Here is a 43,097-nt window from a genome sequence, read left to right on the forward strand (position 1 = left end):
ACGGGCGCCACCGGCGCTTCCGGCGCTACGGGGGCCACCGGCGCTCCCGGCGCTACAGGGGCCACCGGCGCACCCGGCGCTACCGGCGCCACCGGCGCTACGGGCGCACCCGGCGCTGCTGGCGACCCGGGTGCCACCGGCGCTACCGGTGCCACGGGCGCCGCAGGGGCGACCGTGCTTGCAGAGGGCTTCTCGGCTTTCCTGCCGACCTTCTCCACAGCCGCCAGCACGCAGCTTACCGGCTTTTTGGTGGCCCCTCCTTACTTCACTACTCCCAACTTCAACCCGACCACGGGGATTTACACCGTTCCCGCAACGGGACGCTATAACATCGAGGCGACAGTTAACTTCAGCACCACAGCGGCGATCACAATCTCTCTTGGTGCAGGTGTCGACCCCGCCCTGGAGGTGCGCCGCCTTACTCCGACGCCGACCGACCTGATTTCGGGCTTCTTCCCCATCCTGAACGTCAACGTGGCCCTGGTGCTTACCTTGCGGGCTATTCTCGGAAACGGCACGGTGACGCTTGCCGGCGAAGTGGAGCTGAATGCCGGGGATACCATCGGCTTGTTCTACGAAGCCAGCGGCTTGACCATCCCGCTGAACATTGGCGGCGGCGGCCCGGGCAGCGTCTGGTCGATCAATCGCTTGACGTAACGCTTTTCATATTCCGGTTCTCTTCCTGACCCTACGCGCCTGTTCGCGCCAAACAACCCTTCGGCAAAAACCGAAGGGTTGTTTTTTAGCGGAGATTCCTATTCCAACCCCTCCAGACTGATCTCCGCAAGCTCCAGCCCGTCCAACGGCTCCAGCGCGCATACCGCGAGCCGGTAGTTCCCTCCAAAGCGCATGGCCCGCACGGAAAAAGGAGATTCCGGAACCAGCCGGACCCGTCCCTCCTGTTCCACCTCCACCGCAAAGGAATGCAGCGGAAGCGACAACCCCTTTCCCACCGCCTTGATATAGCTCTCCTTGCAGGTCCACAAAAGGTAAAAGCGCTCCAGCCGTTCGGCCTCCGGCAAACGAAGCAGCTCCTCCGCCTCGGAAGGCGCAAAAAAACGGCGGGCAATCTCCATTCGTGCTTCGCCTATCTCTTCGATGTCCACGCCAACCTGCGCTTGCGAAAAGGCCGCAACGACCCAGCAGCCGGAATGGGAAAGGTTAAAGCATTCTCCCCCGCCGCCCGCCAGCTCCGGCTTTCCATAGGCGTTGTAGGAAAAAGCGATTTCCGCGCCGCTCATCCCGTACTTGTCCCCCAGCCGTTTGCGCAGAAGCCATTCCCCCGCCACGCAGCGGAGCGCATCCTCCCTCCTGCGGAACCGCGCCGCTTTATCGCGCCGCTCGGGCGACACCCGCGCCAGCATGCGTTCATACTTTTCCTCCGTCAGCGCCGGGTCGATCCGCAGCGCCCACACCTCGACCGTCATTTCTGTTTCCCCCGTCCGCTCCCGTCTTCCTGCGCAAGCCGCCCCCGGCTTTCCGACAGAAAAGCTCCGATCTGCCTTTCCGATACTTCCAATTACTTACAGTCTACCACAAACCGGCATAAAGAAGTGCCCAAGAAGTAAAAGAAAGAGTGTGCCCCCAAACGGCCATTTCTTTCCCGCAACCCTGCGCTTGGGCCGCAGACGAACAGCGTCAGCGACTTTTTCCGAACCGCATACCTTTTGGACCTATAAAAAACGCCCCCCAGCCTTCCGTTTTCCCGATCAGGTCTCCCTGCTCGAGCCCGGATGGCCCAAGGGACGTTTTCCTTCCCGCTTTAGCCGGACGCGCCCGGGAAGAGATTCCGAAACGGGTCTCCCCGCGGGCGCAGCCCCTTCCCTTTACTGATCAAACATCCCGCCGTCTACCGTATACAACGAGCCAGTAACATAAGACGCATCGTCGGACAGCAAAAAATTCATCACCGCCGCCACCTCTTCCGGCTCCCCGTAGCGGCCCATCGGGATCGTAGCCTCGTTCGACTCCCGGAAAATATCCGGGTTGCCCGAATGCTCGGCCATCCGCCGCATCATCGCCGTGTTGATCGGACCCGGAAGCACTGCGTTGACCCGGATGCCGTAGGGCGTCGTTTCATTGGCGGCCGTCCGGGTAAGCCCCACGACGGCATGCTTGGACATGATGTAAGGGGCCAGATTAGGAGAACCCATGACGCCGGACAAAGAAGACGTGTTGAGGATGGCGCCGGACTTTTGCTTTTTCATCACGGGGATCACATAATGCATGCCGAGAAAAACGCCGCGCACATTGACCTGATACACCCGGTCGAACGCCTGCACGTCCTGCTCTTCAATCAGGCCCGACGGTCCTTCGATCCCGGCGTTATTGGCAAAATAATCGAGGGTGCCAAAGCGCTCGACGGCTTGGCGGACATAGCTTTGCACGTCTTCTTCCTTGGAAACGTCCGCCGCCGCCAGCAAACATTGGGCATCCGTCAGCCCCAGCTCCGTCCGGACCTTTTGCAGCTCCTCTTCCTTTAAATCCACCAGCACCAGATTCAGCTTCCGTTCCGCCAGCCGTTTCGCCAGCGCTTGTCCGATGCCGCCCGCCGCTCCCGTGATCACGGCCGTTTTGGTTTTCGCCTGTTCCATCTGAGTCAAGCCCTCCTTTTTGCTTCTAGGCTTGCCCAAGGCAGCGGGCTTTACTCTCCGGGCGGGGCGTCTCCTTTTGCCGGTCCCGTTAACCGCTATGCCCGCAAACCAAAAAGCCGGCTTGCGGAGAACCGGCGTGCCGGCCTACCGCAAAACGGCTGTTCAGGTAAAGGTTCGTTTGTTGCCGCCTTCTTTATTCTTCGTTCGGAGAAGCGGCCGATTCCCGCTCGGGGATGGTGATTCTCACCTTGCTGATCCGCTTCTGGTCAACCTCCTGCACCTGGAATACCTGGTCTGCGTACTCCACAACCGGGTTTTCGCCGCGCTGCGGGAAGCGGCCCAGCTGACCGATCAAAAATCCGCTCAGCGTATCGTATTCCTCCAGCGGGAATTCGATTTCGAGAATATCCTTCAGCACGCGCAGGCTCATCGTCCCGCTTGCCAGATAGGTCCGCTCGTCAAGCTTCTCGAATTCCTTTTCCTCTTCGTCGTATTCGTCGAAGATGTTGCCGACGATTTCCTCCAGCAGATCCTCGATGGTGACGATTCCGGCGGTGCCGCCGTATTCATCGACCGCTACGGCCATGTGCACCTTGTTCAGCTGCAGTTCTTTAAACAGCTCGTCGGTGCGCTTGAAGGTGGGGATAAAATAAGGCGTGCGGATCAGCTCTTTCAGGCTGAACGCCTGGCTGTTCTCCCGATCCAGGTAGGGCAGCAGGTCTTTGACATGCAGAATGCCCACTACGGCGTCGATGTTTTTCTCGTAAACGGGAAAACGGGTGTACTGCTCGAAGTTGATCAGCTTGGCCAGCTCCGGCAGCGTCATGTCGAGCGGCAGCGCCACTACATTTTTACGGTGGGTCATGATGTCGGAAACCGTTTTATTGTCAAACTCAAAAATGTTGTTGATCATCATCCGCTCGGCTTCCTGGATGGTTCCGTTCTCGTTGCCGACCTCCACCATCATGCGGATTTCCTCTTCGGTCACTTCTTCCGTGTTCTCGTTGGGGTCAACCCCGAACATGCGGACCAGAATATTGGTGGAGCCGGTCAGCAGCTTGACGAACGGAGAGGTAATCTTGGAGAGCAAGGTTAGCGGAGTAGCGGCCATCATGGCGATCGCTTCGGACTTCTTCATCGCCACGCGTTTCGGAACGAGCTCGCCCAGCACGAGCGTAAAGTAAGACAGAATCAGCGTAATCACGACGACGGACAGCGTGTGCAGCAAGGATTCCGAAAGGGGAACCCCCATGGCCACAAGAGCGCCCGCCAGTTCGCCCGCAAAGCTTTCGGCGGCAAAGGCACTCGCCAGAAAACCGGCGAGGGTGATGCCGATTTGGATGGTAGCCAAGAAACGGCTCGGTTCGCTCAAAAGGGATTGCAACAATTTCGCTTTTTTGTGGCCCGCTTCGGCCATCGCTTTGACTTTATTGTCATTCAGCGAAATCAGCGCGATTTCGGATGCCGCAAAAAAAGCATTCAAAACAATGAGTACGATCAAAACCAATATACCGGTTAACAAGTTGTTTCATCCTCCGTTAGTTATTGCATGAGTTTTTTATGAATCCTAAAGCGTCCACCCGGGACAAACTCAATTGCGGGGATAAAACCTTGTTTTTCCGCCGATTGCGGTTTGATGCCAAACCCATTGCTTTTTGGTACTGTCGCCCGTTTCCCCCGGCTCATCGTCCATTGTCTTCGCCACCTCCTTTTGGGTATAAAGATTACTTTATATTATATACGGACCCTTCGGAACATGGCAAATCTGCATAAGCCTGATTGTTGGATCGGGCCGTTTTTTAAAAAACCAAGCGAACGGAGAGCCGAGCGGACATGCTTTTTACCGGATTTGACGAAAAAGATTTTGAGGTGTTTCTTGTGGAAGGGCTGGAGGAACGCATGAAGGCGCTCGCCGGCCGGCTGCAGCCGAAATTCGCCGCGCTTGGGGAAGACCTGGCGCCCGAGCTTCGCGACATCACCGGAAGCGAAATGTTCGTCCACGTCGCCAGGCACGCGAGACGGACCGCCAACCCGCCCGCCGACAGCTGGGTGGCGTTTGCCGCCAACAAGCGGGGCTACAAAATGCTGCCCCATTTCCAGCTTGCGGTCTGGCCGACCCATGCTTTGATCCAATGGGGAATGATCTACGAAGCGCCCGGCAAGGCGGCGTTTGCCGGCCGGCTCCTCGAACGGCTGAACGAGGTGCGTTCCGCAATCCCCGACGGCTACCACTGGTACAGGGACCACACCAAGCCGGAAGGAACGCCGCTCGCCAAGCTCACGGACGAGGAACTGGAGGAGCTGATCCTGCGGCTGCGCCACAACAAAAACGGCGAGCTGATGGTCGGCCTCCCGCTCCCCAAAGCGGAGGCCGTACGGATGGCGCCGGAACGCTTCGAGGAGCTGGCGCGGGACACCTGGCGGAAGCTGGCCTTTTTGCACCGCCTGGCCACCGGAGAATAGGCCCGGGCGGGCGCGGGGATGCGGGGGCTTCTGCGGCCTAGCCCCCGGCCTGCTCTCTCCGCCCGATTAGCAGCAAAATTTATCGCTAATTCGGGGCGCCTCGTCAAAAGGCCGCTGTTTTTATAGCGCCAGCCAAAATTAGTGCGGTTTTTTAGCGCTATTTCCGGGGAAATGTTTCTCTTGGCAAAATAGCGCGTTTTTTCGTTCTTGTTGCACGACAAGGCGAATTTGGCTAACACGAAACAGCGCCCCCGTCCCCCTTATCTTTTCAAGCCAGCTCGATAAACCGCAAAATTTCCGCGTTAACCTTGTCCCGCTGCTCGTAGAAAAGCGCGTGCCCGCTGAACTCCAGCCAGACCAGCCGGCTGTTCGGAATCAGCTGTTTTTGCGCTGCGCCGAGGGCCGGGTAGCAGACCTTGTCGTGAATGCCGTGAAGAACGAGTGTCGGCACCTGGACGCGGGGCAAATCCGCGAACAGCGTTTCGTCCCGGAACGTCCGGGCTACCTCCGCCGTGGCGAAGCCGGCGGCTTCGAGCCCGATGTCGAAAAACCACTGCTTCAGCGAATCCGATACATTTTGGAAAAAGAACAGCGCTTCCAGCCCCTTCAGCATGCCCGGCCGGTCGTTCAGCGTCTGATCGACCAGCTCGGTCACCGCCTCTTTGGTCTGCCCGTAAGGAAAATTCGGCTGCTGCGTCAGGCTGGGCGGCGTCGCGCCGAGCAAAACAAGGCGGGACACCCCATGCCCGTTGTGACGGCTCATGTACCTGACGGAGCAGCCACCCCCGAAGGAGTGGCCGACGAGGGTCAGATCGCGGAGCCCCAGCGTGTCGATGACCGCGCGGATGTCGTCGGCCATCCGGTCGTAGCTGTAATCTCCCCAAGGTTTATCCGACTTGCCGAAGCCCCGCAGGTCGATGCCGATACACCGGCAGCCCCGGGCGGCAAGCACGTTGTACTGGTATTCAAACACCCGGCTGCTGAGCGGCCAACCGTGCACAAATAAAAGCGTCGGGCCGCCCGTACCTTTTTCTCCGTGCGGGTTGACGTCCTTCACGTAAAGCTTTACATCGGACGCCGCCTTGACATAGTACCCCATGGAAATCTCCTCTCCCCTTGCCTTTTGATTCAAGATACGCAGCCATGGGAGGATGGGTGAACGCCCAAGGAGTTGTTCGTTTTCCTGCAATACTCGATCCACCGAAAAAAAACGCGGCAACCGCTCCGGCAGAAAACCGGAAAACGATCGCCGCATCGGCAATGTTTCTTCTTTGGAACGGCCCTTTGCGAGAACCGCCTCCAAGACCCGCTTTAAACCCGTTTGCTCAGCTTCCCGCTCCATGGTCAGCCAGAGTCGAGATTCCTCCCGTCGAAGGTCCGGCAGGTTGGAAGAAGGCACCGCCTGCCAAGCTAATCGTAACGACGAAGAGCAGCGACAGCGTTATTTTCCGCATGGGTAATCACCCCCTCCATTATGGTCTCGTATTGCGTTAGCTGTTCATCCGTCGCCTGCCGGCGCACCTTCTCGAACCAGGCCGTGCAGGCTACGGTAAAATCCGGTTTGTTCAGGGCGATGTAAAGGCGCAGGGCTTGCAGCAAACAGCCGATGCCCTCCTCGGCCCTTCCTTGGCCGATTGAATAGAGGGCCCATTGAAAAAACAGGTTTCCCCGGCGCTCCACCATAAAATAGTTGGGGTACACCCCGTCTTCCTCCTGGCTTCCTTGCTTCCATTCCGCCAGATAAGCCGCAAAATGGTCCAGCTCCCGGTCCACGTTTCGGCCATGCCAATTCGCTGCTTTCAGAATGGTCGTCAGACCGGACAACACCTCGGACGGGTTTCCGTCCAGCAAGGCTACGTAATCGGGCAGCGCCTCAAAACGGCCCAGCAAGAGCTGGAGATTGAGCCGGTTGGCGTGTGCAAACATGCGGAACCGCTCGACTTCTTTCCTTCCCTCCTCATCCAGATCCGGAAAACCGCTCAAATCCTCATAGAAGGGAATATACGTCAGAGCCTGCTCAAAACATCCTTGTCTTTCCAGCGCATTTCCCTGAAACAAAAAACTTTGTCCGAAGTATTTGACCAGGGGTCGTTCCATTCCCGGAGCGGGGACGTTCTTCTTCCGCCCGGTTCCCTGCCGCTGCCGCAGAAAGCTAACGGCCACGGTATGCATCTCGTTGGAAACCGTCTTTACGTTCTCCCATTCCTGCAGCGTGTAATACACGTTCGTTAAATGCAGCAGAGCGTCGAGTTGGTACTCCTCCGGCAGGCGGTTCCGGTAGGGTGCAAACTGCAGCGCCGCTTCCTTGTTCGCCTCCAGATTCAAGCCGATCCGTGTCCGAAAAAGCCGGTACTGGCTCACCGCCATGCGTTCCGAATGCTGCTTGATTTCATTTTCCACCACGCATTCATAGAACGGCACCGCTTCTTTCCGCTGCCCCGACTCATACAACTCTTCCCCAAGCGCAAAAATCTCATGGAGCCGGTTCGGCTCCTCCATCACCTTGAACAGCACCGGCTTCACCAGGTCCATCCGGTTCAGCTCGATGCAGCGAAGCAAAAACGCTTTGATGCGTCTCCAATGAATCTGCCCGCCGTGGAAGCATTCCTCCACGTACTCCCGGTACAGCCAGTCCGGAGGCATCGACAGAGCCTGTCCGATTTGCTCCAGCAGAGCGATCGGGATTGCTTTCGGGGGATACCGGTTAAAAACGGCGCTGAGCGACCCCCGGTTAATGCTGTGCAGCTTGGAGAAGCTGCCCAGCGTATGGCCTTGCTTCTCGATTTCTTCCACGATGAGGGCTCTTATTCTCTGCTCCGCCTCTTGTTGAACAGGCTCGCAAAAGATTGCCATCCCAATCCTCCTTGTTGCCGCAAAAAGATCCTATCCGCATTGTTCTATATGTAATAAACTGTTATCTATATGAAATTATAACACTGTTAATCCTTGGGAACAATAGACTGGATTTGGCTTTTTGGTGGCAAAGAAAAACTCTGCTCCCTAAGCGGCTCGTCTTACGGCAGCTGTCGGTGGGAACAGAGTTATAAAGTTAGGTTGCTACTCGGATGCGGCTTGTCGTCTGAATGATGTTCAAAGTAAGAGAATCAGGAGAGAAATTTGTGTTCTCTATCGCTATATCCCTCACACTGAACCGTTACTCCCCGTCGATTTCGATCCGGCGCTTGTCGGGGACGGGGGTTTGCCGTTTCGGCACCTCCAGGGTGAGCAGGCCGTTTTTCAGGGAGGCTTTGATGCCCTCCTCCTCGATGTCCTGGACATAGAAGCGGCGGACGTATTCGCCGTAACGGCGTTCCCGGCGAACGATTTGCTGCTTGTCGTTTTCGGTGTTTTCTTCTTCCTTGCGAACGGCCTTGATTGTCAAATAGGGGCTGGCATAGTCGATGTCGATGTCATTCTTGCGGAAGCCCGGCAGCTCGGCTTCTACCACGTACGCTTTGTCCGTTTCGCGGATGTCCGTGCGGAAGGACAACGTGGCGCTGCGCATGGGCGCGAAGAAATCGTCGCCAAACCAATCCTGAAACGACTTCGCCAGCTGGCCAAACCCATCTTCCCGGCTTTTTCCAAACGGTACCAGACCAAACATCTTCCATTCTCCTTTCTTTGACTTTGACCTTGTTTGACCTTACGGTTTCATTATAGTCCGCTCCCCAAAAAGCTTCAAAACCGGTTATTCTCCGAAAACCGCCGTTTTCGGCCGTTATCCGCCAGTAGGCAAAGAAAAAAAGGCCAAACAAAATATTTGACCTTTTTTGACCTTATTGCTTCCAATTTCGTCGTTTCCGGTTTTCGGCAAGGGTTATGATTCGCTGGGCGCTTTTGCAAAAGCGATCAGATTGCCGTCAAAATCGGCGCAATACGCGGCGTAATCGCCCCAGCCCCGGACCTTGCCGGCGCTGATTTCCGCGGCGCCTGCCGCAAGAGCCCGGGCGAAGTAAACGTCCGGCTCGTCGACATACAGGTAAAGCTCGCATCGGGGCGCATCCCCCAGACTGTTCGGATTGGCGACGCGGTTTTCCAGCACGCGGACGATGCCGTCGCCCGGCATGATACCCAGCTTGGTCCGCTCTCCGATGCGAAATTCCGTCATGCCGGGCGCATCCAGCACCGGAGCCGTACCCAAAACCGTTTGGTAGAATTGCTTTGCTCTTTCGGGTTCTTTGGTGTACACCACAAACAATACCGTTTCAATCGTCATGATGGGTCAACTTTCCTTCCCGTCCGGCAACCAACCCGGCAGGTCCGCCTTTTTGCCTTCCCGCTTGTAACGGGAGAGCTTCTTTCCGCCGTCAGCCTGCCATGTTGTTCCGCCCCACTTTGCCGGGCGCATAAACGGAAATGTGATCGACCTTGCCTTTTGATTCCGGAATAATGAATTTTAATTGAAACTCCTCGTTAACTTGATAAATGTAAATCTTATCGTCCCCATTTTCCGTGACATCGTCCGCTTTGCCAAGTGTTTTCTCGATCTGGGCGAGCGTCAGCTGCTGCAGCTCCGGGGCGCTGGACCGGACGTCGTAAATTTGGCTTCCTTTGTTAAAGCCGAAAACCGCGTTGTGGCTTTTGTAGGTGGCGTATATGCCTTTGCCCGCGGTTTCCTGCAGGTCCGCTTCGCCCCAGGCTTCCATTACTTCGTCGATCTGGCCGGTATGCGCGTCGAACGGGATGCCCGGCACCGCGCCCTGCTTTGCCTGATCACGCAGGTTCTGCAAAAGGGCGGCGGCGTCCGAAGGCCCGGCGCTTGCGGCTGGCGCAGGCGAAGAAGCGGAGGCTGGAGCGGAGGCCGACGGGGCGGGCGAACCCTCCGGCGAGCCCGTGGCGGTTGCCGTGGCTTGTCCGCCACCGGGCACTGCGCTGGCTGCCGAAGACGGGGACGGGGACGGATCGGCTGAAGCCGAAGCGGTCGGCGCCGGTGCGGTCGAGGCGGACTCGTCCGCCTCCTGCCCGCTGCTGCACGCCGCAAGCGCAAGAACACTGGCGGAAAACAGAATGGTGTATGCAAAAGTCCGGGTACGTTTGTTCATGGGGTAAGGTCCTCCTGTATCGCTTGTTGGGGATTACCCCTAATAAACGATACAACCCGGAGGAAAGTTGCTGAACGGGCGGGCGGCCGGTTTCCCTGTCCGCTCCGGGGGGCTTTTTGCAACGGCCCGCACTCTGCATTCCGGCGGTTCCATCACCGGCAGCCTTGCGGAATCGGCAGCCCGGCAGTCCGCCCCAAAAGAACAACCCCCGGCGCCCGCCGCAACAGAGCAACTCCAAAAGCCGAACGCTCCGCCTTAAGCCTGCTCCGGAATCTGCTTCGGCGCCTTTTCGCCGCCAAGCGCCGCCAGCAAAAGCTCCAGCCGCTTGAGGTGCCGCACGCGAACCTCCTCCTGCAGCTCCAGCTCCCGCCCGTCGTTCCAGCTCACCTGCGTATCCAGCACGAACATCCCCGTCAAAATCTGGTTCGATCCCAACACGGACAAAAGCGGCTTCAGCGCATAATCCAGCGTCAAATGATGCGCCAGCGTTCCGCCCATGGCGATGGGCAGGCACACTTTGTTCTCCAGGCCTTTTTGCGGAAGAAGATCGAGAAACGCCTTCAGGATGCCCGTGTAGGACGCTTTGTAGACAGGGGTCGCCACGATGACGCCGTCCGCTTCGGCCACCCGGGCGTTCGCTTCCTGAATCGCCGGGCTGTCGAAGCGGGCGTGCAGCAGATCCTCGGCCGGCAGATCACGCGCCCGGATGTGGAGGACGCGCTGTCCTTTTTGCTCCAGGTAGGAAACGGTGTGCTTCAGCAGGCCGTCAAGCCGCGAGGAAGCGGAGGGGCTGCCGGAGATGATCACGATGTTGGACATATGCTTTTCCTCTCCTTTTTTTTGCCGGATGGTTGAGTTTGGGACAAAATGACGCCTTGCGCGTTCGGGGTTCCCCCGCTTGCAGCCGTCCTGCTTCTACCGCTCCCCGCCGCGCAGCCGGGGCAGCACCCGCTCGCCGAAAAAGCGCAGGTCTCCCTCATAATCGGGGAAGGTGAGCATCATCCCGTCCAGGTCGGCCGTCTCGATAATCGCGCGGATTTGGTCCGCGATCTCATCCGCATCGCCTGTCAGCGTCGTGTTCATGAAGACGTTTTTGGCCCTTGCCACCATGGCGTTTTCACGCCCGTCAGGCTCCAAGCCGTAGCTGCGCATCAGCCCCGCGATGGCTCCCGCGTCCGCCCCTTCCTGGTAGCGGCGCTTTCGTTCCTCCGCCGTGACGCCGTCCAGATCGGGCACGATGCTGAACATCGCGTAGGTTTTCACCGTCGTGTTCTTTTGCGCCGCGAGCTCCTTTGCCCGATGGCTCACGCGCATCAGGTCCTCGCGGTCGCGACCGCCGACAAAGCAGGCGTCGCCCGCCTCGATGGCAAACCCCATGCCCTTGTCGGACGCGCCCGCGCAAATGATTGCCGGACGCGGCTGCTGCACGGGCTTCGGTTTCGACACGCAGTCCTTCAGCTCGTAAAACGCCCCTTTGTGCGTCACCTTTTCTTCGGTCCATAGGCGTTTCACCACGTGCATCCATTCGGCCGCCAGATCGTAGCGCGCGTCATGGTCCAGGTCCTCGGGCCACATGCCCATCTGCGCAAACTCGCCTTCGTACGAGCCCGAAACGATGTTCATCCCCGCCCGGCCGCCGCTGATGTGGTCGAGGGTGGCGAACATTTTGGCCGCGACCGCCGGATGATACAAAAGCGTGTGCACCGTCGCATAAATGCGGACGCGGGACGTCGCCTCCGCCAGCGCAGCCATCAGGGTCATCGACTCCAGGGAGGTGCCCCAATGATCGGTTGCGCCCCCATAGCCGCGCCATTTGGCCATCGACATGATAAAGTCCAGGCCAAGCTCTTCGGCCAGCACGGCGGCCGCCCGGTTTTGCTTGTAGCTGGCATCCAGCCGCGGAGCCGTCTCCGAGATGATCCAGCCGCCGTTTGCGATCGGCAAAAACACGCCAAAATCGATGCTCCGGTAATCGACTTTTTTGCTCATAGCCGGTATCCTTTCCTTTGCGAAAATCTCTCCTAGCTTCTCTCTCCATTTAACCCGTAACCGGCGGCAAAATCAAACGGTGCATCGGCCTCCCGAGCAAAAAACAACCCGCCCCCCCTTTGCCGGGCGGCTTCGTCAAGCTCTGCAAACAAGGCAACAAAATAAGACTTATTGACATTGGCGATTGCGTTTGGGCAGAAAAAGCAGCTGCATTTGGACAGAGGTCTCTTGGAGGGAGTCGGAGAAAGCGGCATTCTGCAAACCGCCGGACCAACTGGGCTTTATTTGGCTATCGACAGTCACAATCTAATTGTAGAAGGGGACCTTCATTTTACTTTGAAGACGGGTAGGCTTGCTTGTATATGCGGCGATCGCAACCGGGTTGCAGGAGGAAGCTATCATGCAAAAAAGGAGGCTGGAGGGCTGCACGCTATCCCTCACAGTTACGGTCCCCCGCCCAGCGAATGCCGCAACGAAGCCCGATAGGTTTGAAAAATGCAAATATGCATCATTTAACGCACCAAATGGAGTAACGGAGTGGAGAATCCTGCGTTTCTGCAGTATTATCCGTCTTTTTTGCTTCATCCGGCGCCTTCCGTTAAATAATCCTGCATAATCGCAGTTTTCCTGAAAAAAAGGCTTTCCTGCTCCTGAAAATACTGCATTTTTGCAGGATTCTGCGTACCGGGGCAAAGGTACCTAGTATAATCCGCCAGATTCCCTCGCCGCGAGACATGAACAAATTCGCGCCGGTTTCCTCCGCACGTGGACAGCGTTAAATTGTGAGCCCCCGCCCGGTTGCGTCCTCCCGACTTTGCGGAAATCGCCGCTGATTATCGTACCGCAGATTCCTTTTGCAAATAAAGAAGCGAAAAAAACGCCCCGCAGCCGCAGGACGTTACTTCTATCTTCGCTGTTTTTCCCCGGCGATGCCGATCCATGGACGCCGCGTTTACCAGCCGTTCGTCATCGTGACCGGCTTGATTTCGCCGCCGCCTATGTCCAGCCGGTCGATGCACAGCATCCGGTTGCCCGGCTCCGGATCGCCGATGATCCGGCGGTGATACACGATCAGCCACTCGCCGCTTTCCGGCAAGTGCAGGTAGCCGTGGTGGCCCGGTCCCTCCGCGATCGGCTCCTGGCGCTTCAGGATCGTGCCTTTGTTCGCGAACGGGCCGAGCGGGCTTTCGCTCACGCCGTACGCCACGCAGTACGTGCCGTTCGTCCAGCCGCCCATCGACCACATCAGGTAATACAGGCCGTCTTTTTTGATCATGCACGGGCCTTCGACGTAGCCGTCCGGCGTAACGGAGCGGATGGTTTCCCCGTTCTCGAACGGCACGAAGCCGGTCATGTCGTCGTTCATCCGGGCCACGTTGCAGTGCCCCCACCCGCCGTAGTACAAGTAAACGGCGCCGTCGTCATCCTTGAACAGATGGGCGTCGATCGGCTGGGCCCCGTGAATGAAACGGTCGATCAGCGGCCGGCCCAGGTAACCCCGGAACGGACCGGCGGGGTTGTCCGCCACCGCGATTTCCAGTCCGCCTTTTTCGTCGTCCGTCTGAATGTCGTTCGTGGCAAAAATCAGGTAATACTTGTCCCCGTGCTCAATGATGGTCGGGGCCCAAACCGCCCGCCACATCCACGGAAAATCCGCCATTTCGATAATGCCTTCGTGCTTCTCCCAATGGATCAGATCCTCCGAGCTGAACGCGTCGATGTTGAGCTGCGCGGTGTATTCGGTGAACGACCGGGTGGCGTAGATCCAGTGCTTTCCTTCATACGTTCTCGCTTCCGGGTCCGCGTACCAGCCCGGCACGATCGGATTGACGATTCCTCTCATCGCTGTCTTTCCTCCCCATGCTAAATCATTCATCCGGTAAAACATAGCGGGCAAACCGCCCGCCTCCCGCCAATCGCCTGCCGTTCGCCGCCCGCTTAGCCTAAATGATGTCCAGCGGAACCTTGCGCGACGGCGGAGGGTAAGCTTCGTCCAGCAAGCGAAGCTCTTCCTCGCGAAAAGACACTGTGCCCGCCAGGGCGTTTTCGGCGGTATGTACTTCCGAGGACGCTTTCGGAATGGCGATGATGTCGGGCGACCGCAGCGCCCAGGCGAGCAGCGCCTGCAGCGGGCTGATCCCGTGCCGGGCGGCGACTTCGCGCACCGCCGGATGGCGAACCAGCCCTTCCCGCAGGGAGCCGCCTTGCGCCAGCGGACTGTACGCCATGGCGGGAATGCCATGCTTTCGCAGCAGCGGCAAAAGGTCGAACTCAATGCCGCGGGAGCCCAGGTGATACAGCACCTGGTTGACCGCACAGCGGGCTCCGCCCGGCACACGCAAAAGCTCGTTCATGTCGTCCGCGTCAAAATTGGAGACGCCCCAGCGTACGATTTTCCCTTCCCGCACCAGCTTTTCCATGCCGTCCACGGTTTCTTCGAGCGGAATGCTTCCCCGCCAGTGCAGCAGGTAAAGGTCGAGCCGGTCGGTTCCGAGCCGCTTCAGGCTGCGTTCGCAGCTTCGCGCCAGCTTTTCTCCGCCCGCATTGTGCGGGTACACCTTGGAGACGAGAAAAACGTCGTCCCGCATGCCGCGAACCGCTTCCCCGACCAATTCCTCCGAACGGCCTTCGCCGTACATTTCCGCCGTGTCGATCAGCGTCATGCCCCGTTCAATACCCAGGCGAAGCGCCCGCAGCTCCTCGTCCCGCCGCGACGGGGCGTCGCCCATGTTCCAGGTCCCCTGCCCGAGACGAGGGACGGCGGCTCCGTCCGGCAGCCGGACGGTCTTTTCCTCCAGCGCCCTTTTTGCCTTGTCCAAGTCTTCCCGATTCATGGCCTGTCTCCTTTCCGGTTCACTCCCAAGGATACGCAGTCACCAGATAATCCGCGAAGCTCTTGCTCTCCTCGCGCCGCCGCTTGCGCGTTTCGGCCCGGCAGGGAGCGGTCTCGAACAGCTTTTTTTCCTCTTCGGTTTCGGGGAGGATGCCCGGTACGGGCACCGGCTTGTTCTCGTCGTCCATCGCCACGAAGGTGAGGAACGAGGTGGCGGCGATCTTCCGATCCCCGGTCCGCAGGTCTTCCCGGATCACCTTCACGAACACCTCCATCGAGCTTCTCCCCGTCCACGTCACGAACGACTCCAGCATCACCGAATCGGTGGGACGGATCGGCAGCAAAAAATCAACGGAATCCGCAGAGGCCGTTACGACCGCCGTCCGGCACAGCTTCGCAGCCGAGATCGAGGCGATGTCGTCGATATAGGCCATCAGCTTGCCCCCGAAAAGCGTATCGTGGTTGTTCACATCCGTGGGGAAGACGCGGGATATTTTGAAGCAGCGCGTTTCTTTGACCGTTTTGCTTTGCATAAGCTGACATTCTCTCCTTTTGCGGCGGGTCGGATCCGGGCTCCCATTCTGCGGCTGTCCGCTGCCGGTTGGCGTCTCCCCCGTCCATCATCGCCCTTTTGGAAGCGGGACGCAAGTTTTCCGTGCCATGCAAAAAGGACCCCCTGTCCGGCAGGGTGTCCTGTTTCACGCTCTCCATTTCATAAAAACGGCTTCCAGCAGGTCGACCAGCAAAAACAGCAAAAAGCCGATCAGGCTGAGCGCGAGAATGCCGGCATACATCTCCGGGTAATCGATGCGCAGCCAGGCGTCCATGATGAAATAGCCGATGCCGTACTGCGTGCCGTAAATCTCGGTGAAAAAAAGCACCGAAATGGCGGTTCCGAGCGATATGCGGATCGTGCTCAGAATGACCGCGAGCGCGCCGGGCAGCGTCACATGCCAGAACTGAACGAGCCGGCTGGCGCCGATGCTGTTCATGACGTCGTACGTCTGCGCCGGAATCGCCTTGACCCCGTCGCGGACGGAAATGATGATCTGAAACAGCAGGATCAGAACGATCATCGAGATCTTGGACGCTTCGCCGAGGCCGAGAAAAAGCATGGCGACCGGCAAAAGGGCGATTTTGGGAATCGGGTACGTCAGGTAAACGACCGGGTCGAGCAGCTTGTTCCACCGCGCCGAGCGGCCCATGAGGAGGCCGATCAGGAGGCCCAGCACTAGCGCGATAAGCAAACCGGCAAAGACGCGGTAAAGGCTGTAGCCGGCATGCACGGCCAGCCCTTCGCCCAGCAGCCGGCCAGCGGTGCGGTAAACCGTAAGCGGACCGGGCAGCATGGAATGATCGATCAGAAGCGCGGCGATGTACCATAACGCGTTAAGGCCGGCAAACACCCACAGGATCGTGAGGCGGCGGCGCCAGTTGTTTTTCTTTACCATAGGGCCTGCATAACCTTTCGGATTCGTGTCGTCTGCCGGAAAAACACTTCGCTGCCCCGCCTGTCCGCCTCCTCGGCGTAAAACGCCGGATTGTCCAGCACCTCGGCGGGCGCGGTTTTGTCGGCGGGCATGACGACGATTTTTTCGCCAAGCAGCACCGCTTCCTCCACGTCGTGCGTTACGAAAAGCGTCGTGGCGGGATGCGCCCGCCAGTTGTCCAGAAACAGCTGCTGGATGCCTTCCCGCGTGATCGCGTCGAGCGCGGAAAACGGCTCGTCCAGCAGAAGCAGCTTCGGCCGGAGCGCAAAGGCGCGGGCGATCGCCACCCGCTGCTGCTGTCCGCCGCTCAGGGACAGCGGGTACCGGCGGGCGAGCCCGGCGATGCCCATCGCGGCCAGCCAGCCGCCGATTTCCTCGTCGCGCCCGCGGCGGGACGCCGGATCGGGCCGCGCGATATTCAAGGCGGTGCGGATGTTCGCCTGCACCGTCTTCCAGGGGAGCAGCCCGTAATGCTGCGGCACCCAGCCGACGGGCGTCTCCCGCGGGCTTACCGGCCCGCCGTTAAAGCGAATCTCCCCGCCGTAACCGGGGAGCAGGCCCGCGACGGCGCGCAGCAGCGTCGATTTTCCGCAGCCCGAGGGACCGATGATGGCGTAGATCGCATTTTCCGGCACATGCAGGGAAAACCCGCGGAGCGCAGGTTCTCCGCCGCTGTAATCGACGGTCAGGTCCCGGACGGCCAGACCGTTACGGCTTGACGCCGACATCGGACATCACTTCTTTCGGAGACAGGTCTTTTTCCAGCAGGCCCTTTTCCTTTGCCCAGGCGAAAGCGGAGACGACATCCTCTTCCTTGACCTGATTGGCGGGCGTATACTCCGGCACCACGATGTCGTCTTTCAGCGTTTCCGGGTACCCTACCGTTTTGATGATCAGGTCGATGTAAACGGACTGGTCGTTGGCCTGCATATAGGCGACTGCGTCGTTATAGGCGGCGTACATGGCTTTGATTGCGGCTTCTTTTTCCCGGATCGTTTTCTCGGGGAAGCCGATGACGAACGGGTTGATGCCGAGCTGCGAGGTGGAGTGCAGCACGCGGAGCCCATCGGCCGTGCCCATGGTGACAAACGGCTCCGGCAGGATCGCCGCGTCGGCTTTGCCGTTCTTGAGCAACTCCAGACGGGTGGGCACCTGCGGCACCTCCGTGGCTTCCACGTCCCCTTCGGACAGCCCCGCTTCCTTCAGCATCATGGCGACGGCGTATTCCGTCGCGGTGTTTTTGGAGAAGATCAGCGATTTCCCTTTCAGGTCCGCCACGCCGCCGACTTCGCCGTTCCCGGTCAGCAGCTTGAACTCGCCGACGGTGGTGCTTGTGACCTTGACGTCCAGGCCCGCCTGGTTGTAAATCGCCACCGCGACCAGGTCGGCGCTCACGCCGTCCAGACGGCCCGCCTGGAACGCGGCGTCGCGGTCTTTGGCGCTTTTGAACGTCTGCACGTCGAGCGTTACGCCGTGTTTTCTGTCAAAGCCCTGCTCGTGGGCGATGATGAACGGAATCTCGTCCGTGGCCGGCATCATGCCGAGCGACAGGACGGGCGTCTCGGCGGCGCTTCCCTCGGCGGCTTCGCCGGAAGCCCCGCCTTTGGAAGAGCTGCAGCCGGCGGCCAAAGCGCCGACCAGAATGAGTGCAAGCCATGCTGTTTTTTTCATGTTGGGTTTCTCCTCTTTTTCTATGCGTTTGTACATTTAGTAGGGCGGTGCGCCTGTGATGCGCTCCATGGTTCATTTCGGGAAGCGACGAGAGGGGTGATGAACGCCGCCGGCCGGGTCGAGTCGTTGTTACGTAAGGGTGCCCTCGGCCGGCAAAATCGCGGTGCTTCTATCTACCATTGGTTCCTATCGGCTCGTTCCGTCATACGTGCCGGGAGCGAACCATGAATCCAACCACGAGAGGTGGTCCCTGCGATTTGATCCGTAGTTCGTACCGCAAAGCGTGCCGTAGCCGTAGTTGAATCCGTGCTGAGTTCCCTGTGGTTTGTACCGGAAAGCGTGTCTGATTCAATTCACCATTCGTTCTTTATGGTTTGTTCCTGATTGTGCCGCTTCTATCTTTTTTGGTGCCGTTCCATGTTCGTTCTACGTTTCCCGCAGTTTGGTCTATGTTTCGTGTCCTGCTGCAGTCCGTTCCATGTTTCGTGCCCTGCTGCCGTCCGTTCCATGTCTCGTGCCCGTAGTTGGTGCAGAAGCTTATCATGAAGTATGCCGGAAAACCCGATCAAAAAAGTCGATGTCGTATCGAACCCGCACATTTGTGTGCTTATCCGTCAGCCCCGGTCATCCGTTGCCGCCCCGGTGAAAAGAAGCACAAGTTGCGAGTTGTTGAAAAGTCAGGCTACAGCAAACGCTTCGCGTCACTGCGATGGGCATCATCCTGTACATGGAGCAAGCATATGAATTCTTTCCGCTTTTCGCTTCAAACCGGCGCCAACGCTAACGGTTGCCACAGAGCTTATTCGCGCCAAAACCGCCTTATTTTTTCTCTAACGGTTGCCACAGAGCTTATTTCGAGAAAAACGGGCAAAATCAGGCTAAAAAACGAAAATAAGCGCTGTGGCAACCGTTACATTTTCAACCCCCTCTTTTTGGGGCAAATAGCCGCTGTGGCAACCGTTAGCGCAGCCCGAGCCGTCCCGATAGCTTGAACAAGTTTCGCAAAGTGTCCACCAACAGTCTCTGGGGGCAAAGACAACCGGCGGCTTGTGCTAGCACGGATCATCGCCGGGCTTCTCCGCGCCTTGGCCCCCGCGCCGCTTTGCTGCTCGCCCTGCTCCACGCCCCGGCTTACGCGCTTCGGCTCCGCTCACGCCCCCGCGCCGCTTCTGCGCCCGCGATTCTCCGCGGCCTCAGCCCCCGCGCCGCTTTNCGCCCCCGCGCCGCTTCTGCGCCCGCGATTCTCCGCGGCCTCAGCCCCCGCGCCGCTTCTGCGCCCGCGATTCTCCGCGGCCTCAGCCCCCGCGCCGCTTTGCTGCTCGCCCTGCTCCGCGCCCCGGCTTACGCGCCTCGGCTCCGCTCACGCCCTCACGCGCCTCAAGAAAACAGCGCGCGCAGCCAATCGCCGCCCAGAAACACGTCGGCGGTGCCGCAAACAAGCAGCACGATGCTGACCACTTCGTTGACGCTATAAGACGCGAAGGTCGCGTGCTCCAGGCTGTACGGCCCGACCACCTTGTGCTCCAGGATCAGGAGCGCCGTGATGAACAGCACGCCGATGTAATAAATCCAGCCGAGCTCGGGGTTCAGGAAGCCGACCACAAACAGGCAGAACACCGCGATGGCGTGAAAAAGGCCCGAAATGAGCAGGGCGTCCCGCACGCCGAACAAAGCCGGAACGGAATGCAGGCCGTTCGCCCGGTCGAACTGGACATCCTGCGAGCCGTAGATGATGTCGAAGCCCGCCACCCAGAACATGTTCGCGCCGGCCATGAAGATCGGCGTCCACGCGAACTCCCCGGTAATCGCCAGCCAGGCGCCCACCGGGGCGATTGAGCAGGTGAAGCCGAGAATCAGGTGGCAGAAGGCGGTAAACCGCTTCGTGTACGAATAGATCGTCATAAAAAACACGGCGGGCAGCACGAGAATCGCGCACAAGGGATTGAGCAGCAGGGCCGCAGCCACCGTGATGACAAAGCAGACGCAGGCGAGCAGCAGCGCCTCCCTTCTGCCGACTTCGCCCCGGGGAATTTGCCGCCCCGCCGTGCGCGGGTTTTTTTTGTCAATTTCCGCGTCGATCACCCGGTTCAGCGCATTGGCGCCGGTCCGCGCTGCGAGCAGCGTGACCAGGATGATCGCCAGCGTCCGCCACGAAGGAATGCCGTCCGCCGCCAGCAGCATGGACACAATCGCAAACGCAAACGAAAAGATGGTGTGCTGAAACATGACCAGAACGCCGTAATCATGCACCTTTTTGTACGATTTAATCAATAACTCCATGCTCTTCTTCCCACCATTACTCCGTAATCCCATGCTTCCCGACCAGGTCCTTTATCGTGCTCCGGGCCGCTTCGGCTTCCGGCATCGGGAAGATCGGCCACACATGCATCATGTCGGGGTATTCGAAATAGTCGACCTCCGTGCCGCCGCCGGCCAGCTTGTCCCGCAGCAGGCGGGCGTCCGGCAGCAAAATATCGGCCGTGCCGATAAACACCGCCGTCGGCGGCAGCCCGTCCATCGGGCCGTACAGCGGACTGACCAGCGGATCGCCGAGCGGCCGCCCGCCGGCGTAAAGCCGACCGACCTCGGCCAGCCCTTCCGGCAGCAGAAACACGTCCCGCTCCGGGATGCCGAGCGCCGCGATTTGCGGGTTGTCCGTCGCCAGGTCCACCCAGGGCGATAGCAGAATCAGCCGGTCGGGGGCAAGCGGGGTACCCTTGAACTGCTGGGCGAGCAGAAGGGCCATCGCCGCCCCCGCCGAATCCCCGGCCAAAATGACCGGCCCTTCCGTACGGCCGCGCAGAAATGCATAAAAGCCCTTCATCAGAAGGGACATCTCTTCCGCGTTCGCCGCAGGCAGGGTCGGATAATTGGGCACCGTCACCCGAAAGCCGGTCAGCTCCGACAGCGCGCGGGCGAAGCCGAAATGCGGGGGAAGAATTTCTTCTATATAAGCGCCGCCGTGAAAATAAAGCAGCGACCCCTGCACGTTTCCATGCCCCGTCGTAAAATAATCCATTTCCCATGCGTCATCGTTCACAAAGGTTTCCGTGACAAATCCGGGCTGCTCCCGGTTCAGCGCGGGATAAGGAAGCAAGGTGGCCAGATAACTGCGAATGGCGTCCGGGCTCTCCCATTTCTCGTTGAACTTCTCTTCTCTCAGCTGTCGTTTGATCTCCGCACTTTCCAGGCTTGCCACGTGGTTCATCACTCTTTTTTAGTAGGGTTTCTCTCAGTATATGGGCTTAAGCCTCCGATTACAAACCTCTCATTTGAAAAATCCCCGAATTTTGTCATGACCTAGCGAAAAAAATCACAAGAAAAAAGCACCGCTCGCGGTGCCTTTTCCGTGAAACCGTTTCAATTCCTTTGCTGCAGCGCGAGCCGGATGCCAAGTCCCAAATACAGGGTGCCGACGGCTTTTCCCTGCCAGCGGGCAAAGCCCCGGTGCCGGGTCAACCAGCCCGCGAGGGAGCCGGCGATCAAAGCCACCATCAGGGTGTACAGCAGGCTCAGCACCACGAACGTGACGCCGAGCACAACAAGCTGGGCCGTGACGTTTCCCTTTTCCGGATGAACGAACTGCGGCAGGAATGAGAGGAAAAAGAGCGCCGTCTTCGGGTTCAGCACCTCGGTCAAAACGGCCTGGCGGACGGTTTTTCCCGGCTCCGCCTTGCGGGCGGCCGGCAGATCGAACGGCCCCGTCCGTTCCAGGAAGGCCCGGACGCCCAGGTAAACCAGGTAAAGCGCACCCATGTATTTGATGATCTCAAACGCCAGCGCCGAGGTCATCAGAATGGCCGAAAGGCCCAGCACGGAGGCCATCGTGTGAATAAAGTCTCCTCCGGCGATTCCGATCGCGGTGTAGACGCCGCTGCGTCTGCCGCCGCTCACGCTTTGACCCAGCGTCAGCATCACCGCGGGGCCCGGAATCAAAAACAACGTCAATACAACCGCCAAAAAAGCAAGCATGCCCCCACCCGGATTCCTGTAAGATTTCTTCCATTTTACTGAATTTCATCCGCTTCATCCACATCATCTCGATAAAGCAGACAAGAACATATGTTCTGTGGTACACTTTTGGAAAAGGAGGGGTTGCGGGTGGAACTGATCGACAAACTGGCCATCTTGACGGATTCGGCCAAATACGATGTGGCCTGCACGTCCAGCGGCTCGGACCGGGCCGGCAAGGCGGGCAGCCTGGGCAGCGCGACGCCGGTGGGCATCTGCCACAGCTTCTCGGCGGACGGCCGCTGCATCTCCCTTTTAAAGGTGCTGATGACGAATTACTGCGTGTATGACTGCGCCTACTGCGTCAACCGGAAATCGAACGATACGCGGAGGGCCGCTTTTACGCCGCGGGAGCTCGCCGATTTGACCATTCAATTTTACCGCCGCAATTACATAGAAGGGCTGTTTCTCAGCTCGGGGATCATGCGGGACCCCGACTACACCACCGAACGGCTGATCAAAACGCTGGAGCTGCTGCGGGAGGAGTACCGGTTCAACGGCTACATCCACGTCAAAGCGATACCCGGCGCGGACAGCGCCCTGCTGAGCCGGCTCGGGATGCTGGCCGACCGGATGAGCGTCAACATCGAGCTCCCCTCCCGGGAGAGCCTGACGCTGCTCGCGCCCGACAAATCGAAGGAATCGATTCTGCGCCCGATGGGCCTCATCCGGGAGAAGATCCGGGAGACGAGCACCGAGCTGGTCAAATACAGGCACGCGCCCAAATTCGCCCCCGCCGGGCAGAGTACGCAGCTGATCGTAGGCGCAACGCCGGACACGGACTACAAGATCCTCAACCTTACGGAGGGACTGTACCGCAACTACAAGCTGAAGCGGGTGTTTTTCTCGGCTTACATGCCGGTGGTGGAGCATTCGCTGCTGCCGACGCCGGACATCAAGCCGCCGCTTTTGCGCGAGCACCGGCTGTACCAGGCGGATTGGCTGCTGCGGTTTTACGGCTTTGAAGCGAAGGAGCTGCTGGACGAGCGCAACCCGAATTTCAACCCGCTCCTCGATCCCAAATGCAACTGGGCGATTCATCACATGGAGCAGTTCCCGGTCGAGATCAACCGGGCGCCCTACGAGATGCTGCTGCGCGTTCCCGGCATCGGGGTGCGGAGCGCAAAGCGCATCCTGGCGGCGCGCCGGGCCGGAACGCTTGATTTTCCGGCGCTGAAGAAGCTTGGCGTCGTGCTCAAGCGCGCGCAGTATTTCATCACGTGCAAAGGCAAGCCGCTGGAGGGCCTGCGCGTCAAGGAGAGCACCGTTCTGCGCGCGCTCGTCTCCGAACAGGGCCTGCGGATGCTGGAACGGCCGCAGCATGAGCAGATGACGTTTTTCGACGACCCTGCGCTGATGAAGGAGAATGTGATCCAATGCCTTACCGGACAGATATAGCCTACGAATATGACGGCAGCTTTGAAGGCTGGCTGTGCTGTGTGTTTGAAAGCTACCGGCGGAAGGAAATCCCGCTTGCCATCCGCACGCGGGAGGACGAACCCGAGCTGCATCTGTACCCCGTCCGCCCGATCGCAACCGATCCCGCGAAGGCGGACCGGGTTTACCGGTCGATCCCGGGCAAACTATCGGCCGAAGCGCTCGAGCTGGTGGAGCGGGGATGGCTGGCGGACGTCGCGGAGCGAGAGCTTTTGCTGCTGCGTTTCCTCCGCCTGGGCTTTACGCACGGACGCAGGGTCATGGACATGCTCGCGGACGACACCGTGGCCGCGCTCCACAAAGCGGTCCGCCACCTGAACTCGGAAAGCCACCATTATACCGGCTTTCTCCGTTTTTCCGCATACGGCAAGGTTCTGGTGGCGGTAATCGAGCCAAAGAACCACGTGCTGCCGCTGATCAAGGATCATTTTTGCGACCGGTTCCGGGACGAGGCGTTTCTCATCTACGACAAAACGCACGGAGCCGCCCTTGCCTACCGGCCGGGGGAAGCGCGGTTGTTCGAGCTGGACGAGCTCACCCTGCCGGAAGCCGATGCGGAGGAGGAGAAATTCCGGCGGCTGTGGCAACGGTTTTACGATTCGGTCGCCATCTCCGGCCGGCTCAATCCCCGGCTGCGCATGTCGCATATGCCGAAGCGCTTCTGGAAGCACCTGACGGAATTCCAGGGGAGCCCGGAGGATTATTCTCCGCCCGCGGCGGGGCATTCCCGCGCGGCCGAAAGGCCGGCGCGTTTAACGGATTGAGCCGGACTTCAAGAGCAAAAAAAGACGTACCGGCATTGCCCGTTATATTTACGAAATGTTCGGCGATTGATGTGAAGAGCGACGAGGCGGCGGAGCGATTCCCCTTTTTTATATAGCAAACCAAAACATCCGGGCGCTGCGCCCGGATGTTTGCGTGTGGCATGCTTTTCCCCCGCGCGCTCATATACTTGATCTGAACCGAGCGGAACCGTCGGCTGCTGTGGAAAAGTGAAGCGACCGCAGCGCCGCTCTCTTTCCGTTTGATGAGCCCAGGGATACCCCTTGCCGGACGCCGCATTGCCTCCGGCGCTTTGTCTGCTATAATCTTTGCTAAAGGGTGATGAAAACATGGATGCCATGAGCTTTAAAGCATTTGCCATAGCAAACGAAATCGATTTGAACAAAATCGCCAGCGATTGCGGCATTCCCAAAAAGTACACGTGGGAAGAGCCGTTGATCCTGCAAGGGGATATTCTGAAAACCATCCTCAAAAAGGAGATCGCCGAGCTGCAGCAGGTGCTCGTTTTCTCGTTCGGCAGCGTGGTGTTCATCAACCACACGGACGCCGGCGAAATCAGCGACTTTTTGCGCTACCTTCGCACCTTCGAGCCGTCCATCGACCTGCGTCAGGCGGACCATTACAGCGACGACTATTCCCTGCATGTCGGGGATACGGATGGCATTCAGCTGACGGACGAATACGTCATCGTGCCGGAATTCGAGCTGTTTTACCCCGAGCTCATCTCCATTGTGATCGCCAAGTCGGTGGCGCTGGAGAAAACCGAAGAGCAGCTCGGCAAAATCCTCGACCGGCTGGAGACGATGATCGACCGGCTGGAAAAAGGCAACCTGCGCATCAGCGACAAGGAGCTGGCGCGCACCACCGCCAAGATCGTCCGCCACGAATACAACACCATCGCCTACATCATGATCCTCGACAAGCCGGATGTGACCTGGGCCAACAGCGTGGCGGGGGAATTTTACGACCGGATGTCGGAGTTTTTCGAGCTGAACGACCGCTACGCCATCCTCAAGAACAAAACCGAGATCCTCTATAACATGACGGACGGCTTTTCCACCATCAGCCATGCCACCCGCGGCATTTTCGTCGAGTGGGTTATCGTGATCCTGATCGTTGCCGAGGTTATTCTGATGATGATCGAAATCGTCCGCTAGGGTGAAGCCAATGCAAACGATCCGCTTCAAAAGCTGCCTGATCGGTTCGGCCATCCCGCTGGAAAAACCGGCTACGTTTTTCTCCGTTCCACGGTCCAGCAAATGGCGGTCCCATCTCGTCCTGGAAGAGAACCATCTGGAGGAAATCCTGAAGAAGCACTGCGGCGGCAAGCAGGTGTATTTGTTCGACTATGGCTGCGTCGTGTTCGTCGAGCTTGAGGAAGCGGACATGCAGGTGTTCTTCGAGTTTCTGACCGGGATGGTCGAGACTATCGACTACTCCATGATCGCCCGCTTCGCGGAAAGCCACACGATCGAGGTGGACGAAAACGCCCTGTTCCGCCCCTGGCCGGACAGCCCGGAGCAGTTTCCTTACGACGGAACGGTCCTTCCCCTGATCGCCGCCCTTCTGGCCAAGTCGACCGCTCTCAACAAAGTGGAATTCGACGTGGACGCCAACATCGACGAATCGGGCGCCTATATTGAATATTTGCGCCGGGGCAAGCTGCGCTTCAACAAAAAAGCCTTGTCCACGGTGCTGTCCCAGTTCCTCAAATTCGAATACCAGAGCATCAATACGATCCGTATTTTTGACCGGTCGCTCGCCGATAACGACAACCTGAACAGCCGGGGCCTTTACGATTCCCTGGCCCACTACTACGAGCTCAACGACCGCTTCGACGTGCTGCAAAGCAAGGTCGACAGCCTGCGCAGCACCATGAAAACCTACAACTCGCTCAGTTACCGGCAAAGCGAAAACCGGCTTTACCTGTTCGAGATTTTCCTGCTGGCGCTTTTCCCGCTGGCCAGCATCATCCGCATGTTCCTGCACTATTGACCCCGCAACGCTCCGGCCAACCCTTTTTTGGGGTTGGTCTTTTTTGTCAGAAAATCTAACGCGAAAATAAGACAACTTTCGTCCGATTCTATCCCCCGAGCGTTTCGGCCCGCTACCCAAGCCCTATTTTCCCTTGATAGACCGACTTTCGACAAGATTCTCGCAGACTCGACGGGTTTTCTGCACAAAGAAGTTCTTATGTACGATTAATTGACATCTTGTAAAAATATATGTGTTTAAAGTATAGATTTTCCAAATTGAAAGTGGTAGAATCGGTTTAAATTTTCCCTACTTATCTGGTTGGATTAAGACCGGAATTACTAGAAAGGAGAATGTCCGGTCATCCTTGACGGTTCGCCGGGAGAATGAAAAAGAAGAAGTCTGGGGAGGGAGTTTCTTTGGAGAAAGGCTTATTATTTCGTAAATTATCCGTATTCGCATTATCCGCGGGGCTGATCACCGGTTCGATTCCGGGGTTTGCCTCCGCCGCTTCCGGTAGTATTGCGCCAATCGCCGGAAAAGCTCCGGTACAAGGGACAGCCTCCGCCGCCCCGTACATTTCGCCTCAGATTGACACCGCTTCTTCGGACAAGGTCCGCGTTATCGTCCAGCTCAGCGGCCAGCCAGCCGCCGTCGGCAAGTATGCCGCCAAGCAAGGCATCTCCTCTCTGGCAGCCGGCGCAACGGAGTCCGCCGTCAACAGCCAGCAGACCAGCGTGCTGCAAAAAGCGGCGAGCGAGGGACTGGACGTCGAGGTCAACTACCAATACAACACCGTGCTGAACGGATTTGAAATTACCATTCCTGCGGACGAAATCCCGGACCTCGCCGAGCTGCCGGGCGTGAAGTCCATTCACGAGAACAGCACCTGGTACGCCATTCCCGTGGAGGAGACGGCCCAGGAAGACGAGGCAGCCCTCCAATACGGCGCCGCTCCGCTTCATCAGGTCCATGCGGATTGGGCCTGGGCCAACGGATACACGGGACGCGGCCTGAAGGTCGGCGTCATCGACACCGGCGTGGATTACAAACACCCGGACATCGAGCCGGTTTACCAGGGCGGCTACGATTCCTTCTATCAGGACAACGATCCTTATGAGGAACCCCCCATCCCGAAAGAAGAGGACCCGTATAAGGTCGGCTATGCCGGAACCTCGCACGGAACGCATGTTTCCGGCACGATTATCGGGCAATTTGTTAACCCTACCAGCGAGATCAAGCAAAAAGGGGTCGCTTACGGCGCCGAGCTTTACGCTTATAAGGTGCTGGGCCGGAATCTCCAGGAGCCGGACAAGTCGTCGGGCTCGTCCGCCCAGGTCATTGACGGCATCGAGCGCGCGGTCAAGGACGGCATGGACGTCATCAACCTCTCGCTCGGCTCCGATTCCGAGAAGGATGTCAACTCACCCGACGCCATCGCCATCAACAATGCAGTGCTGTCCGGCGTTATCGCCGTCATCGCAAACGGCAACGCAGGCCCCGGCTATTACACGATGGGATCGCCGGCCACCTCGCAGCTCGCCATCGCGGTCGGCGCGGTGACCAGCCCGGCGATCGGCTACGAAGGCTCCCTGACTACGGTTTGGAAAGACGTCAAGGCAGGTACTCCGGGCGAGCCGGGAGCTCCCGGCGATTCAACCGGCCCCGCCGATACGTCTGTCGCCTCGGTCACGTACAGTACCTATATGATGGGCTGGGAGCTGACGGAGGACGACTTCCCGGCCATCCTGGGTACCGAACCATATGACGTGGTCTATGTCGGATTGGGCCGCGCCGCTGACTACACCGAAGAGGTTGGGGATGTGGCCGGCAAAGTGGTCCTCGCTTCCCGCGGAGTCACCGCATTCGTGGACAAAATCGCGGAAGCAAAGGCACGCCAGGCCAAAGCGATCGTTATCTTCAACGGAAACGGGTCAGCGGACGGAACGGTTGATTTAAGGCCAAGCATTACGGGCCGCGACGGTCACATCAATGTCTTTTTGGGAGACTCCTATGATTTTATTCCTACCATTGATTTAAAAGGTACGGAAGGCCGCGCGCTGGCCAACGCCATTCTGGCGAACAAAGGCAAGCAGCTGCAAATTGCGTTCGGATCGGACTACCCTTCTTTCGGGGTGGAGGGCGATGAACTGGCCTCCTTTACCTCCTGGGGGCCAAACGCGGACAAGGACATCAGCATCAAACCCGATATTGTCGCGCCCGGAAACAACGTCCTTTCTACTTATCCGGCATACGGCAAAACGCAGACGGGCGCCTCTTACGACAAAGCTTATGCCCGCGAAAGTGGAACGAGCATGGCGACGCCGCACGTAGCGGGCTTGGCCCTTTTGATCAAGCAGGCTCATCCGGGCTGGTCGCCGTTCGATATCCGCGCGGCCCTCGCTAACACGTCCGATGACCTGGACGAAGACTTCTACGGACAAGGAGCCGGGCGCGCGAACGTGGAGAATGCCATTCTGACGCCCGCGCTGCTGCAGGCTGTCGAGCCGATTCAGATCCTCGACAAGAATTCTCTGCCGCAAAGCGTCATCAACTACAATTCGTCGGCCAGCTTCGGCGTACTGGAACCCGGCGCAACAAAAGTCAAAAACCTGCAATTGAAAAACACGGGCGGCGAAAGCCTGACCTACGCCGCAGCCGTGGAATGGAAGACGGGGCACGAAGGGCTGGAGGCCATTTTGGACCGTTCCGCCGTAACGGCCGCAGCCAACGCGACGACGCCGTTCACGCTCACCCTGAACGTCGGCCCGGAAGCGGCGGCGGACGAGTACTACCAAGGACAAGTCAAGCTGACCGCCGAAGGCAGGCCCGACCTTCGTCTTCCCTTCGTGGTTTATGTCGGCTCGGAGCAGCCCGAGACCGGGTTTGGCGTTCAGGAGGTCGCGGTAACCAACCCGGTTATTTACCCGAACCGGCCCGGTCAAACCAGCGTAGACCTGTCCTTCCGCCTGACAGCCACGGACACGAACTTCTATGAAGTGGATGTTGTGAATCTGGATGATGAAACGATCGGCTACTTTGAGATACAGTCCACCGAGCATCCCGAAGACCGGTTTGAGCCCGGCCGCTACTCGGTGAAGGGCTTGACAAACGCCTACCATCCGTATGACGAAGAAGGCAATCCGGTTGAGGACAGCAGCGGCAACCCGGCGACCGCCTATCTGACGGACGGCACGTATAAAATTGTCGTTTATGCCGCGCAGCTGACGGAGGACGGCGAAGTTGCCAAGGAAAACGGCGTGCAGATTCTTTATTCCGCCGTTACCTCCCTGCGCGTAGACTCCTCCGTCCCGTACTACGGCGGCGGCTACTTCCCTCCGGCCGCCACGCCTACGACGCCTCCGCTGCCCCCGGCGGCTGGCGGGCTGATTGAGCAAGGCGCCAAGCAGGTGGCCGTCAAGCCGCAAACGACGGTGACGAACGGGACCACCGTTGCCACCGTCACCTATGAAGACTTGACGGCGGCCGTCGCTTCCGCCGGAACCGGCCCGGCGGCGATCGTCCTTTCCGCTGCGAGCGAAGGACCGGCCAAGCTCTCCCTGACCGGCGCCCAGGTGCAAAGCTTGACGGCGCTCGCACCGGGGAGCACGGTGATCGTCTCCCTGGGCGGATCGGCGGTCGCTCTGCCGGCGGGCCTTCTGAAGGACGCTCCGGCAAGCGCGGGACTGGATGTGGCGATCGCCCCCGCGCCCGGGCAAAGCACCGTCCTGACCGCCGGCGCACCGGGCTCGACGGTGATCGGCACGCCGGTCTCCTTTGAAGCAAGCTGGGTGGCGGGCACCGTACTCACACCGGTGGAACCGGCAGCCAACCAGTTTATCAAGCGCTCCTTCACGATACCGGGCAAGGTCGAGGCCAACACGGCAGGGGTGCTGTTTGAAGAAAACGGAAAAGTCACGGCCGTCGCTTCCGTCTTCAAACCGCAGGAAGACGGCACGACGCTCGTCACCGTGAACCGTCCCGGCTTCTCGGTATACGCCGCAGTCAAGCGCACCCTGTCCTTCGGGGACATCGCTTCTTCCCCGGCGGCACAGGACATTGCCGCGCTGACCAACAAGCTGCTGGTGGAAGGAACCTCGGCCGCCACGTTCAGCCCGAAAAAGAACCTGACCCGCGCCGAGTTTACGGTGCTGCTGGTCAAGGCCCTCGGCCTCCGGTCGGAAACGGCCGCTTCGTTCGGGGACATCAAAGCGACCGACTGGTACGCCTATCAAGTAAACGCCGCTTATGAAGCCGGGCTTGTCTCGGGCGTAGGCGGAAACAAATTCAACCCGAAAGCGCCGGTAACGCGCCAGGAAATGGCCGTCATTCTGGACAAAGCGCTCAAGCTGACCGGCGCCAAGCCGACCGTAAGCAATCCGTCGATCGGAACGTACGCTGACGATGCGGCGATCAAAGCTTACGCCAAGCAAAGCGTGAAGAGCCTGACCGAAGCCGGCATCCTGGGCGGAGACGCCGTCAGCGGAGAGAACCTCTTCCGCCCGGCAACGGCCGTTACCCGCGAATCGGCGGCGGCGTACCTCCATCTGTTCCTGAAGAAAACCGGTCTGTCCGACTAACCGGTTAAGCAGGCCGTCCGCCGGATCTGCAATGCCCGGATAAAGACCGATGGCCGAGCGCAACCGGCTATCCGGCACGAAAGAAGAACCCCTTCTGGTTCCCGTACGGGAGCGGAAGGGGTTCTTTTGCTATAATAGCGGCAGCCACGGGTTCTCGCGGTTCGACGCGGAATGCGAAACGCGGCGCGCGTTTTTTTCGTATAAGCCTTCAAACCCGTTTGCCACCTGCGGGAATTTTTTGACCGGAAAGGGGTTTCGCATGGAACTTGTTTTGGAAGGCATCCGCAAAAGCTTTGGAGAGAAGCCTATTCTGAAGGGCATTGACTACAAATTTGAAAAAGGGAAAATATACGGGCTTTTGGGCCGCAACGGGGCCGGCAAAACAACGCTCTTCAACTGCCTGAGCGGCGAAACGGGGATGACCGGAGGCAAAGCGTACCTGAACGATAACGGCCGGCAAACCCCGCTTTCGGAAGAAAACATCGGGTATGTGTTTTCGCTCCCCATCCTGCCGGAGTTTCTCACCGGGTATGAATTTCTGAAGTTTTTTATGGACATCAACCGCGACACCGTGCAGCCGGGCCGCACGCCGGACGACTATTTTACGCTGATGCGCTTCGATGAAGAGGACCGGCACCGGCTGATCAAAGGCTATTCGCACGGGATGAAAAACAAAATCCAGATGCTCTGCTTTCTGATCACCCGCCCGCCCGTTATTCTGCTCGACGAGCCGCTGACCTCCTTCGACGTGGTGGCCGCCCTGGAAATGAAGAAGCTGCTGCTGGAAATGAAACAGGAGCACATCCTGATTTTCTCGACCCATATCCTGCAGCTGGCGTCCGACTTGTGCGACGAGCTGGTGATCCTGCACAACGGCGTGCTGGAGCCGGTTCCCTCCCATTTGCTGAAAAGCCCGGAGTTTGAGGAAAGCATCGTCAACCTGCTGAAGGAGGACAGCCATGCTGCAAACGCTTAGCACCGTCTGGGCGATTCGGGCCTCCGGCTTCGCCAACCGGTTTCTTTATTATTTGCAAAAGCTTCCTCTCCTTGGCCCAAAGGTAAAAGACGGCGTTTATGCGGAGGTTTCCATCAAGAAGGCGCTGTCCGTCCTCGCGATGATCGTGAGCATCCTGTGGAGCTTTGCCTTCAAGTTTCTTTATCTCGGCTTGCTGCTTTACTGGCCGTTATCCCTGCAGCCCGGGCTTTCCGCCGGCGCCCGGTCCGACCTGTTCCTGCACCTTCTGGTCCTGCTCAGCTTTTTTATTCCGGCCTTCTCAAATGTCAAAGCACTGGAGCCGACCCGGGAAAAATACGTCAGCGTCCGTCTGATGCGGCTGCCCGCCGGCCGCTACATGCGGGCCACGCTCGCCTACCGGTATGGTTTGTTTTTCGCGACCTTTCTGGCGGCGCTGCTCGTGTTCTTCCGCTGGCTGGACCTGAACCTGCTCTACGCCGCACCGCTCGCGCTGGCGATGACGGGCTGGCGCCTCGCCTGCGAAGCGCTGCACCTGATCGCCTTCGACCGGACAAGCGCCGTTTTGATCAAAAACAACGCCTTGACCTGGTCGACGATTCTGCTGGGCGTCGCCGCCGCCTATGCCCCTCTCTACCTGGAGCAGGTCTGGCTTGGCGAAACGGTCGTCCTCGGCCTGCCGTTCCTGCTCGTCTTCCTCGCCGCAGGGGTCTGGGGGGCGTTTTATCTGGCCCGCTACCCCCGCTACCGCCAGGCGGTCGAAGCCGCGACCAAACGGGACGATCCGCTGCTCGACCTGAACCGGATGATGACCGAAGCCGGAAAGGCGGACATGAAAACCGAGGACAGTGACTACACCGCGCCTCTTACCGCCAGGACCGGCGCTTATGCGGACCGGTCGGGGTATGCCTACCTGAACGCGATCTTTTTCGACCGGCACCGGAAATTTTTTCTGAAGCCGGTTTACCGCCGGCTGTGGGTCATCGGGGCGGCATTCGCCGTCTCTCTCGCTGCCGCGCTGCTGTTTCCCGACGGGGCCGCCACGGTCGCGGCGTCTTGGACCAGCTCTTTGTCCATGCTGTTTCTGCTCATGTTTTTCGTCACCGTCGGCGAGCGCGCCTGCAAAGCGATGTTCTATCACTGCGACCGGGCGCTGCTGCATTACGGCTTTTACCGGCGGCCTCAAGCGGCGCTCACCCATTTTGGCATCCGGCTGCGGAAGCTGGCCGTCCTCAATCTTGCGCCGGCCGCCGCGATCGCCGCGGCGCTGACCGTGCTCCTGCCCGCCGCCGGAGGGGAGCTCTCCCTCTGGGATGCTGCGGTTCTGTGGCTGACCGTCCTCGCGCTGGCGCTTTTCTTTTCGGTGCATCACATGGCCATGTATTATCTGTTCCAGCCGTACAACACCGAGCTGAACGTCAAAAGCCCGTTTTTCATGATCATCAGCGGCTTCTTTTCCGGCCTTGGGGTGCTGGCGCTGCGCATCGACACCAACCCGACGGTGTTTATGCTTTCCGCGGTCGTCCTCACCGCCGTGTATTATGCGCTGGCCCTGCTGCTGGTGTACAAACGGGCGCCGGTTACGTTCCGGATCAAATAACCGGCCGGCACGCAACCTTCCCTTAAAAGGAGGCTACCGATTTGCGGCTTTTGCATCAAACCTCCGGCGCCCGCGGCGCGGAGGTTTCCGTTTATGAAACCGGCGAGCTTTACGGAGAAAAAGGACGCTTCCGCCTGCTCCAGTTTGCCGACGGCGCGGTTCAGGGAGCGCTGGACCTGGCGAACCCCGGCCGCATCCTGTTTGAGTACCCGCGGGCGCTGATCCATCTGATGGAGCGGAACCGTCCGGATTTCGAGCGGGCGTTCGCCATCGGGCACGGCATCGGAACGATTCCCTCCCGTTACCCGGAGCAACGGTTCAAGGTAGCCGAAGCGGAACCCCGGGTGGCGGAGATCAGCCGGGTTTTCTTCGGCTACGACCGGGACAACGTCGTGACCGGTGACGGGCGGCGCGTGCTGGAGCAGGAGCCTCCCGGCGCTTACGATATCGTACTGATCGACGCGTTTACCGAGCGGGGAACGCCGCCTCATCTGGCATCCCGGCCGTTTTTCCGGCTGTGCCGGGATAAGCTCGTGCCGGACGGCCTCATCCTGCTGAACCTGACCGGCAAAGGCGAAGCCGATCCGTTCGTAAGCGCCGTGCACACGACTTTGGAATCCGTCTGCGCTTATGTACAGGCGTTCTTCCTGCCTGCGGATGGCGCGCACGACCGGCGCAACGTTCTCCTGGCCGGCTCGGACCGCCCCATCGTGTTTCAGGCACGCCAAATGGCAGGGTTTCGGGCCTATACACCGGCGCCCGGGTACCTTATCCGGGACTGACGGGCGCCGGGCGGCACCAGAGCAAATGCAGCATGCCGCTCATATAGGCTTCGGCCTTAACCGGCGTAAGGGGCGACGCGGCGATCAGGCCGGGAATGTCCCGGTTCTGGTGGCAGCCGGCAAAGCGGTAAGCGAGCGGATCAAGCGCTTTCTGCGCCAGGGCAAACGCTTTGTTGGCGCTAAGCCCGTGCTCCATCAGCAGCACCATGCCATCCGGCCGGCACCACCGGCCGAGCTTTCGCAGCACGGCCTCCGGCTGCCGGTAAGCACAAAGCGACAGCGTCGAGACCACCGTATCGAAGGCTTGATCCGGCAGCTCCAGCGTGTCCACATCGGCTTCGACGAACCGGGCGGCCAGTCCGTAGTGCCGCTCGTTCGCCGCTTTGGCCTTTTCCAGCATGGCCGGGCTGAAATCGACCGCCGTCAATTCAATGTCTGTCCGGTAAAACGGCAGATTCGCGCCCGCCCCCGCGCCCAGCTCCAGCACCTTCCCATGCGCCCCTTCCAGCAACCGCCTCCGGAGTTCAGCAAGCTCCAGGCGGTTTCTTTTTTTCTCATAGGTACCCGCCTGCCGGTTAAAGGTTCGAATGAGTTTTTCTGCATCCATGAATTTCCCTCCTTGGCATACTGACTAAAATTCGTTTAACATACCAATTGGTATGTTATGTACAAAAAAATCCCCGAACGGTTGCGCTTCCGTATCCTCGGCACAAGGGGAGCCAACAGGGTTGGACCCTGCCGGCTAACCTTATCATGCTTGAGAACTGGAACGGTTCTTAATGTTTTTTCGTACAGCTTGGGCTGAATCCCGGGATAGGTCAGGTCGTCCGGAAGGGTATAAAATCGTTTTGCTTCCTTTTCACTTCCGCCTCACTCCCAAACAGGTTTACCGGCTTCCGGGGGCGATTCCGCGCCAGAGCACCTTGGCTAACGTATCGAGCAAAGGCTCCAGCCGGCAGCGGACGGGGTCGATCAGCCATTCGATCAGCACGCCCTTGATAGCGGCGTCGACGAGAATGCCAAGCGCTTCGGGCTCAAGGGACGAGGCGATCAGCCCGCGGCGCTGCATGTCCGCCAGAAACAAGCCTACGGCCTCCAGACTCCTGCCGTACATGTCCGCCAGCCGGTCGCGGATTTCCGGTTCCCGGTTTGAAACCACGAATTCAAAAAAAAGCCGCGAGCCGCCGTCCCCCTCCTCCAGACAATCGAATTGGCACTGCAGCCACGCCCGCAGCGCTTTCTCCGGATCATCCGCGTGCAGGAGCGATTCAATCTGCCCGGGAAGCTGCCGAACTTGCCGCGACAGGTTGGTTTCCATTACCGCCAGAAACAGATCCTGCTTGCTCGAAAAATGCCAATACACGGCTCCCTTCGTCATACCGGCGGCCGCGGCGGCTTTTTCCAGAGACGCTCCTGCGTAGCCCTGCTCGGCAAAAACCTTCGCCGCGGCTTCCAGGATGCGGGTGCGGGTATCCGCCAGCGGGCTGCCGCCGGACGACTGCCGTTCCTTCAGCCATTCCCGCATGGCCTCTCTGCCGCCAAAAAACCGCCGCACCGCCGTCCAATGCACGCCCGCGCTCCGGGCTACATCGGCAAACGCGATTTGGTCGAACGGCTTTTCCCCCGCCAGCTCCTCCGCCGCTTTGCGGACTTTATTCCCTGTGCTCAAGTCGCTGCCTCTTCCTTTCTCCCACTACATACGTTTAAAATACTTGTCGGTACGTGATTATAGTACCGCCCCTATAAACTTTCGTCAAGCGCACCTTAAACTCATCTTTTTGCAGGCTAATTATTAAAAAGTATAAAGAATTATTATTTTATACTCGTTATTTATTGAGAATCCCTTTTTGGATGATAAAATATGGAATGCTACCTCTTGCAAAAAAATGGCTATCCGACTTTCGAATTATTTTCGCCCATTTCCAACCAACAAGGAGGCTTTCATGCAAAACAAATTTATCCGCTATTCTTCTGTCGCTACCGTGGCGCTTACGGCTTTGGGCCCGGTTGCCCAAATCGCCTCCGCCGCGGCTCCTTCCTTTAAGGATCATACCTCGGTTCCCTGGGCCCAGAAGTACATCTCCAAGCTGGCCCTCCTGAACGTTGTGTCCGGCGACACCAACGGCCTGTACAACCCCAAAAACAATGTCACCCGGCAGGAAGCCGTCGTGATGGCCGCCCGCCTGCTTGGGCTGGACGGCTCTTCCGCGTCCGGCAGCTCGCCCCTTGCGGCTGCTGACTGGGCACAGCCTTATGTAGCGCAAGCGCTTGAAGCGGGACTTATTAATGCGGAGGAAGAGACGGCCGTGGCCGGCGGACAAGAATGGGGCCGGCAGCCGGCCAGCCGCGAATGGGTCGCCCAATTGATTATTCGCACGATCGGTCAGGAAGCCGAAGCGGAAGCGCTGGCCTCCGCTCCTTCTTCCCTTAAAGACATCGGACAAGCCTCTCCGGCTCTTCGCGGTTTCCTGAACGCAGCGGTTCAGCTGAACATTGTTTCCGGTTTTACGGACGGCACCTTCAAACCGAAGGAAGCGGTGAACCGGGCGCAGATGGCGGTCTTTTTAGGCAATGCCATTCCGTACCTTGTTGAAAATGAAGCCGGTTCTTCCGGACTGGCGAATGCTGTGGCAATCGGCGTGGTCTCCAGCGTAAGCGGCGGCAATGTGACGATCGGGAGCGCGGCCAACGCTCAAAGCTTCACCGTATCGGCGGACACGGAATATTACGCCAGCGGGGCCGCGCAGCCGGCCGGAGTGGCAGCGCTGAAACCCGGCCAGTTGGTATCCCTCGTGCACAGCGGCGGCGCGGCTTTGCTGATCGAAGGGATGTCCGCCCAAGGCGAAACGGGTGCGACCGGACCGCAAGGGCCTGCCGGACCGACAGGCGCGACCGGAGCCACCGGGGCAACCGGCGCAACCGGAGCGACAGGGCCCAAAGGCGACAAAGGCGACTCCGGTTCCGGGGCGGCGGGACCGCAAGGACCCGCAGGCGTCACCGGACCGGCGGGCGCAACCGGAGCCACGGGCCCGGCTGGAGCGACTGGTGCGGCTGGGCCGCAGGGCGAACCCGGCGTTACGGGGCCGCAAGGGCCCATCGGCGTCACCGGGGCGACCGGAGCCACCGGACCGGCCGGACCGCAGGGCGAGCCGGGCGTAACCGGGCCGCAGGGACCGGCGGGCGTAACCGGAGCGCAGGGACCCGCAGGCATCACCGGAGCCACCGGCGCAACGGGCGCAACCGGACCGCAAGGCGAGCCGGGTATGATCGGACCGCAGGGGCCGCAAGGGCCGCAGGGCATTCCAGGCGTTACTGGTGCGACAGGCGCCCAAGGACCGCAAGGCATTCCGGGGGCGACGGGGGCAACCGGAGCTACGGGTGCAAACGGAGCCACGGGCGCCCAAGGGCCGCAAGGCATTCCGGGCGTTACGGGGGCAACCGGTGCCACGGGCGCAACCGGGCCGGCCGGCGGTTCCATCACTTCTTACGGATACTCGTACCACCTGGCTACTATAATGGACGCTAACGTTAGTGGAGGGGCGGATATTCCCTTCTCCAGCAACGGACCCATGCAAGGGCTTTACCATACGCCTGGCAGCTATACTTTTATGGCCGACGAAACGGGCCTTTATGAGATTACTTATCAAGTTTCCCATACCGCCGGAACGGGAGCTCAGGTCGCAATCGCGGTAAACGGCAGTGTCGACGCGGCAACGTCCGTCCCGATAAACACCGGCGCGGGACAAGTTACCGGCAGGGTTCTTCTGAATCTGGCCGTCGGCGATATGATTACCTTGCGCAACAACTCCATGGTTACACTTACGCTGAACCTCGCGCCGGCAGTCGGCGCCTCCATGATCATCAAAAAAATCAGTTAATCCGCCTTCCATCCGGCAGGCTGAAATCCGAACGGAGGACGATTCGATTGACTCGAAAACCAAAAACGGCGGCGGCAGCGCTGGCCCTTTGCCTGCTGCTTCCGGCCACGGCCGCTTTCGGCGCCGATGCGGGGGGAAGCCCCGGTGACGTGGACCTCTACGTAACCGCCGCCCCTTCCACTAAAGGCCAAGCGGACTTATCCGTCGCTTCCGTCACCTACGGGGTGTACGGGGCCGACTCCGTGTTCCCCGGCACGCTCCGGATCGGCTTTGACAAGAGCGCGGCGATTGACAGCCAGGGAACGCTGCGGGTATGGGGCGGCGATCCGGCCGCCGTCAACCCCGAGGAGGTTCCCGGCCTCACCGGCGTGGTGGATGCCTACACCGGCTCGATTAACGCAGCGTTGAAAAACGACGGTACCGTCTGGACCTGGGGCGGCGGCCGGTACGCCCGGCTTGAAAACGGCGCGGCGGCAGCCGGCGCCGCTCCCGTCCCCGGCTTGTCCGGCGTTGTGCAGCTTTCCGCCGGCCCGGCGCATATTCTGGCCCTTCGGGAGGACGGAACGGTTTGGGCCTGGGGCGCCAATGCCTTCGGCCAGCTCGGAAACGGCACAACGGCAGCGAGCGCCGTTCCCGTACAAGTTCCCGAGCTAACGAACGTGACGGCCGTTTCTGCGGGTGGCAGCCACAGCCTGGCGCTGACGGCCAACGGCTCCGTCTGGGCCTGGGGCGGCAATGCGCACGGCCAGCTGGGCGACGGCTCGACGGTCTCCCGTCCGCTTCCCGTGCAAGTCGGCAGCCTGCAAGGCGCGGCAAGCATCACGGCCGGTTACGACCATTCGCTTGCCTTGCTGCAAGACGGCACGGCGGCAGCCTGGGGAAGCAATACAGCCGGACAGCTGGGCGATGGCACAACGGACTCCCGCTTGTCCCCCATTCCGGTAGTTGGCCTTGAAGACGCCGCGGCCTTGTCGGCCGGCGCCTGGTACACCTTGGCGCTGAAAAACGACGGCAGCGTCTATGCCTGGGGCAGCGACGGATACGGCCAGCTCGGCACGGGAAGCCCCGCTTCCCGAAACGTCCCTGCTCCGGTGCCCGGCATTTCCGCCCTCTCCGTCTCCGCCGGCTTTTACGCCAGCGGGGCGATCGGAACGGATGGCCGGTATTACCTCTGGGGCTCCAACGTTTACGGACAGTTGAGCGGCGGCTCCCTTTCGGCGCTGACGCCGCAGCCGCTTGCCGGCCTTGCGGCCGATGCGGCTCCCGCAAGCGAATCCTGAACACAGCAACCGCACAAACAAGAAGAAGCCCGGCGCTGAGCCGGGCTTCTTCTTGTTTGTGCTATTATTCGGATTGAAAAAGACGCTCAAAGTAGACGCGGTTGGCAAGCACCATCGGGTTGCCGGGAACATAGGCGGCGGCCAGCTCGTTATGCTCACGGGCAAGCTCGTTCCGCCCGAGTTTGTTGTAGCAGACGCACAGCTGCAAATGCGGCAGCCAGGTCCAGCAGGCCTCGATGGTCAACGCCTGCGTGTTCGGGCGGTCCAGGGTAAGGGCCGTTTTGTACCAGAACGCCGCTCCCTCGTAATCTTCCTGCTCCATATGGTAATACCCGAGCCGGCAGCAGCCCTCCGCCCGCGGACGCGCATGGGCGAAAGCAAGAAGCGCCTTCTCCTTGGCTTCCTGAAGCCGGCCGAGCTTGTGCAGGCAGTCTCCCGCCTGGCCGAAGGCCCGGATCACGTCTTCGACCCACCCGTCCTTCCGGACCAGAAACGCCTCGTATTTTTCCAGCGCGCGCTCCCAAAGGGAATGCTCGAACAGCTCGTTGGCGAAATAAAACAAGTCTCGCGAGGAAAAAGGAACGCCCTGCGCCTCCCGCGCCTCGTAGATGCGCAAATTGCGGTCCGATTCCGTATGCTGCCGGTTGTGGGTCACCCGGATATCGGATTCCAGAATGCTTCCGTACACCTCCAGGTACTCGTGCACGGCCCCGGCCCAGCGGAACCCCTTCTCCCGCCGCACCAGCCGGTTCCGCCGCAGGCTGGTGGCCGTGCGCCCCGCTTCGTCAACCGACAGCTGATAGATCATGGAGACGGCATCCGTATCCCACGGCATCGCCTGCTTCAGCTCCAGCAGCTTTTCGGCGTCCTCCGGAAGAAACGCATCGTCCGCATCCAGCCACAAAATATAGTCCATCCGCGCCTGTTCGAAGGCGAAGTTGCGAGCGGCCGCAAAGTCGTCCACCCAAACAAAATCGCAGATGCGGTCCGTATAGGAAGCGGCAATCTCCTTGGTCCGGTCCGTGGAGCCTGTATCCACGATCACGATTTCATCGGCAATGCCGCGTATGCTGGCCAGACAGCCGTCCAGGGTCTGCTCCTCGTTTTTCACAATCATGCACAGGCTGACGGTGACCGGCCGCTTCCAGGCCGTAAGCTCCGAAAGCTCGAAGCCCCATTTTTCCGCCGCCGTGCGGCGGTTCGTTTCCATTTGACGGTGGTACCAAGCCGGGTCGCTCTCGTACAGCCCATGCCTCCGTTCAAACCGGACATAACAGTTTTCCGCTACGTACAGCTCGTAACCCGCCTGCAGGGCCCGATAGCTGAAGTCGTCGTCTTCGTAGGTTTCTCCGGCGAAGCGTTCGTCAAATCCGCCCAGCGCATCGAACGCGCTTCGGCGCACCAGAAGAAGATGGCTGAGCAAACGGGGCACCTGTTTGCCGCTCTTGTCCCCCATAACGCCCAGACTCTCCGCAAAGTGATGCTCCACCCCCGCCTTTTCGCTTTGAAAAGGGGTTCCCTGCCAGCCGCTAAACCCGCTGCTGACCGGTCCTACACCCGCCGAACGCTCATGAAGCAGCAAGCATTCCTCCAGGCGCGGCAGCCAGCCGTCGGTTACATAGATATACTCCCGCATAAAAACAAGCTGCGCCGCTTCGGACCGCTCCGCTCCCCGGTTGTAGGCAGCCGCGACTCCGGTTCCGGCCGGGACGGTCACCACCTCGGTAGCCTTCGCATCCTTCAGCCATTCCGGCAGCGGAAGCATGCCTTCGTCGGCGACAATGATAAGCCGGTACGGCGTGTTTGTGGACAGCCGCACGTTCATGATGCATTCCCGCAGCGCCTCCGCATGCTGGGCCAAAATCACAATATCCGTCATGCCCGCCAGCAATCCTCCGTTTCTACGTCTCCTGTTGCAAGAAAGCCGATTTGCGAGGATAAAATAACCGTTTCCGGCCGTCCCCCGCTCCGTTCTAGCATAGAGGGAATGAACCTGAGTTAGCAAGCGTCGCCAAACGCAAATCGCGCGTATTTCAAGCCAAGCTTAATCCTTGTACGGATCGAATTCATCCGCCCCCGCCATCGCCACGCCGATCGGCTTCAGCACATGCAGCACCTCGACGGTCTCCGCATGCGCGTCCAGCACCTCACGCAGCTTGCGGTACACGAACGGGCTTTCGTCGGTGCCCGCGCCGCGCAGCTCCACGCCGTACGCCTTGACGGCTTGCCGCATCTGCTCCGGCGTAATCTGCCCGCCGGACCGTTTGCGGGTTTTCCAGTTCATTCGGCCTGCCGCTTGCGTCCGGCTCATGATCCGCCCCGCTCCGTGCACCGTGCTGTAATACGCGGCGCGGTTTTCCTCCGAATCCTTGCCGCGCACAATGACGGAGATGTCGGCCATGCTGCCGCCGATAAACCCGAGCTGCCCCGGCGCGGATGGCGTTGCGCCTTTGCGGACGACGACGGCTTCCCGCCCGTCGTGGACTTCCCGCCAGGCGTAGTTGTGGTGGTTGTGGACGGCGAAATCCGCCTCCGCGCCCAGGATGCCAAGCACCTGGCCGATCACATAGTCCCTGCCTGCATAAGCATAGCGCCCCGCAAGCTTCATCGCGCGTTCATACATGTCGCCCAGCTCCGACGCAAGGTCGAGCAGCACGGGCGGCTGATCCATGCTTTCGCCCGGCGCATTCGCCAGAAAGCTTCGTCCCGCCGCGAGATTCAGAAACCCGCTCGCCGTCTTGTGCCCGAAGCCCCGGCTGCCGAAGTGGTTGGCAACCCACAGACGGCCCGTCTCCGCCTCCTCCAGCAAATCGACGTAGTGGTTGCCGCTGCCGACCGTGCCCAGCTGCTCCCGGGCGAGCGCTTTCAGCTTGTCATGCTCCTGACGGCCGACCGCCATGTATACGCGCCAGTCGGGATCGTCGAACAGCTCGTGGTCGACCCGCTCGTTGTTGGTCCGGCCGATGCCGAAGGATATTTCCCGGCCAATGCGGTCCATCAGGCGCGGCAGCACCGGCCGGATGTCCGCGGCCAGCAGATTGGTGCGCACCGCCTTGTTGCCGCACGCAATATCGTAGCCGACGCCGGAAGGAGAAATTTGTCCGTCGTACGCCACGACGCCTCCGATCGGCTGGCTGTAGCCCTTATGATGGTCGGCCATGAGCAGCGCCTGCCGGACGCGGCCGGTATCCGCGCAGGTTTTGGCCTGCGCCAGCGCCCCTTCGTCCGGTTTTCCCCAAACACGGACGCCGTCGATAAGTTGATAAGCCATTCGGTATGCCTCCTTGCCCGTTTGGAAGAATCTTGTTGCCCATGCTAGCATCGCGCGAAAGGCCCTGTCAACCGCACCGGCCGGATAGGGATGCGCTTTTTCGCCGTAAGATTTGCCTTAGCCAAACGTTTCTTTGTACCTTTGCCTTTCTTGCATCGCATCTGTGCTTTCGGCAGCGGAAGGTGCTGCGCAAAGGGAGGGAAGGACGTTTTTTCAAAGCGGCTTTCAGCAGGGCAAGGCAGCGGGCGTGCATTCAAAGCGGCTTTCAGCAGTCAAGGCAGCGAGCGTCTATCGGCAAAAGGGCAGCCGGTGCGAAATTCCGAATGACCGGAAGGCTTGGTGCCCGCAGGCTGGGCAGGAAGTGGAAAAAGGCAACTATTTGGACCAATTTCGACTATTATCGCAGTAGACTTGCAAAGAAGTTAACATGGGGTAAAATGCCAAAA

34 protein-coding genes and 1 pseudogene are annotated in these 43,097 nt (G+C 59.7%); 12 read left to right on the forward strand and 23 right to left on the reverse strand.

Features of this window, described 5'->3' with window-relative positions; translation table 11 throughout:
- Positions 1–657: pseudogene (locus tag AC6I6H_RS17815) on the forward strand (collagen-like protein); the annotation flags it as partial.
- A 98-nt stretch (positions 658–755) separates the two neighbouring features.
- Here the strand turns inward: AC6I6H_RS17815 and AC6I6H_RS17820 are convergent.
- The 3 genes from AC6I6H_RS17820 to AC6I6H_RS17830 form a co-directional block, all read right to left on the reverse strand.
- On the reverse strand, positions 756–1,427 hold the full coding sequence (locus AC6I6H_RS17820; protein WP_497955349.1) for a 4'-phosphopantetheinyl transferase family protein: 672 nt from the start codon (positions 1,425–1,427) through the stop codon (positions 756–758).
- A gap of 399 nt (positions 1,428–1,826) precedes the next feature.
- Entirely contained in the window at positions 1,827–2,594 is a 768-nt protein-coding gene (locus AC6I6H_RS17825) for an SDR family NAD(P)-dependent oxidoreductase (protein WP_497955350.1), read from the reverse strand.
- Positions 2,595–2,787: 193 nt separating this feature from the next.
- Complete coding sequence (locus tag AC6I6H_RS17830) at positions 2,788–4,116, reverse strand: hemolysin family protein (protein WP_497955351.1); 1,329 nt, start codon at positions 4,114–4,116, stop codon at positions 2,788–2,790.
- 311 nt (positions 4,117–4,427) lie between these two features.
- Between AC6I6H_RS17830 and AC6I6H_RS17835 the strand changes: the two genes are divergently transcribed.
- On the forward strand, positions 4,428–5,057 hold the full coding sequence (locus AC6I6H_RS17835) for a DUF1054 family protein (RefSeq protein ID WP_497955352.1): 630 nt from the start codon (positions 4,428–4,430) through the stop codon (positions 5,055–5,057).
- A gap of 268 nt (positions 5,058–5,325) precedes the next feature.
- Here the strand turns inward: AC6I6H_RS17835 and AC6I6H_RS17840 are convergent, their stop codons facing one another.
- The 16 genes from AC6I6H_RS17840 to AC6I6H_RS17915 all read right to left on the reverse strand — a co-directional run bounded on the left by AC6I6H_RS17840 (position 5,326) and on the right by AC6I6H_RS17915 (position 22,054).
- Positions 5,326–6,156: an alpha/beta fold hydrolase gene (locus AC6I6H_RS17840; protein ID WP_497955353.1), complete on the reverse strand. Its 831-nt coding sequence runs from the start codon at positions 6,154–6,156 to the stop codon at positions 5,326–5,328.
- Between the two features lie 311 nt (positions 6,157–6,467).
- Complete coding sequence (locus AC6I6H_RS17845) at positions 6,468–7,910, reverse strand: DNA-binding protein (protein ID WP_497955354.1); 1,443 nt, start codon at positions 7,908–7,910, stop codon at positions 6,468–6,470.
- Positions 7,911–8,211: 301 nt separating this feature from the next.
- Positions 8,212–8,661, reverse strand: a complete 450-nt coding sequence (locus AC6I6H_RS17850; protein WP_497955355.1) for an Hsp20/alpha crystallin family protein — start codon at positions 8,659–8,661, stop codon at positions 8,212–8,214.
- A 213-nt stretch (positions 8,662–8,874) separates the two neighbouring features.
- Positions 8,875–9,273 carry a VOC family protein gene (locus tag AC6I6H_RS17855; RefSeq protein WP_497955356.1) on the reverse strand — a complete coding sequence of 133 codons (399 nt, stop codon included), beginning with the start codon at positions 9,271–9,273 and terminating at the stop codon, positions 8,875–8,877.
- Between the two features lie 91 nt (positions 9,274–9,364).
- Positions 9,365–10,099 (reverse strand): YjgB family protein, encoded by a 735-nt coding sequence (locus tag AC6I6H_RS17860; RefSeq protein ID WP_497955357.1) that lies wholly within the window; start codon positions 10,097–10,099, stop codon positions 9,365–9,367.
- Between the two features lie 255 nt (positions 10,100–10,354).
- A complete protein-coding gene (ssuE, locus tag AC6I6H_RS17865) occupies positions 10,355–10,918 on the reverse strand; it encodes an NADPH-dependent FMN reductase (RefSeq protein WP_497955358.1) in 564 nt (187 codons plus the stop codon).
- 96 nt (positions 10,919–11,014) lie between these two features.
- The gene (locus tag AC6I6H_RS17870) at positions 11,015–12,088 is read right to left on the reverse strand and encodes an LLM class flavin-dependent oxidoreductase (RefSeq protein WP_497955359.1); all 1,074 of its coding nucleotides are present in this window, start codon (positions 12,086–12,088) and stop codon (positions 11,015–11,017) included.
- A gap of 952 nt (positions 12,089–13,040) precedes the next feature.
- Entirely contained in the window at positions 13,041–13,931 is an 891-nt protein-coding gene (locus AC6I6H_RS17875; RefSeq protein ID WP_497955360.1) for a glycoside hydrolase family 43 protein, read from the reverse strand.
- A gap of 100 nt (positions 13,932–14,031) precedes the next feature.
- Positions 14,032–14,922, reverse strand: a complete 891-nt coding sequence (locus AC6I6H_RS17880; RefSeq protein ID WP_497955361.1) for an aldo/keto reductase — start codon at positions 14,920–14,922, stop codon at positions 14,032–14,034.
- Positions 14,923–14,941: 19 nt separating this feature from the next.
- Entirely contained in the window at positions 14,942–15,454 is a 513-nt protein-coding gene (locus tag AC6I6H_RS17885; protein ID WP_497955362.1) for an acyl-CoA thioesterase, read from the reverse strand.
- A 165-nt stretch (positions 15,455–15,619) separates the two neighbouring features.
- A complete protein-coding gene (locus AC6I6H_RS17890) occupies positions 15,620–16,372 on the reverse strand; it encodes an ABC transporter permease (RefSeq protein WP_497955363.1) in 753 nt (250 codons plus the stop codon).
- Complete coding sequence (locus AC6I6H_RS17895; protein ID WP_497955364.1) at positions 16,366–17,139, reverse strand: ABC transporter ATP-binding protein; 774 nt, start codon at positions 17,137–17,139, stop codon at positions 16,366–16,368. Before AC6I6H_RS17895 ends, AC6I6H_RS17890 begins: the two co-directional genes overlap by 7 nt.
- The gene (locus tag AC6I6H_RS17900; protein ID WP_497955365.1) at positions 17,120–18,082 is read right to left on the reverse strand and encodes an ABC transporter substrate-binding protein; all 963 of its coding nucleotides are present in this window, start codon (positions 18,080–18,082) and stop codon (positions 17,120–17,122) included. Before AC6I6H_RS17900 ends, AC6I6H_RS17895 begins: the two co-directional genes overlap by 20 nt.
- 1,377 nt (positions 18,083–19,459) lie before the next feature.
- Entirely contained in the window at positions 19,460–20,362 is a 903-nt protein-coding gene (locus AC6I6H_RS17905) for a 4-hydroxybenzoate octaprenyltransferase (RefSeq protein ID WP_497955366.1), read from the reverse strand.
- A 16-nt stretch (positions 20,363–20,378) separates the two neighbouring features.
- The gene (locus tag AC6I6H_RS17910; protein ID WP_497955367.1) at positions 20,379–21,281 is read right to left on the reverse strand and encodes an alpha/beta hydrolase fold domain-containing protein; all 903 of its coding nucleotides are present in this window, start codon (positions 21,279–21,281) and stop codon (positions 20,379–20,381) included.
- 161 nt (positions 21,282–21,442) lie between these two features.
- Positions 21,443–22,054 carry a LysE family translocator gene (locus AC6I6H_RS17915; protein WP_497955368.1) on the reverse strand — a complete coding sequence of 204 codons (612 nt, stop codon included), beginning with the start codon at positions 22,052–22,054 and terminating at the stop codon, positions 21,443–21,445.
- Positions 22,055–22,183: 129 nt separating this feature from the next.
- Between AC6I6H_RS17915 and AC6I6H_RS17920 the strand changes: the two genes are divergently transcribed.
- The 8 genes from AC6I6H_RS17920 to AC6I6H_RS17955 all read left to right on the forward strand — a co-directional run bounded on the left by AC6I6H_RS17920 (position 22,184) and on the right by AC6I6H_RS17955 (position 34,222).
- A complete protein-coding gene (locus tag AC6I6H_RS17920) occupies positions 22,184–23,491 on the forward strand; it encodes a putative DNA modification/repair radical SAM protein (protein WP_497955369.1) in 1,308 nt (435 codons plus the stop codon).
- A complete protein-coding gene (locus AC6I6H_RS17925; protein WP_497955370.1) occupies positions 23,470–24,294 on the forward strand; it encodes a TIGR03915 family putative DNA repair protein in 825 nt (274 codons plus the stop codon). The genes AC6I6H_RS17920 and AC6I6H_RS17925 overlap by 22 nt, the downstream gene beginning before the upstream one ends.
- A 348-nt stretch (positions 24,295–24,642) precedes the next feature.
- Entirely contained in the window at positions 24,643–25,470 is an 828-nt protein-coding gene (locus AC6I6H_RS17930; RefSeq protein ID WP_497955371.1) for an RMD1 family protein, read from the forward strand.
- Between the two features lie 10 nt (positions 25,471–25,480).
- Positions 25,481–26,308 (forward strand): RMD1 family protein, encoded by an 828-nt coding sequence (locus AC6I6H_RS17935; protein ID WP_497955372.1) that lies wholly within the window; start codon positions 25,481–25,483, stop codon positions 26,306–26,308.
- 398 nt (positions 26,309–26,706) lie between these two features.
- On the forward strand, positions 26,707–30,867 hold the full coding sequence (locus AC6I6H_RS17940; RefSeq protein ID WP_497955373.1) for a S8 family serine peptidase: 4,161 nt from the start codon (positions 26,707–26,709) through the stop codon (positions 30,865–30,867).
- A 259-nt stretch (positions 30,868–31,126) separates the two neighbouring features.
- Complete coding sequence (locus tag AC6I6H_RS17945) at positions 31,127–31,843, forward strand: ABC transporter ATP-binding protein (protein ID WP_497955374.1); 717 nt, start codon at positions 31,127–31,129, stop codon at positions 31,841–31,843.
- A complete protein-coding gene (locus tag AC6I6H_RS17950) occupies positions 31,827–33,440 on the forward strand; it encodes a hypothetical protein (RefSeq protein WP_497955375.1) in 1,614 nt (537 codons plus the stop codon). Before AC6I6H_RS17945 ends, AC6I6H_RS17950 begins: the two co-directional genes overlap by 17 nt.
- A gap of 41 nt (positions 33,441–33,481) precedes the next feature.
- Complete coding sequence (locus AC6I6H_RS17955; protein WP_497955376.1) at positions 33,482–34,222, forward strand: spermidine synthase; 741 nt, start codon at positions 33,482–33,484, stop codon at positions 34,220–34,222.
- Here AC6I6H_RS17955 and AC6I6H_RS17960 read toward each other — a convergent pair.
- Together AC6I6H_RS17960 and AC6I6H_RS17965 are read right to left on the reverse strand one after the other, a co-directional pair.
- Positions 34,209–34,829 carry a class I SAM-dependent methyltransferase gene (locus tag AC6I6H_RS17960; RefSeq protein ID WP_497955377.1) on the reverse strand — a complete coding sequence of 207 codons (621 nt, stop codon included), beginning with the start codon at positions 34,827–34,829 and terminating at the stop codon, positions 34,209–34,211. The two genes, AC6I6H_RS17955 and AC6I6H_RS17960, sit on opposite strands and share 14 nt — an antisense overlap.
- A 279-nt stretch (positions 34,830–35,108) precedes the next feature.
- The gene (locus tag AC6I6H_RS17965; protein WP_497955378.1) at positions 35,109–35,891 is read right to left on the reverse strand and encodes a TetR/AcrR family transcriptional regulator; all 783 of its coding nucleotides are present in this window, start codon (positions 35,889–35,891) and stop codon (positions 35,109–35,111) included.
- 274 nt (positions 35,892–36,165) lie between these two features.
- On the opposite strand from AC6I6H_RS17965, the gene AC6I6H_RS17970 reads away from it, so the two are divergent.
- Together AC6I6H_RS17970 and AC6I6H_RS17975 are read left to right on the forward strand one after the other, a co-directional pair.
- Positions 36,166–38,100: an S-layer homology domain-containing protein gene (locus tag AC6I6H_RS17970; RefSeq protein ID WP_497955379.1), complete on the forward strand. Its 1,935-nt coding sequence runs from the start codon at positions 36,166–36,168 to the stop codon at positions 38,098–38,100.
- Positions 38,101–38,147: 47 nt separating this feature from the next.
- Positions 38,148–39,380, forward strand: coding sequence for an RCC1 domain-containing protein (locus AC6I6H_RS17975; protein ID WP_497955380.1), 1,233 nt, complete (start codon positions 38,148–38,150; stop codon positions 39,378–39,380).
- Positions 39,381–39,444: 64 nt separating this feature from the next.
- Here the strand turns inward: AC6I6H_RS17975 and AC6I6H_RS17980 are convergent, their stop codons facing one another.
- Complete coding sequence (locus AC6I6H_RS17980) at positions 39,445–41,259, reverse strand: glycosyltransferase (protein ID WP_497955381.1); 1,815 nt, start codon at positions 41,257–41,259, stop codon at positions 39,445–39,447.
- Between the two features lie 165 nt (positions 41,260–41,424).
- Positions 41,425–42,651 carry an RtcB family protein gene (locus AC6I6H_RS17985; RefSeq protein WP_497955382.1) on the reverse strand — a complete coding sequence of 409 codons (1,227 nt, stop codon included), beginning with the start codon at positions 42,649–42,651 and terminating at the stop codon, positions 41,425–41,427.
- Between the last annotated feature and the right edge of the window lie 446 nt (positions 42,652–43,097).

It is taken from the genome of Gorillibacterium sp. sgz306347 (assembly GCF_059735245.1).

Bases quoted from the DNA above. Each gene is read 5' to 3' on its own strand.
- AC6I6H_RS17820 (WP_497955349.1), bottom strand. From the start codon at position 1,427: ATGACGGTCGAGGTGTGGGCGCTGCGGATCGACCCGGCGCTGACGGAG.
- AC6I6H_RS17825 (WP_497955350.1), bottom strand. From the start codon at position 2,594: ATGGAACAGGCGAAAACCAAAACGGCCGTGATCACGGGAGCGGCGGGC.
- AC6I6H_RS17835 (WP_497955352.1), top strand. From the start codon at position 4,428: ATGCTTTTTACCGGATTTGACGAAAAAGATTTTGAGGTGTTTCTTGTG.
- AC6I6H_RS17840 (WP_497955353.1), bottom strand. From the start codon at position 6,156: ATGGGGTACTATGTCAAGGCGGCGTCCGATGTAAAGCTTTACGTGAAG.
- AC6I6H_RS17845 (WP_497955354.1), bottom strand. From the start codon at position 7,910: ATGGCAATCTTTTGCGAGCCTGTTCAACAAGAGGCGGAGCAGAGAATA.
- AC6I6H_RS17850 (WP_497955355.1), bottom strand. From the start codon at position 8,661: ATGTTTGGTCTGGTACCGTTTGGAAAAAGCCGGGAAGATGGGTTTGGC.
- AC6I6H_RS17855 (WP_497955356.1), bottom strand. From the start codon at position 9,273: ATGACGATTGAAACGGTATTGTTTGTGGTGTACACCAAAGAACCCGAA.
- AC6I6H_RS17860 (WP_497955357.1), bottom strand. From the start codon at position 10,099: ATGAACAAACGTACCCGGACTTTTGCATACACCATTCTGTTTTCCGCC.
- ssuE (WP_497955358.1), bottom strand. From the start codon at position 10,918: ATGTCCAACATCGTGATCATCTCCGGCAGCCCCTCCGCTTCCTCGCGG.
- AC6I6H_RS17870 (WP_497955359.1), bottom strand. From the start codon at position 12,088: ATGAGCAAAAAAGTCGATTACCGGAGCATCGATTTTGGCGTGTTTTTG.
- AC6I6H_RS17875 (WP_497955360.1), bottom strand. From the start codon at position 13,931: ATGAGAGGAATCGTCAATCCGATCGTGCCGGGCTGGTACGCGGACCCG.
- AC6I6H_RS17880 (WP_497955361.1), bottom strand. From the start codon at position 14,922: ATGAATCGGGAAGACTTGGACAAGGCAAAAAGGGCGCTGGAGGAAAAG.
- AC6I6H_RS17885 (WP_497955362.1), bottom strand. From the start codon at position 15,454: ATGCAAAGCAAAACGGTCAAAGAAACGCGCTGCTTCAAAATATCCCGC.
- AC6I6H_RS17890 (WP_497955363.1), bottom strand. From the start codon at position 16,372: ATGGTAAAGAAAAACAACTGGCGCCGCCGCCTCACGATCCTGTGGGTG.
- AC6I6H_RS17895 (WP_497955364.1), bottom strand. From the start codon at position 17,139: ATGTCGGCGTCAAGCCGTAACGGTCTGGCCGTCCGGGACCTGACCGTC.
- AC6I6H_RS17900 (WP_497955365.1), bottom strand. From the start codon at position 18,082: ATGAAAAAAACAGCATGGCTTGCACTCATTCTGGTCGGCGCTTTGGCC.
- AC6I6H_RS17905 (WP_497955366.1), bottom strand. From the start codon at position 20,362: ATGGAGTTATTGATTAAATCGTACAAAAAGGTGCATGATTACGGCGTT.
- AC6I6H_RS17915 (WP_497955368.1), bottom strand. From the start codon at position 22,054: ATGCTTGCTTTTTTGGCGGTTGTATTGACGTTGTTTTTGATTCCGGGC.
- AC6I6H_RS17925 (WP_497955370.1), top strand. From the start codon at position 23,470: ATGCCTTACCGGACAGATATAGCCTACGAATATGACGGCAGCTTTGAA.
- AC6I6H_RS17930 (WP_497955371.1), top strand. From the start codon at position 24,643: ATGGATGCCATGAGCTTTAAAGCATTTGCCATAGCAAACGAAATCGAT.
- AC6I6H_RS17935 (WP_497955372.1), top strand. From the start codon at position 25,481: ATGCAAACGATCCGCTTCAAAAGCTGCCTGATCGGTTCGGCCATCCCG.
- AC6I6H_RS17945 (WP_497955374.1), top strand. From the start codon at position 31,127: ATGGAACTTGTTTTGGAAGGCATCCGCAAAAGCTTTGGAGAGAAGCCT.
- AC6I6H_RS17950 (WP_497955375.1), top strand. From the start codon at position 31,827: ATGCTGCAAACGCTTAGCACCGTCTGGGCGATTCGGGCCTCCGGCTTC.
- AC6I6H_RS17960 (WP_497955377.1), bottom strand. From the start codon at position 34,829: ATGGATGCAGAAAAACTCATTCGAACCTTTAACCGGCAGGCGGGTACC.
- AC6I6H_RS17970 (WP_497955379.1), top strand. From the start codon at position 36,166: ATGCAAAACAAATTTATCCGCTATTCTTCTGTCGCTACCGTGGCGCTT.
- AC6I6H_RS17980 (WP_497955381.1), bottom strand. From the start codon at position 41,259: ATGACGGATATTGTGATTTTGGCCCAGCATGCGGAGGCGCTGCGGGAA.
- AC6I6H_RS17985 (WP_497955382.1), bottom strand. From the start codon at position 42,651: ATGGCTTATCAACTTATCGACGGCGTCCGTGTTTGGGGAAAACCGGAC.